This is a genomic window from Aliihoeflea sp. PC F10.4, assembly GCF_054612275.1.
Genome location: NZ_JBTSWH010000001.1, coordinates 3,997,722 through 4,052,255, shown reverse-complemented (window position 1 = coordinate 4,052,255; position 54,534 = coordinate 3,997,722). Strand labels below are relative to the sequence as shown.

61 protein-coding genes and 1 tRNA gene (1 of these 62 cut by a window edge) are annotated in these 54,534 nt (G+C 62.4%); 34 read left to right on the top strand and 28 right to left on the bottom strand.

The genetic code is table 11. The features are described 5' to 3' along the window. Positions 1-11: 11 nt before the first annotated feature. The 8 genes from sucC to phnD form a co-directional block, all read right to left on the bottom strand. Complete coding sequence (gene sucC, locus ACX82Z_RS20325; protein ID WP_459590905.1) at positions 12-1,205, bottom strand: ADP-forming succinate--CoA ligase subunit beta; 1,194 nt, start codon at positions 1,203-1,205, stop codon at positions 12-14. 12 nt (positions 1,206-1,217) lie between these two features. After that, a complete protein-coding gene (gene mdh / locus ACX82Z_RS20320) occupies positions 1,218-2,183 on the bottom strand; it encodes a malate dehydrogenase (protein WP_459590904.1) in 966 nt (321 codons plus the stop codon). 197 nt (positions 2,184-2,380) lie between these two features. Next, positions 2,381-3,535, bottom strand: coding sequence for a cell division protein ZapE (gene zapE / locus ACX82Z_RS20315; protein ID WP_459590903.1), 1,155 nt, complete (start codon positions 3,533-3,535; stop codon positions 2,381-2,383). Positions 3,536-3,559: 24 nt separating this feature from the next. Beyond that, positions 3,560-4,120 (bottom strand): AprI/Inh family metalloprotease inhibitor, encoded by a 561-nt coding sequence (locus tag ACX82Z_RS20310; protein WP_459590902.1) that lies wholly within the window; start codon positions 4,118-4,120, stop codon positions 3,560-3,562. 168 nt (positions 4,121-4,288) lie between these two features. Continuing rightward, positions 4,289-5,104 carry a phosphonate ABC transporter, permease protein PhnE gene (phnE, locus tag ACX82Z_RS20305; protein WP_459590901.1) on the bottom strand — a complete coding sequence of 272 codons (816 nt, stop codon included), beginning with the start codon at positions 5,102-5,104 and terminating at the stop codon, positions 4,289-4,291. Next, the gene (gene phnE / locus ACX82Z_RS20300; RefSeq protein WP_459590900.1) at positions 5,104-5,922 is read right to left on the bottom strand and encodes a phosphonate ABC transporter, permease protein PhnE; all 819 of its coding nucleotides are present in this window, start codon (positions 5,920-5,922) and stop codon (positions 5,104-5,106) included. The genes phnE (ACX82Z_RS20305) and phnE (ACX82Z_RS20300) overlap by 1 nt, the downstream gene beginning before the upstream one ends. Further along, on the bottom strand, positions 5,919-6,761 hold the full coding sequence (gene phnC / locus ACX82Z_RS20295; RefSeq protein ID WP_459590899.1) for a phosphonate ABC transporter ATP-binding protein: 843 nt from the start codon (positions 6,759-6,761) through the stop codon (positions 5,919-5,921). Before phnC ends, phnE (ACX82Z_RS20300) begins: the two co-directional genes overlap by 4 nt. A gap of 79 nt (positions 6,762-6,840) precedes the next feature. Further along, positions 6,841-7,794, bottom strand: coding sequence for a phosphate/phosphite/phosphonate ABC transporter substrate-binding protein (phnD, locus tag ACX82Z_RS20290; protein WP_459590898.1), 954 nt, complete (start codon positions 7,792-7,794; stop codon positions 6,841-6,843). A gap of 192 nt (positions 7,795-7,986) precedes the next feature. On the opposite strand from phnD, the gene ACX82Z_RS20285 reads away from it, so the two are divergent. The 11 genes from ACX82Z_RS20285 to ACX82Z_RS20235 all read left to right on the top strand — a co-directional run bounded on the left by ACX82Z_RS20285 (position 7,987) and on the right by ACX82Z_RS20235 (position 17,789). Then, the gene (locus ACX82Z_RS20285; protein ID WP_459911905.1) at positions 7,987-9,063 is read left to right on the top strand and encodes an MBL fold metallo-hydrolase; all 1,077 of its coding nucleotides are present in this window, start codon (positions 7,987-7,989) and stop codon (positions 9,061-9,063) included. Between the two features lie 30 nt (positions 9,064-9,093). After that, a complete protein-coding gene (locus ACX82Z_RS20280) occupies positions 9,094-9,267 on the top strand; it encodes a DUF1328 domain-containing protein (protein WP_459590897.1) in 174 nt (57 codons plus the stop codon). Between the two features lie 48 nt (positions 9,268-9,315). Continuing rightward, positions 9,316-10,197 (top strand): diaminopimelate epimerase, encoded by an 882-nt coding sequence (dapF, locus tag ACX82Z_RS20275; protein ID WP_459590896.1) that lies wholly within the window; start codon positions 9,316-9,318, stop codon positions 10,195-10,197. After that, entirely contained in the window at positions 10,194-11,489 is a 1,296-nt protein-coding gene (mtaB, locus tag ACX82Z_RS20270; protein WP_459590895.1) for a tRNA (N(6)-L-threonylcarbamoyladenosine(37)-C(2))-methylthiotransferase MtaB, read from the top strand. The genes dapF and mtaB overlap by 4 nt, the downstream gene beginning before the upstream one ends. Positions 11,490-11,498: 9 nt before the next feature. Continuing rightward, complete coding sequence (gene ftsY, locus ACX82Z_RS20265) at positions 11,499-13,040, top strand: signal recognition particle-docking protein FtsY (RefSeq protein WP_459590894.1); 1,542 nt, start codon at positions 11,499-11,501, stop codon at positions 13,038-13,040. A 2-nt stretch (positions 13,041-13,042) separates the two neighbouring features. After that, positions 13,043-13,702, top strand: a complete 660-nt coding sequence (locus tag ACX82Z_RS20260; RefSeq protein ID WP_459590893.1) for a septation protein A — start codon at positions 13,043-13,045, stop codon at positions 13,700-13,702. Positions 13,703-13,766: 64 nt separating this feature from the next. Next, the gene (locus ACX82Z_RS20255) at positions 13,767-14,252 is read left to right on the top strand and encodes a hypothetical protein (protein ID WP_459590892.1); all 486 of its coding nucleotides are present in this window, start codon (positions 13,767-13,769) and stop codon (positions 14,250-14,252) included. Between the two features lie 65 nt (positions 14,253-14,317). Continuing rightward, positions 14,318-14,479, top strand: coding sequence for a Thivi_2564 family membrane protein (locus ACX82Z_RS20250; protein ID WP_459590891.1), 162 nt, complete (start codon positions 14,318-14,320; stop codon positions 14,477-14,479). 110 nt (positions 14,480-14,589) lie between these two features. Next, the gene (locus ACX82Z_RS20245) at positions 14,590-15,810 is read left to right on the top strand and encodes an NAD-dependent epimerase/dehydratase family protein (RefSeq protein WP_459590890.1); all 1,221 of its coding nucleotides are present in this window, start codon (positions 14,590-14,592) and stop codon (positions 15,808-15,810) included. Positions 15,811-16,077: 267 nt separating this feature from the next. After that, positions 16,078-16,911, top strand: coding sequence for a glycosyltransferase (locus tag ACX82Z_RS20240; RefSeq protein ID WP_459590889.1), 834 nt, complete (start codon positions 16,078-16,080; stop codon positions 16,909-16,911). Further along, positions 16,908-17,789 carry an NAD-dependent epimerase/dehydratase family protein gene (locus ACX82Z_RS20235; RefSeq protein WP_459590888.1) on the top strand — a complete coding sequence of 294 codons (882 nt, stop codon included), beginning with the start codon at positions 16,908-16,910 and terminating at the stop codon, positions 17,787-17,789. The genes ACX82Z_RS20240 and ACX82Z_RS20235 overlap by 4 nt, the downstream gene beginning before the upstream one ends. Here ACX82Z_RS20235 and ACX82Z_RS20230 read toward each other — a convergent pair. From ACX82Z_RS20230 to ccmA, 5 genes are all read right to left on the bottom strand, one after another. Then, complete coding sequence (locus ACX82Z_RS20230) at positions 17,786-18,364, bottom strand: DsbE family thiol:disulfide interchange protein (protein ID WP_459590887.1); 579 nt, start codon at positions 18,362-18,364, stop codon at positions 17,786-17,788. The two genes, ACX82Z_RS20235 and ACX82Z_RS20230, sit on opposite strands and share 4 nt — an antisense overlap. Then, entirely contained in the window at positions 18,361-18,516 is a 156-nt protein-coding gene (ccmD, locus tag ACX82Z_RS20225) for a heme exporter protein CcmD (RefSeq protein WP_459911903.1), read from the bottom strand. Before ccmD ends, ACX82Z_RS20230 begins: the two co-directional genes overlap by 4 nt. After that, positions 18,510-19,274 carry a heme ABC transporter permease gene (locus ACX82Z_RS20220; protein ID WP_459590886.1) on the bottom strand — a complete coding sequence of 255 codons (765 nt, stop codon included), beginning with the start codon at positions 19,272-19,274 and terminating at the stop codon, positions 18,510-18,512. Before ACX82Z_RS20220 ends, ccmD begins: the two co-directional genes overlap by 7 nt. Positions 19,275-19,349: 75 nt before the next feature. Further along, on the bottom strand, positions 19,350-20,015 hold the full coding sequence (gene ccmB, locus ACX82Z_RS20215) for a heme exporter protein CcmB (RefSeq protein WP_459590885.1): 666 nt from the start codon (positions 20,013-20,015) through the stop codon (positions 19,350-19,352). A 39-nt stretch (positions 20,016-20,054) separates the two neighbouring features. After that, positions 20,055-20,654, bottom strand: coding sequence for a heme ABC exporter ATP-binding protein CcmA (gene ccmA / locus ACX82Z_RS20210; RefSeq protein ID WP_459590884.1), 600 nt, complete (start codon positions 20,652-20,654; stop codon positions 20,055-20,057). 265 nt (positions 20,655-20,919) lie between these two features. Here ccmA and acnA point away from each other — a divergent pair, with 265 nt between their 5' ends. The 3 genes from acnA to ACX82Z_RS20195 all read left to right on the top strand — a co-directional run bounded on the left by acnA (position 20,920) and on the right by ACX82Z_RS20195 (position 25,247). Further along, a complete protein-coding gene (gene acnA, locus ACX82Z_RS20205; RefSeq protein WP_459590883.1) occupies positions 20,920-23,613 on the top strand; it encodes an aconitate hydratase AcnA in 2,694 nt (897 codons plus the stop codon). 162 nt (positions 23,614-23,775) lie between these two features. Further along, positions 23,776-24,534 carry a DUF1223 domain-containing protein gene (locus ACX82Z_RS20200; RefSeq protein ID WP_459590882.1) on the top strand — a complete coding sequence of 253 codons (759 nt, stop codon included), beginning with the start codon at positions 23,776-23,778 and terminating at the stop codon, positions 24,532-24,534. 329 nt (positions 24,535-24,863) lie between these two features. Next, a complete protein-coding gene (locus ACX82Z_RS20195; protein ID WP_459590881.1) occupies positions 24,864-25,247 on the top strand; it encodes a DUF2794 domain-containing protein in 384 nt (127 codons plus the stop codon). Positions 25,248-25,260: 13 nt separating this feature from the next. Here the strand turns inward: ACX82Z_RS20195 and ACX82Z_RS20190 are convergent, their stop codons facing one another. Further along, positions 25,261-25,605, bottom strand: a complete 345-nt coding sequence (locus tag ACX82Z_RS20190) for a RidA family protein (protein ID WP_459590880.1) — start codon at positions 25,603-25,605, stop codon at positions 25,261-25,263. A gap of 144 nt (positions 25,606-25,749) precedes the next feature. Between ACX82Z_RS20190 and ACX82Z_RS20185 the strand changes: the two genes are divergently transcribed. Then, positions 25,750-26,928 carry an aminotransferase gene (locus ACX82Z_RS20185; protein ID WP_459590879.1) on the top strand — a complete coding sequence of 393 codons (1,179 nt, stop codon included), beginning with the start codon at positions 25,750-25,752 and terminating at the stop codon, positions 26,926-26,928. Here ACX82Z_RS20185 and ACX82Z_RS20180 read toward each other — a convergent pair. Then, entirely contained in the window at positions 26,925-27,491 is a 567-nt protein-coding gene (locus ACX82Z_RS20180; RefSeq protein WP_459590878.1) for an N-acetyltransferase family protein, read from the bottom strand. The two genes, ACX82Z_RS20185 and ACX82Z_RS20180, sit on opposite strands and share 4 nt — an antisense overlap. 14 nt (positions 27,492-27,505) lie before the next feature. Next, on the bottom strand, positions 27,506-28,387 hold the full coding sequence (locus ACX82Z_RS20175) for a LysR family transcriptional regulator (protein ID WP_459590877.1): 882 nt from the start codon (positions 28,385-28,387) through the stop codon (positions 27,506-27,508). A gap of 154 nt (positions 28,388-28,541) precedes the next feature. Here ACX82Z_RS20175 and ACX82Z_RS20170 point away from each other — a divergent pair, with 154 nt between their 5' ends. Further along, a complete protein-coding gene (locus tag ACX82Z_RS20170; protein ID WP_459590876.1) occupies positions 28,542-30,038 on the top strand; it encodes a CoA-acylating methylmalonate-semialdehyde dehydrogenase in 1,497 nt (498 codons plus the stop codon). Positions 30,039-30,369: 331 nt separating this feature from the next. Then, complete coding sequence (locus tag ACX82Z_RS20165; RefSeq protein ID WP_459590875.1) at positions 30,370-30,756, top strand: hypothetical protein; 387 nt, start codon at positions 30,370-30,372, stop codon at positions 30,754-30,756. Between the two features lie 64 nt (positions 30,757-30,820). On the opposite strand, the gene rpmF is transcribed toward ACX82Z_RS20165, so the two are convergent. Both rpmF and mtgA read right to left on the bottom strand, forming a co-directional pair. Next, complete coding sequence (rpmF, locus tag ACX82Z_RS20160; RefSeq protein ID WP_024587246.1) at positions 30,821-31,003, bottom strand: 50S ribosomal protein L32; 183 nt, start codon at positions 31,001-31,003, stop codon at positions 30,821-30,823. Positions 31,004-31,152: 149 nt separating this feature from the next. Then, positions 31,153-31,860 carry a monofunctional biosynthetic peptidoglycan transglycosylase gene (gene mtgA / locus ACX82Z_RS20155; RefSeq protein WP_459911902.1) on the bottom strand — a complete coding sequence of 236 codons (708 nt, stop codon included), beginning with the start codon at positions 31,858-31,860 and terminating at the stop codon, positions 31,153-31,155. Positions 31,861-32,023: 163 nt separating this feature from the next. Here mtgA and ACX82Z_RS20150 point away from each other — a divergent pair, with 163 nt between their 5' ends. Together ACX82Z_RS20150 and ACX82Z_RS20145 are read left to right on the top strand one after the other, a co-directional pair. Further along, complete coding sequence (locus ACX82Z_RS20150) at positions 32,024-32,935, top strand: polyprenyl synthetase family protein (protein WP_459590874.1); 912 nt, start codon at positions 32,024-32,026, stop codon at positions 32,933-32,935. 92 nt (positions 32,936-33,027) lie between these two features. Further along, positions 33,028-33,627, top strand: a complete 600-nt coding sequence (locus ACX82Z_RS20145; RefSeq protein ID WP_459590873.1) for an undecaprenyl-diphosphatase — start codon at positions 33,028-33,030, stop codon at positions 33,625-33,627. Here ACX82Z_RS20145 and ACX82Z_RS20140 read toward each other — a convergent pair. Together ACX82Z_RS20140 and ispG are read right to left on the bottom strand one after the other, a co-directional pair. After that, positions 33,624-34,460, bottom strand: coding sequence for a lytic transglycosylase domain-containing protein (locus tag ACX82Z_RS20140; protein ID WP_459590872.1), 837 nt, complete (start codon positions 34,458-34,460; stop codon positions 33,624-33,626). The two genes, ACX82Z_RS20145 and ACX82Z_RS20140, sit on opposite strands and share 4 nt — an antisense overlap. Position 34,461: 1 nt before the next feature. Continuing rightward, complete coding sequence (ispG, locus tag ACX82Z_RS20135) at positions 34,462-35,715, bottom strand: flavodoxin-dependent (E)-4-hydroxy-3-methylbut-2-enyl-diphosphate synthase (RefSeq protein ID WP_459590871.1); 1,254 nt, start codon at positions 35,713-35,715, stop codon at positions 34,462-34,464. A 131-nt stretch (positions 35,716-35,846) separates the two neighbouring features. Between ispG and ACX82Z_RS20130 the strand changes: the two genes are divergently transcribed. The 12 genes from ACX82Z_RS20130 (at position 35,847) to ACX82Z_RS20075 (ending at position 46,662) form a co-directional block, all read left to right on the top strand. Next, positions 35,847-36,635: a 3-hydroxybutyrate dehydrogenase gene (locus ACX82Z_RS20130; protein WP_459590870.1), complete on the top strand. Its 789-nt coding sequence runs from the start codon at positions 35,847-35,849 to the stop codon at positions 36,633-36,635. Beyond that, positions 36,632-37,747 (top strand): patatin-like phospholipase family protein, encoded by a 1,116-nt coding sequence (locus tag ACX82Z_RS20125; protein WP_459590869.1) that lies wholly within the window; start codon positions 36,632-36,634, stop codon positions 37,745-37,747. Before ACX82Z_RS20130 ends, ACX82Z_RS20125 begins: the two co-directional genes overlap by 4 nt. A gap of 40 nt (positions 37,748-37,787) precedes the next feature. Further along, on the top strand, positions 37,788-38,954 hold the full coding sequence (locus tag ACX82Z_RS20120; protein WP_459590868.1) for an NAD(P)/FAD-dependent oxidoreductase: 1,167 nt from the start codon (positions 37,788-37,790) through the stop codon (positions 38,952-38,954). A 183-nt stretch (positions 38,955-39,137) separates the two neighbouring features. Continuing rightward, positions 39,138-39,563 (top strand): glyoxalase superfamily protein, encoded by a 426-nt coding sequence (locus ACX82Z_RS20115; RefSeq protein WP_459590867.1) that lies wholly within the window; start codon positions 39,138-39,140, stop codon positions 39,561-39,563. 116 nt (positions 39,564-39,679) lie between these two features. After that, entirely contained in the window at positions 39,680-40,285 is a 606-nt protein-coding gene (leuD, locus tag ACX82Z_RS20110; protein WP_459590866.1) for a 3-isopropylmalate dehydratase small subunit, read from the top strand. A 27-nt stretch (positions 40,286-40,312) separates the two neighbouring features. Beyond that, positions 40,313-41,125, top strand: coding sequence for a hypothetical protein (locus ACX82Z_RS20105; protein ID WP_459590865.1), 813 nt, complete (start codon positions 40,313-40,315; stop codon positions 41,123-41,125). 73 nt (positions 41,126-41,198) lie between these two features. Continuing rightward, positions 41,199-42,224 carry a class 1 fructose-bisphosphatase gene (locus tag ACX82Z_RS20100; RefSeq protein WP_459590864.1) on the top strand — a complete coding sequence of 342 codons (1,026 nt, stop codon included), beginning with the start codon at positions 41,199-41,201 and terminating at the stop codon, positions 42,222-42,224. An 83-nt stretch (positions 42,225-42,307) separates the two neighbouring features. Next, positions 42,308-43,213, top strand: coding sequence for an alpha/beta hydrolase (locus ACX82Z_RS20095; RefSeq protein WP_459590863.1), 906 nt, complete (start codon positions 42,308-42,310; stop codon positions 43,211-43,213). Positions 43,214-43,319: 106 nt separating this feature from the next. Further along, positions 43,320-44,423, top strand: a complete 1,104-nt coding sequence (gene leuB, locus ACX82Z_RS20090; RefSeq protein ID WP_459590862.1) for a 3-isopropylmalate dehydrogenase — start codon at positions 43,320-43,322, stop codon at positions 44,421-44,423. A gap of 197 nt (positions 44,424-44,620) precedes the next feature. Continuing rightward, the gene (locus ACX82Z_RS20085; RefSeq protein WP_459590861.1) at positions 44,621-45,445 is read left to right on the top strand and encodes a ferredoxin--NADP reductase; all 825 of its coding nucleotides are present in this window, start codon (positions 44,621-44,623) and stop codon (positions 45,443-45,445) included. Positions 45,446-45,511: 66 nt separating this feature from the next. Then, positions 45,512-45,919, top strand: coding sequence for a hypothetical protein (locus ACX82Z_RS20080; RefSeq protein ID WP_459590860.1), 408 nt, complete (start codon positions 45,512-45,514; stop codon positions 45,917-45,919). Positions 45,920-46,119: 200 nt separating this feature from the next. Further along, entirely contained in the window at positions 46,120-46,662 is a 543-nt protein-coding gene (locus ACX82Z_RS20075; RefSeq protein WP_459911900.1) for a glyoxalase superfamily protein, read from the top strand. Between the two features lie 51 nt (positions 46,663-46,713). Here ACX82Z_RS20075 and ilvD read toward each other — a convergent pair whose 3' ends face one another. Further along, positions 46,714-48,558, bottom strand: a complete 1,845-nt coding sequence (ilvD, locus tag ACX82Z_RS20070; RefSeq protein WP_459590859.1) for a dihydroxy-acid dehydratase — start codon at positions 48,556-48,558, stop codon at positions 46,714-46,716. Between the two features lie 707 nt (positions 48,559-49,265). On the opposite strand from ilvD, the gene ACX82Z_RS20065 reads away from it, so the two are divergent. Further along, positions 49,266-50,078: an FAD binding domain-containing protein gene (locus ACX82Z_RS20065; protein ID WP_459590858.1), complete on the top strand. Its 813-nt coding sequence runs from the start codon at positions 49,266-49,268 to the stop codon at positions 50,076-50,078. A gap of 96 nt (positions 50,079-50,174) precedes the next feature. Beyond that, positions 50,175-50,411, top strand: a complete 237-nt coding sequence (locus ACX82Z_RS20060) for a DUF982 domain-containing protein (RefSeq protein ID WP_459590857.1) — start codon at positions 50,175-50,177, stop codon at positions 50,409-50,411. Positions 50,412-50,734: 323 nt separating this feature from the next. Here the strand turns inward: ACX82Z_RS20060 and ACX82Z_RS20055 are convergent, their stop codons facing one another. The 6 genes from ACX82Z_RS20055 to ACX82Z_RS20030 form a co-directional block, all read right to left on the bottom strand. Further along, a complete protein-coding gene (locus ACX82Z_RS20055) occupies positions 50,735-50,914 on the bottom strand; it encodes a hypothetical protein (protein WP_459590856.1) in 180 nt (59 codons plus the stop codon). 44 nt (positions 50,915-50,958) lie between these two features. Beyond that, complete coding sequence (locus tag ACX82Z_RS20050) at positions 50,959-51,381, bottom strand: metallopeptidase family protein (RefSeq protein ID WP_459590855.1); 423 nt, start codon at positions 51,379-51,381, stop codon at positions 50,959-50,961. A gap of 52 nt (positions 51,382-51,433) precedes the next feature. Continuing rightward, the gene (locus ACX82Z_RS20045; RefSeq protein ID WP_459590854.1) at positions 51,434-51,664 is read right to left on the bottom strand and encodes a Trm112 family protein; all 231 of its coding nucleotides are present in this window, start codon (positions 51,662-51,664) and stop codon (positions 51,434-51,436) included. Continuing rightward, positions 51,642-52,313: an LON peptidase substrate-binding domain-containing protein gene (locus ACX82Z_RS20040; protein WP_459911898.1), complete on the bottom strand. Its 672-nt coding sequence runs from the start codon at positions 52,311-52,313 to the stop codon at positions 51,642-51,644. Before ACX82Z_RS20040 ends, ACX82Z_RS20045 begins: the two co-directional genes overlap by 23 nt. A gap of 106 nt (positions 52,314-52,419) precedes the next feature. Beyond that, positions 52,420-53,376 carry a thioredoxin gene (gene trxA / locus ACX82Z_RS20035; protein ID WP_459590853.1) on the bottom strand — a complete coding sequence of 319 codons (957 nt, stop codon included), beginning with the start codon at positions 53,374-53,376 and terminating at the stop codon, positions 52,420-52,422. A gap of 39 nt (positions 53,377-53,415) precedes the next feature. Then, positions 53,416-53,925 (bottom strand): prolyl-tRNA synthetase associated domain-containing protein, encoded by a 510-nt coding sequence (locus ACX82Z_RS20030; RefSeq protein WP_459590852.1) that lies wholly within the window; start codon positions 53,923-53,925, stop codon positions 53,416-53,418. Between the two features lie 140 nt (positions 53,926-54,065). Between ACX82Z_RS20030 and ACX82Z_RS20025 the strand changes: the two genes are divergently transcribed. Then, positions 54,066-54,140, top strand: a tRNA-Gly gene (locus tag ACX82Z_RS20025). 337 nt (positions 54,141-54,477) lie between these two features. Here ACX82Z_RS20025 and cas9 read toward each other — a convergent pair. After that, positions 54,478-54,534, bottom strand: partial view of a type II CRISPR RNA-guided endonuclease Cas9 gene (cas9, locus tag ACX82Z_RS20020; protein ID WP_459590851.1) — the 3' portion only. The gene runs 624 nt beyond the window's last position; 57 of the gene's 681 nt are visible here — the last part of the coding sequence; its start codon lies beyond the right edge, outside the window; it ends in the stop codon at positions 54,478-54,480.

Sequence of the window (54,534 nt, the reverse complement as noted above, 5' to 3'; positions counted from 1 at the left end):
GGTCCTGTCCGTTAGCCGTTGATCGCAGCGACGATCTTCTTTGCCGCGTCGTCGAGATCGTCGGCCGCCGTGATGGCGAGGCCGGATTCGTTGAGGATCTTCTTGCCGAGCTCGACATTCGTGCCTTCGAGGCGCACGACCAGCGGCACCTTCAGACCCACTTCCTGAACGGCGGCGACAACGCCCTCGGCGATGACGTCACACTTCATGATGCCGCCGAAAATGTTGACGAGGATGCCCTCGACCTTCGGGTCGGCCGTGATTATCTTGAAGGCCGCGGCAACCTTGTCCTTGCCCGCGCCGCCGCCGACGTCGCAGAAATTCGCCGGCTCCTTGCCGTAGAGCTTGATGATGTCCATCGTCGCCATGGCAAGGCCCGCGCCGTTGACCATGCAGCCGATATTGCCGTCGAGCGCCACATAGGCGAGATCCCACTTGGACGCCTCGATTTCCTTGGCGTCTTCCTCGGTCTCGTCGCGCAGTTCCTTGATGTCGTCGTGACGGAAGAGCGCGTTGCCGTCGAAGGAAACCTTGGCGTCGAGAACGCGCAGGCGTCCGTTTTCCATGACGATCAGCGGATTGATCTCCAGAAGCGCCATGTCCTTTTCGGTGAACGCCTTGTAGAGGATCGGGAACAGCTTCTCGCCGTCCTTTGCCGCTTCGCCGTCGAGCTTCAGCGCGTCGTTGATCTTCGAAACGTCGTCAGCGGTGACGCCCGTTTCCGGGTCGATCGCGACGGTGACAATCTTTTCAGGCGTATCGTGGGCGACTGCCTCGATGTCCATGCCGCCTTCCGTCGAAACGACGAAGGCGACGCGGCCGACCGAGCGGTCCACGAGGATCGAGAGGTAAAGCTCGCGGTCGATGTCCGCGCCGTCCTCGATATAGAGGCGGTTGACCTGCTTGCCCGCGTCACCGGTCTGCGCGGTGACGAGCGTGTTGCCGAGCATGTCCTTCGAATGCGCGACGACTTCCTCGATCGACTTGGCCAAGCGCACGCCGCCCTTGGCATCGGGCGACAATTCCTTGAACTTGCCCTTGCCGCGCCCACCGGCGTGGATCTGGCTCTTCACCACATAGAGCGGGCCCGGAAGCTGCTTTGCGGCAGCCTCGGCTTCTTCCGCCTTGAGGATCGCGACGCCGTCAGCGACGGGCGCGCCATAGGATTTCAGGACCTGCTTGGCCTGATACTCATGAATGTTCATGCGGGCAAATCCTTACTTTTTCAGGTTCGGGGCGATTTCGGCGCAGGCATCGCAAAGGCCCTTCACCGATTCCACCGACTTGTCGAACATCTTCTGTTCGGCCTTGTTCAGATCGATCTCGATCACGCGCTCGATGCCGCCGGCACCGATCACGGTCGGAACGCCGACATACATGTCCTTGACGCCGTACTGGCCGTCGAGATGGGCCGCGCAGGGCAGGACGCGCTTCTTGTCCTTGAGATACGCTTCGGCCATCTGCACCGCCGAGGAGGCCGGCGCGTAATAGGCCGAACCGGTCTTGAGCAGGCCGACGATCTCCGCACCGCCGTCACGGGTGCGCTGGACGATCTGGTCGAGCTTTTCCTGGCTGGTCCAGCCCATCTTGACGAGGTCGGGCAGCGGGACGCCGGCAACCGTCGAATAGCGCGTCAGCGGAACCATCGAGTCGCCGTGGCCACCCAGAACGAAGGCGGTAACGTCCTCGACCGACACCTTGAATTCTTCGGACAGGAAGTAGCGGAAGCGGGCCGAGTCCAGCACGCCGGCCATTCCGACGACGTGGCTCTTGGGCAGGCCGGAGAATTTCTGCAGCGCCCAGACCATCGCGTCGAGCGGGTTGGTAATGCAGATGACGAATGCGTTCGGGGCATACTTCTTGATGCCCGCGCCGACCTGCTCCATGACCTTCAGATTGATGCCGAGAAGATCGTCGCGGCTCATGCCGGGCTTGCGCGGCACCCCGGCGGTGACGATGCACACATCCGCGCCCTCGATGCCGGCATAGTCGTTGACCCCGACATAGCTGGCGTCGAAGCCGTCGACCGGCGAGGACTGCGCGATGTCGAGACCCTTGCCCTGCGGCATTCCTTCGGCGATGTCGAACAGGACGACGTCGCCCAGTTCCTTGAGGCCGATCATGTGAGCGAGCGTGCCGCCGATCATGCCGGAGCCGATGAGGGCAATCTTGTTGCGAGCCATGTCTTGGAAGTCCCCTTTGATGATCGTCGGCAGAACGACCGACAATGAATGCGTTACAGGTTTAACGCGGGCATGGGAGGCTGCCCGAAAGTCGCCGGTCGCATAGACCGAACAGCACGAAAATTCAACCGATTATTTCATATCCAGTATTTTCAATCGTTTAGATGATTGCGGATTTACGTAAACGTAAGAAAAAATCATGCCGCTTCATGCGTTTTCGCCCAATCGGCGCTCTGCATCTCGATAAGACGCGAGACCGTCCGGTCGAATTCGAAACGTTCCGTGCCGGAGGAGGCGGAGTAAAGCTCGTGCGGCGGCGCTTCGGCGCTGAGTATAACCCGCACATGCCGGTCGTAAAGCGTATCGACGAGCAGGATGAAGCGCTTGGCCTCGTTGCGCCGGTCCATCTCCATCTTCGGGACGCAGTCGATCAGGATCGTATCGAACTCGGCGGCGATCGCGAGATAGTCGCGCGCGCCGAGCGGGCGGGAGCACAAATCGGCGAAATCGAAACGCGCGGCGCGGCCCGCAGCATGCGGGACCGGGATTTCGCGGCCCTTGACCGAGATCGCGCGTGGGCCGACAGGATGCCCCTCGCTCGCCACCTTCCACGCCTCGTCCATCAGCGCGCGTCCGGCCTCGTCGCATGGCGTGATATAGACCGGCATGCGACCGAGTTTTTCCATGCGGTAGTCGATCGCCCCGTCGAGCGGGACGATGTCGCAATGCGCCTTGAGGATTTCGACAAAGGGCAGGAACAGCCCGCGATTGAGGCCGTCGCGATAAAGATCGTCGGGCGCGACGTTGGAAGTGGCGACAAGCACCACGCCACGTTCGAACAATGCCGTGAAGAGCCGCGACAGGATCATCGCGTCGGCGATGTCGGTGACGGTGAATTCGTCGAAGCACAGGACCCACGCCTCTTCGGCGAGCGCCGCGGCGACGACGGGGATCGGATCGGTTTCCTTCGTCTCGCCGCGCTTCAATGCTTCGCGGTGGCGGCCGATCCTGTCATGCGCGTCGGCCATGAAGTCATTGAAATGCGCGCGGCGCTTGCGCTTGACCGGAACCAGTCCGAAGAAGAGGTCCATCAGCATGGTCTTGCCGCGCCCGACCCCGCCATGAAGGTAAAGCCCTTTGACGGGGGCCTTGGTCTCGCGCTTCTTGCCGAACAGCCAGCCGAGCGCGCTCGATTTGGTGGCGACGCGCTTGGTACGCAGATCGTCGATCAGCCTGTCGAACAGGCGGGCGAGCTCGACCTGACGCTCGTCGCGCGAAAGCTCGCCAGCCTTCACGCGCTGGAGATAGGCGTCCTGAACCGAGCGAAAGGTCGGTAGGCCCTCATGCGGCATGAAAGCTCGGCTCGTTTTGCGACACTATCGGGTGAGCGAAAGCGGCTGGCCGGACGAGGTCTGGCCGCTGAAATTGCCGCCACCGCCCGAAAGATTAGCGAGCGCGCCGCCATTGGCGTCGTAAAGCGTCAACGTCGAGCCGGAGACGTTCCACGAGCGCACGCCGTCGAGCGGCGCGGGGCAGCGGAGCGGACCGGCGCGGAAGCCTTCGCCGAAGCGCGTCTGCGGAGTTGCAATGCGGCAGGACTGGCCCGCCACCGACGCGTTCCACACGCCAGCGACACCGCCCGCCGAAACCGGAGCGCCACCACCTGCGGGCGGAAGCGAAGCCATCTGCGTACCGCCTTCCTGTCCCGGAGCCTGCGGGAAGGCACCCTGCGCGCCCTGCACGGTCGGCGCCATACCCGGCTGGCTGGGCGGGGGCAACTGGCTGGACTGAACCTGGCCCGCGGGTGCCGCCATGATCGGCGAGGGCGACGAGACCGTCGGGGAGACGTTCGAGCCGCCTGAGAAACGGTCGCTTGTGCAGCCGGCGAGCGCCAGAGCGGAAACCGCGATGATGAGCGTGCTTTTAGTCAGGTTCATTGATCCACCTCCGTCGAAGCAACGCCGCGTCACTCCTCAGGTTCCTATTCCAGTGTCCTATGCAGCACCAATAATGGCATCGTTCGGGACATATCCAACAGAACACGGTTAATTTACGGTGTGCTGTTGCAGAATATCAACAGGACAGGCGACGATTGCCCTCGTTTTTCAGAGGATCGCGTGCCTGACCTTGGCCGACACCCATTCTGACACGACAACCGTCACGAGGATCAGAGCGAAGATCACCGAGACTTGGCTCCAGGCGAGCATGTTGAGCGAGCTTTGCAGTTGCAGCCCGATGCCGCCCGCGCCGACCAGACCCAAAATGGTGGATTCGCGGATATTGATGTCCCAGCGGAACACAGACATGCCGAGAAAGGCGGGCAGTATCTGCGGGACGATCCCGTAATCCATCACCTGCACGGCCCCCGCCCCAGTCGCGCGCACGGCCTCGACCTGGCTCTCGTCGATCTCCTCAATTGCCTCGTAGAGCAATTTTCCGATGAACCCGATCGAGCGCAGCGCGATGGCGAGGATGCCAGCGAGCAATCCCGGCCCAAGGATGGTGACGAGGATCAGCGCCCAGATCAGCGAGTTGATGGAGCGCGAGGCGACGATGATCAAAAGCGCGAGTGGGCGCAGGAACGTGGCGCTTGGCGTCGTGTTACGCGCGGCAAGGAACGCGACCGGCACGGCGATGACGATGCCGAGCAGCGTGCCGAGCGTCGCCATGTTGATCGTATCCCACAAAGGGAGCCAAAGGCGATCGAGATAGCTCCAGCGCGGCGGCAGGGCGCGGGTGAGAAGGTCGCCCGCCTGACGCGGCGCGTCCCACACGAACGACCAGATCGTGGTCTGGTTCATCACCTGCCAGCACCAGACGAACAGCGCGACGAGGCCGAGCCACCCGGCGAAGCCGAGCCATTGGCGGGCGGTGGTGCGATGCTGCCAGACGGCGGTTCCGTTCGATTGGCTGACCGGCATCACTGCACCCATTTGCGAATGTGGCTGGACGCGTATTCGGCGACCATGACCAGAGCGATGATGACGACGAGGATCGCGCCTGCCGTGTCGTAGTCATAGCGGCTCATCGCGGTGTTGAGCGTTGCGCCGATGCCGCCCGCACCCACGATGCCGATGACGGCGGATTCGCGGAAATTGATGTCGAGGCGGTAGACCGACAATCCGATCAGGCGCGGCATCACCTGCGGCTGGACGCCGTAGTTCAAAAGCTGCACCCAGCTTGCCCCGGTGGCGCGGATCGCCTCGGCCTGTGCCTCGTCGATGTCCTCGATGTCTTCGGCGAGCAGCTTGGACAGGAAACCGATCGTGGCGAAGGCGAGCGTCAGGAAACCGGCGAACGGCCCGAAGCCGAACATGGCGACGAACAGGATCGCGACGACGATCTCCTGAAAGGCGCGCGAAACGGCGATGATCGAGCGGCAGACATAATAGACGACGGGTGGTGCCACGTTGCGCGCCGCACCAATGCCGATCGGAATCGAGATGAAAACGCCGACGACGGTCGCGGTCAGCGTCATCGTCAGGCTTTCGATCAGCCCTTGCTGGATATCGCGCCAGCGCGAGGTGAAATCGGGCTGAAAGAAGCCGGACAGAACGCGCCCGGATCGTTCGAGACCTTCGGCCACGCGCGTCCAGTTGATGTCGAGCGTGCCGACGGCCAGCACGAGATAGGCAAGCGCGCCGCCATAGATAACGAATCGCCAGAAGCGCGAATGGATGAAGAGCGGTGGACGCTTCCAGCGGCGGCCCGTTGCGGCAACAGCGGCGGCGGCGCTCATGCCGGTACGGTTTCCATACGCCGCTCACGCCCCGCCTCGAAGGCAGCGACATCGGCGGCGTCCTGGGCCTCGTCGTCGCGCTCCTTGCGCTGCGCGTTCCAGTCTTCCTCGCCGTAGATGCGCGAAAGAACGTCGTTGGTCAGCGCATCGGGCGCGCCGTCGAAGACGATTTCGCCGGCCTTCAGGCCGATGATGCGGTCGACGAACATCTGCGCCAGCGCGACGTCGTGGATGTTGATGATCGCCGGCAGCTTCCGCTCGGCGCAGATTTCGCAGATGAGCCGCATGATCTGGCGCGAGGTCTTCGGGTCGAGCGAAGCCGTCGGTTCGTCGACGAGGAGGAGTTCGGGGTCCTGTTCGAGCGCGCGGGCGATGCCGACGCGCTGGCGCTGGCCGCCCGACAGCGCGTCGGCGCGCTTGTCGACATGTGCCGAAAGACCGACGCGCTCGATCAGCGCGAACGCCTTGTCGACGTCGGTCTGCGGAAACCGACGCAGGAAGGAGCGCCAGAACGGCACGTAGCCGAGGCGACCGGACAGCACGTTCTCCATCACCGTCAGCCGCTCGACCAGCGCATATTCCTGAAAGATCATGCCGATGCGGCGGCGCGCCTTGCGCAGGTCAGAGCGCGATACGGCGCTGATGTCGACATCGTTGAGGAAGATCTTGCCGCCGGTTGGTTCGACGAGGCGGTTGATGCAGCGGATCAGCGAGGATTTGCCTGCACCCGACGGTCCGATCAGCCCGACGACCTGCCCCGGCTCCACCGTGAAGCCGACACCCTTCAAAGCGTGATCGCCGGTCTTGTAGCGTTTTTCGAGTGCTTCGATGCGCAGCATGCCGCCCCTCTCGTCTTTTATGAATAGCCGAAAGGAGCGCCGCTGCCGGCGCTCCTTCCGATAGCAGGCACGCCTGAAATCAGTTGCAGGTGTAGGTGACGCCCATCGCTTCGTCGATCTGGCGGATGACCGCCCAATGCTCGGCGAAGGTGATCGGGATGAACTGCTCTTCGCCGGCCGAACCGAACTCTTCCGCAAGGCCAGAGCCTTCCCAGTCGAAGGAGAAGAACGCTTCCTGGATTTTTTCCTGAAGGTCCGGCGTGAGATTGTAGACGACGCCGTAACCCGTCGTCGGAAAGGTGTCGGACTTGAAGATCGACACGATGTCGTCGGCGGAGACGACTTCGCGCTCGATCATGCGGCCCATGACGGAATTGGCGACCGCAGCGGCGTCATAATCGCGATTGGCGACGCCGAGAATCGAATTGTCATGCGCGCCGGAAAAGGCCGGCGAAAAGTCGGTCTCGACGACCATGTTGTATTCGCTCTCCAGCAGCGCCTGCGGCGCCTTGAAGCCCGAATTGGACGTCTCGGAGGTGAAGGCGATGGTACGGCCCTTCATGTCCTCGACGTTCTCGATGCCGGAATCCGGATGCGTGATGAATTCCATCTCGTAGCCGAACGAGCCGTCGCTGGCGGCCATCATGGCGAAGGGGCGGAAACCGGCGCAGGCGACGGCGAGCGGATTGCCGCCCGTGTTGACGCCGGCGATGTGCAGACGGCCGGCACGCATGGCTTCAAGCTGGGCCGCGTTCGACTGAACGGGGAAGAACTGGACGTCCTTGCCGGTGACTTCCGACAGATGCTCGAGGAAACCGGCCCACACGTCGACATAGACAGCAGGGTCCTCGACGGGCGTATAGGCGAAGATCAGCGTGTCCGGATCGACCAACTGAGCCTCGTCGGTCGGGATGTCGGCGACCATGTCGCCGTCGGCGTCGGTGAAGCGCGAATCGAGTTCGAATGCCGATGCGGAGCCGGCAAACGCGGTGATGGCGACGGATGCGGCGAGAATTTTGATGAACCTGGTCATGACAAACCCCCTGTCAAAAACGATGGTTGACGATCAGGGCTGAAAATCATCTACGCGTGACGCCCACATAACGGTTCGATGACACTTTCATGAAACGCGCCTCACAAGCCGGTCAGTTCACAAACTTGTCGGCTTGACGGCTGCGCGGATCGGCTTGAGAGAAGGCTGGCGGATTTGCAAAAGGGCATGACGATGAACAGGCGGCGCATGCTGAAATGGCTGGGACTGGGCGGACTGGCGACGGCAGCCGGACTGGGGGCGACGAAGGCCATGGCGGGCAATCCCTATTATAACGGTCCGGTCAGCGACCATTTCGACGGCACGACCTTCTTCAATCCGGGCGGCGAGGAGCCGCGCGGCTTTTCCGATCTCCTGCGCTGGCAGTTCGGCGAGAGCCGCGCGTCATGGCCATCGACGTTTCCAAGCCCCTATGCCGGGAACGTCCCGGACGCGTCCGTCTCCGGCGATGCTTTGCGCGTGACCATGATCGGCCACGCGACGATGCTGATCCAGGTTGCCGGAACCAACATTTTGACCGATCCGGTGTTTTCGGACCGCGCCTCGCCTTTCGGCTTCGTGGGCCCGAGCCGCGTCAACCCGCCCGGCGTCGCCTTCGAAGACCTGCCGCAGATCGACCTCGTTCTCCTGTCGCACAATCATTACGACCACCTCGACGTGACCAGCCTCCAGCGGTTGCGCGCGGCGCACAATCCCCTCGTCGTCACGCCTCTGGGCAACGACAAGATCGTCCATCATGACGTGCCGACCATGCGCGTTGCCGCCCATGACTGGGGTGAGGCGGTTCGCTTTCGCGACATCACGATCCATCTGGAACCGGCGCATCATTGGTCGGCGCGCGGCTTTCGCGACAGGCGCATGGCGCTTTGGGCATCGTTCGCGGTCGAAACGCCAGCCGGCAAGCTTTACCACATCGGCGACACCGGCTTTCATCAGGGCATCAACTACCGAGCAGCGGCGCAAAAGCACGGCAGGTTTCGGCTCGCGATCCTCCCGATCGGCGCCTACGACCCGCGCTGGTTCATGGCCGCGCAGCATCAGGACCCGGTCGAGGCGGTCGAGGGCATGCGGCTCGCCAACGTCGATTTCGCGGTCGGTCATCACTGGGGCACGTTCCAGCTCACAAATGAACGGATCGAGGAACCGCGCGACCTTCTGGGCACCGCTCTTGCCGATCGCGGCATCGCGGCAGAACGCTTTCGCGCAATGCAGCCGGGCGAGGCATGGGACATTCCCGCGCAAATCGCGTAAGGTAGCCCCATCTTTCAAAGGGGGCTTTGAATGTTCGGCTGGTTCATCTTCTTCGTCGTCATTGCCGTGATTGCGGGCGCGATCGGCATGCGCAGCGTCTCGCGGGTTGCAAGCCGCATCGCCTTCGCGATCGCCGCGCTGGCGATCATCCTGTTCGTCATCATGCTGCTGGTGTTTGGCTGGGCCGATTCGGTCCAGCTCTGAACGCTCGATCTCTGGTAATCGCCGGCCGTTTCGGCCATATAGCGGGCCATGAGCATGACTGCGCCATTTGCGAAGATGAACGGGCTCGGCAACCAGATCCTGGTCGCCGACATGCGCGGCCGTGCCGATCAGGTGACGCCCGACGCCGCCGTTCGGCTCAACGCCGACCCCGCGACCCGCTTCGACCAGATCATGGCGATCCACGATGCGCGGACGCCTGGCACCGACAATTACGTCGCCATACTGAACTCCGACGGCTCCATGGCGCAGGCCTGCGGCAACGGGATGCGCTGCGTCGTCTCCGCGCTGGCCGCCGAGACAGGACGCGCCGCCTTCACCTTTGAGACCATCGCGGGCATCCTGACCGCGAAGGAACATGAGGACGGGCAGATTTCGGTCGATATGGGTATTCCGCGTTTCGGCTGGCAGGACATTCCGCTGGCCGAGGAATTCCGCGATACGCGCATGATCGAATTGCAGATCGGCCCGATCGACGCGCCGGTCCTGCATTCGCCATCCGTGGCCTCGATGGGCAATCCGCACGCGATCTTCTGGGTCGACGGGGATGTGTGGTCCTACGACCTCGAACGCTTCGGGCCGTTGCTCGAAAACCATCCGATCTTTCCAGAACGCGCCAACATCACCATCGCAAACGTGACCGCGCGCGATGCGATGACCATCCGCACATGGGAGCGCGGCGCAGGACTGACACGGGCCTGCGGCTCTGCCGCCTGCGCCGCTGCCGTCTCGGCCGCACGCACGAAGCGGACGAACCGCACCGTTACCGTCACGGTTCCCGGCGGACCTCTTCTGATCGAGTGGCGCGAGGACGACCACGTCATGATGACCGGCCCGGCCGAGTGGGAATTTTCCGGCACGTTCGACCCGGCATCGGGCATATGGACCCGCGACGAAAAGGGCGCGGCATGACGGCGAAGAGGGGTCTCGACATCGTCACCTTCGGGTGCCGCATGAACACCTACGAATCCGAGGTGATGCGGCGCGAGGCGACGGAGGCCGGCCTCGGCGAACTCGACGGTGGCGCGATCGTCTTCAACACCTGCGCCGTCACATCCGAAGCCGTGCGGCAGGCGCGGCAGGCGATCCGCAAGGCGCGCCGGGAAAACCCCGACGCGCGCATCATCGTGACCGGCTGCGCCGCGCAGACGGAACCGGCCACGTTCGCGGAAATGGGCGAAGTCGATCTAGTTCTTGGCAACGAGGAAAAGCTGAAGGCGCACAACTATCGCGCCTTGCCCGATTTCGGCGTCAACAATTTCGAAAAGGCGCGCGTCAACGACATCATGTCGGTGACGGAGACCGCCGGACATATGGTCGACGCCATCGAGGGCCGCGCACGCGCCTTCGTGCAGGTGCAGAACGGCTGCGACCATCGCTGCACCTTCTGCATCATCCCCTATGGACGCGGCAATTCGCGCTCCGTGCCGATGGGCGCGGTGGTCGATCAGGTCAAGCGCCTCGTCAGCAATGGCTATTCGGAAGTCGTGCTGACCGGCGTCGACATGACGAGCTACGGCGCGGACCTGCCCGGATCGCCTCGCCTCGGCAAGCTCGTCCGCACGATATTGCGGCAGGTGCCGGACCTTTCCCGCCTGCGCCTTTCTTCCATCGATTCCATCGAGGCCGACCCGGATCTGATGGAAGCGATCGCAACCGAAGCGCGGCTGATGCCGCATCTGCATCTGTCGCTGCAGGCCGGCGACGACATGATCCTCAAACGCATGAAGCGCCGTCATCTGCGGGACGACTCCATCCGGTTTTGTCAGGAGGTGCGGACGATGCGTCCCGACATGGTGTTCGGCGCTGATATCATCGCCGGATTCCCGACCGAGACGGAGGCGATGTTCGAAAATTCGCTGAAAATCGTCGAGGAATGCGGACTGACGCATCTGCACGTCTTCTCGTTCTCGCCGCGCGAGGGAACGCCCGCCGCGCGCATGCCGCAGGTCAGGCGCGAGATCGTCAAGGAACGCGCTGCGCGCCTGCGCGCTATCGGCGACGCCGCCTACCGACGCCATCTCGACCGGCTGGTCGGCACGACGCAGAAAATTCTGATCGAGCGCGACGGCGTCGGTCGCACGGAAGGCTTCACCATGGCCGCCTGCGACGAAGGCGTGCCCGGCGAGATCGTCGAGCGGCGCGTATCCGCCCATGATGGCGAGCGGCTGATTGCAACGACACGCGCCAGGCGCGCGGCTTAAGGACGACCGATGGCGGGTTTCTTCAAGAAAATGTTCTCTTTCGGCCGCAAGGACGAGGAACCGAAGGAGGAACACATCGCCTCGACGCAGGCCGCTGAGGCCGCCGTCGACGCGCCGGCCCTGCCCGAGTTCCTGCGCCAGACGACCGAGCCGGTTCAGGCGGACGAGGATGCACCGCGTCCGGACTCCGTGCCTGAAGTGCCGATCGAAACGCCCTCGCATTCCCCCGAACCGAAGCCGGAATTGCCCGAACCCCAGCCGGTGACGCCGCCCGTCGAGCCGGAACCGGTCACTCCGCCTGCCGAGATTCCAGCACCTGGGACGCCTGCTGAGCCTCAGCCGGAGGTTCCGCCAGCCGAAGTGCCGGTGGAACCGATGCCGGCCCCGGTCGAAGTCCCGCCCGCTCCAGTCGAAATTCCACAAACGCCGCAAGAGACCCCGCAGCCGGCGCCAGTCGAAGTGCCGCCAGAGACGCCGACCGAACCTGTCCCGGCATCGCCTGCCGCCGAAGCACCCGCCGTGCCGGAGTTTTTGAAACGCGAAGTCGAGGCCGTCGCTGAACCGGGTGAACGCGTCCGCGTGGCAAAGACCGTCGAGCGTGGCCCAGTCGCCGAGGAAGCCGCACCCGCCGCCCAGCGTGCGTGGTTCGACCGTCTGCGCGACGGCCTGTCGCGATCCTCGCGCGAATTGTCGACCGGGATTTCCGGCGTCTTCACCAAGCGCCGGCTCGACGAGGATACACTTCAAGACCTCGAGGACGTGCTCCTGCGCGCCGATCTCGGTATGGAGACGGCGATCCGCATCACCGACACCTTGTCCGAGGGACGGTTTGGTCGCGACGTGTCGGACGCAGAGGTGCGCACGGTGATGGCGAGCGAGGTGGAGAAAGTTCTCGGCCCCGTCGCGTTGCCGCTGGAGCTCGATCTGTCCCATAAGCCGCATGTCATCCTCGTCGTCGGCGTCAACGGCACCGGCAAGACGACCACGATCGGCAAGCTCGCCGCCAAGCTGACGGCCGGCGGGCTGAAGGTCACGCTCGGCGCGGGCGACACGTTCCGCGCGGCCGCCATCGAGCAATTGAAGATCTGGGGCGATCGCACCGGCTCGGATGTCGTCTCGTCCAAGCTCGGCGCGGACGCGGCCGGCCTTGCCTGGGACGCCTATGAAAAGGCGAAGGAAAACGGCTCCGACGTTCTCATTATCGACACGGCCGGACGCCTCCAGAACAAGGCCGAACTGATGGCCGAACTGGAAAAAGTCGTGCGCGTCCTCAATCGCCACGATCCGGATGCCCCGCACACCGTCCTTCAGACCGTCGATGCGACGACCGGGCAGAACGCGATGAATCAGGTCGAGATTTTCCGCAACGTCGCGGGCGTCAACGGCATCGTCATGACCAAGCTCGACGGCACCGCGCGCGGCGGTATTTTGGTCGCAATCGCCGCCAAATATCGCTTGCCGGTTTATTTCATCGGCGTCGGCGAAGGCGTCGACGACCTCGAACCTTTCCAAGCGCGCGATTTCGCCCGGGCGATCGCGGGAGTGAGTTGAACATGAGCGAACCCATCGTCGAACGCGAACCGGGCGATCCGAAAAAGGAAGAGATCAATCCGCTCCTGAAGCTGGCTCTGGAACTCGGCCCGCTGATGGTCTTCTTCTTCGCCAATATGCGCGGCGAGTGGATCGTGCGCACCTTCCCCATACTTGAGCCTGTCGGCGACCCGATCTTCCTGGCCACCTTCCTGTTCATGATCGCGACGGCGATCTCGCTCTCGGTCTCGTGGGTGCTCCTGCGCACCTTGCCGATGATGCCGCTCGTCTCGGGCGTCGTGGTCTTCGTCTTCGGCGCGCTGACGCTTTATCTGCAGGACGAAATCTTCATCAAGATGAAGCCGACCATTGTCAACGGCATGTTTGCAGCCGTTCTGCTCGGCGGTCTTTTGTTCGGCAAGGCGCTGCTCGGCTACGTCTTCGATTCGGCGTTCAAGCTGGACGCCGAAGGCTGGCGCAAGCTGACGCTGCGGTGGGGCGTGTTCTTCGTCTTCCTCGCCATCCTGAACGAGGTCGTCTGGCGCATGTTCTCGACCGATTTCTGGGTCGCGTTCAAGGTCTGGGGCACGATGCCGATCACCATCGCATTCACGCTGGCGCAGATGCCGCTGATCATGCGTCATTCGCTGGAAGACCCGCAGAAGAAGCAGCCGGCGGAATAGCGGCTCGACGGCAAAGACGGATCGTCCTATCGCAGATGATCCGTCGATTCTGTTTGAGGCCGTCATGAACCGAACCGCTTCCGCCTTCCTGCTCGTCGCCGCCATCGCCGGCCTTTTGATGGCGCTCGGTTTCGGGCTTCAGATGAAAGGATACGCGTTCGGCCAGCTCGGCAACGGACGGCTCGCCGGCCTCGCTTCCTCGGCCTCCTTCATGCCACTGGCCGCGATTTACGCGCTGACGGGCGCGCTCGTGATGCTCTTGCCGTTGCGCGCCGCCGCCTTCGTCCATTCGCATGGCTCGACGCCGATCCATTCGACCGCGCTGATGTTGCTCGCGATCATCGTCGGCGTCGCAGTCTCCCGTTTCGCATTCGGTGTCGGCAACGCGCTTTGGACACTTGCCGACTGGCAACTGGCCTTCGCGGCGGGCATCGTCATCGCCCATCTGGCGATGGAGAGGCTGCGCAAGAACGTGCTCTTGCGCTCCGTCGCGTTTGTCGCCTTCACCGCTGCCATGCTCGCCTGCCTTTACTGGACCTTCCGGTTGTAAGCACCGGAACCGAAATCCCCGATGGCGAGTTTATCAGTGTGACTTAATTAGCGGGGCCTCATGCAATGAGCTTACTTGTCAGCGTACTCATCACCTTTCTCATCATCATCCTGGTGCTTTATCTGATCGGAATGCTCCCGATCGACGGACGCGCCAAGCAGATCGCCCGGATCATCGTCATCGTCATCGGTGTCATTTCGCTGCTGCGCTATCTTCAGGTGTTCTGACTTCAAAGAACACTATTCGACGAACGTGATTTGCCGATTGCGCCAGGTAGTTGTCCTGTCACAATCGGCTGTCATGGTGTCGGCAAAACAATTTTCTGGAGTGCGCTGGAATGAAGATCGCAGTTCTTGGTGGCGACGGGTTCGTAGGTTGGCCGACGAGCTTGCATCTGTCGGATGCGGGCCACGACGTCCACATCATCGACAATCTGTCCCGCCGCTGGATCGATACGGAGCTTGGCGTCCAGTCGCTGACACCGATGGATTCGATCCAGGAGCGCACGCGCATCTGGTATCAGGAGACAGGCCGGCGCATTCATTTCCACCTGATCGATCTTTGCCGGGACTATGAAATTCTCAAAGCCTGGCTGGCGTCGGAGCGCCCTGACGCGATCATCCACTTCGCCGAGCAGCGCGCCGCGCCCTATTCGATGAAATCGGACCGGCACAAGAACTACACGGTCAACAACAACGTCAACGCCACGCACAATCTGCTCAACGCCATGGTCGAGACCGGCGTCGACGCGCATCTGGTGCATCTGGGCACGATGGGCGTCTATGGCTATTCGACCGTCGGCGCGGCGATTCCCGAGGGCTATCTGCCGGTCGGCATCGAGACGATGGCAGGCGAAACCGTGAAGCAGGATATCCTTTATCCGGCAAATCCCGGCTCGATCTATCACATGACGAAGTGCCTCGATCAGCTTCTTTTCCAGTTCTACGCCAAGAACGACGGCGTGCGGATCACCGACCTGCATCAAGGCATCGTATGGGGCACGCATACCGATCAGACACGCCGTCATGACCAGCTCGTCAACCGTTTCGATTATGACGGCGACTACGGCACGGTGCTGAACCGCTTTTTGATCCAGGCCGCGATCGGCTATCCGCTGACCGTCCATGGCACGGGCGGACAGACGCGCGCCTTCATCCACATTCAGGATTCGGTCCGTTGCATCGAAATCGCGTTGAAGAACGCGCCGAAGCGCGGCGAGCGCGTGAAAATCTTCAACCAGATGACGGAGACGCATCGCGTGCGCGACCTGGCCGAGATGGTGGCGCGGATCGGGGGCGCGAAGGTCGCCTATATGCCGAACCCGCGGAAGGAAGCGGCCGAAAACGATCTCGTCGTCAAGAACGAACAGTTCCTCGAACTCGGCCTTGACCCGATCCGTCTCGAAACGGGTCTGTTGTCGGAGGTGGTCGATGTGGCGAAGAAGTTCGCTTACCGCGTCGATCGCTCGCGCATTCCTGCCGTTTCGGCCTGGACCAGAGACATCGCACCTACACTCGACCGCGACCCTGAAGGCAAGGCGCTGAAGAGCGTGATCTAATGGTCAGTGCACTGGTAGTTAGTTTTTACAACCGTTCTTATCGCATGTGATTCGACCTCCTGTAGCAACCCAGTGGCTAGGATGTGTCCGTGTATCGAAACCGCACCCCGTCGTTCCTCCTTTTGCTCCGTTGTGCACCACGTCGGTAGGGATATGCTTGACCGCCATTATTTGAATCCTTCAATACAAAGTCATGCAACTTATAATTGTACAAAACCAACAAAACACCATAGATTGTAGTCGAAAAAACGCGCCTCAATACGATTAATGGCCAATCTCCATAATAATGAAAAAAGCGACGCCTACGTCACGCTTGTCACCAATGCCGATTACGTGCCCGGCGCAGTCGCGCTCGTTCGCTCGCTGAAACTGACAGAAACTACAGCCGACATCGTCGTCATGCATACGGGCGGGGTCGCGTGCGACGTGCTGGCGCCGTTGCAAGCGCTCGGAGCGAGCCTGCGCGAAGTCGACCTTTTGCCGACATCCGATGCGTTCAACGAGCGCCACGCCCGCGCGCGTATCCATGCCGACAAACCGTTCACAAAGGGCCGTAAGCCGGACTTCCATACGCCGCTCGACAATTTTGCCAAGCTGCGGCTGTGGCAGATGAAGGAATATGAGCGCGTCGTCTTCATCGACGCCGACGCCATCGTTATCCGCAACATCGACCGGCTGTTCGGATATCCCGAATTTTCAGCCGCGCCGAACGTTTATGAGGGGTTGGCCGATTTCCACCGGCTGAATTCCGGCGTCTTCGTCGCTGCACCGTCGCAGGCGACCTTCGACACGATGCTGGAACGACTTGATGCGCCAAACGCGCACTGGCCGCGCACGGATCAGACGTTTTTGCAGACCTTCTTTCCCGACTGGCACGGCCTGCCGGTCTTTTTCAACATGCTGCAATATGTTTGGTTCACACTGCCCGAACTGTGGGACTGGAAGTCGGTCCACGTGATCCATTTCCAGTATGAAAAACCGTGGGAGGCCGACCATCCCAAGGCTGACCGGCTGCGTCCGCTGATCGAACTGTGGCAAGCCCATCTGACCGGCGAAAACCTGCCCGACATCGACAGCCTGCCCAATCCGGCTCCCGCATGACGAAAATGCTTGTCACCGGTGGAACGGGCTATGTCGGGCGGTTCCTCGTCGAGCGGCTTCTGATGGATGGCGACGCAGTGATCGTCTATGGCCGCAACGCCCCGGCGAGCGGTTTCTTTTCGAAGCCTGTCGGTTTTGTTGCGGGCCAGCTTGAACCTGAAAACTTCACGCCGGACCTGCTCGCCGGATTTGATACTGTCATCCACGCTGCGTTCGATCATGTGCCGGGGAAATATCGCGGCGGTGAGGGCGACGACGTGGACGGATTCGTTCGCCGAAACCGGGATGCCAGCATCGCGCTTTTCAACGCGGCGAAGAACGCCGGCGTCCGGCGGTTCGTGTTTCTATCGACACGCGCGATCTACGGGCCGAAAGCGCCCGGCACGCTTTTGTCCGAGGAAACGCCAGCCGAACCGGACACGCTTTACGGCCGCGTGAAGCTGGAGGCCGAACGCGCGTTGACCGCGCTGGCAGATGACAATTTCACGACCGTTTCGCTGCGGGTGACGGGCGTCTACGGACCCGCTAGACCGGGGCGCGCCCACAAATGGGCCGACTTGTTCGCCGATCATCTGGCCGAAAAGCACGTTTCGCCGCGCGTCGGCACGGAAGTGCATGGCGAGGACGTTGCCTCGGCCATGCGCGTTGCGCTCGATCACATCGCTCCGCCGCCGGTCCTGAACGTTTCCGATTTGTTGGTAGACCGCCGCGACCTGCTCGAAATGGTCAATCGGATCACGGGGGTCGAACGGCCTTTGCCGGGGCGTGCAGATGCGTCCGCGGTCAATGCGATGGACTGCACGCGTTTGAAGGCGCTGGGCTGGAAGCCGGGAGGCGAGGCGCTTTTGCGCAGGACCGTTAGCGAATTGCTCGGTTAATAGCCGGAGCGCGCGCGCTCGATGGCGGCCATCAGCCCGTCGCGCATCGATTGCGGCGTGAACGGCCCCACATGCTTGTAGAGGATCGTGCCGTCAGGGCCGACGAGGAAGGTCTCCGGCACGCCGTAGACGCCCCAGTCGATCGCGGTGCGGCCGGAGCCGTCGACGCCAATGGCGTCGTAGGGATTGCCGAGTTCGGCCAGGAAGCCGCGCGCTTGTTCAGGCCGGTCCTTGTAGTTCAGCCCGGCGATGGTCAGGCCCTCGTCCTCGGCAAGGTCCATCAAAAGCGGATGTTCCTGCCGGCAGGGCGCGCACCACGAGGCCCAGACATTGACGATGGTCAGTTCGCCGTCGAACGCGGCGCTTTCGATACCGGGCAGGGACGAGCCTTCGAGCGGCGGCAAATTCGTCTGCGGAGCCGGCGCGCCGATCAGTGCGGACGGGACGACAGACGCATCGCGGCCCGAAAGCAGCATGACGAGAAAGACGCCGGCAAGCCCGAGGAACAGAGCCAGCGGCATGATCGCCAGAAGCGGAAGGCGGCGGCGCGGGGCACCTTGCGTTTCGGTGCTCATTTCGCGGACCGGCGTCGCACGCCGCGTGCCTCGAGTTCGGCAAGTTCGCGCTTGCGCGCGCGGTGGTCGACGAACAGCCACAAAGCGATGCCGCCGAGCGTGAGGATCGTCACGCCATAGGCGGCGGAGACGAATGCGACATGGTTCATGATGCAGCTCCATCCGCACGCCGTGCCGCAAGACGCCGCATGGATGCCACGCGCCGTCGCCGGATTTCCGTTCGCATCGCCGTCAAATGAAAGGCGAGGAACAGCACGGTGAAGCCGACCGCCATGACGATCAGCGGCCACAGCATGGAAGAATGGATCGTCGGCCCGTCAAGCCGGATGACGGAGGCCGGCTGATGCAGCGTGTTCCACCAGTCGACCGAGAACTTGATGATCGGGATGTTGACGAAGCCGACCAGCGTGACGATGGCGGCTGCCCTCGCCGAACGCCCCGGATCGTCGAGCGCGCGGGTGAGCGCGATGATGCCCAGATACATGAGGAACAGCACGAAGACAGAGGTGAGCCGCGCGTCCCACACCCACCACGTTCCCCACATCGGCTTGCCCCAGATCGAGCCGGTGGCAAGCGCCAGAAGGGTGAATGCCGCACCGAGCGGGGCGGCGGCCTTGAGCGCGACGTCGGCAAGCGGATGCCGCCAGACGAGCGTGCCAAGCGCCGAAAGCGCCATGATCGAGTAGCACATCATCGAAAGCCACGCGAAGGGCACGTGGATATACATGATGCGAACGGTGATGCCCTGCTGATAGTCCTGCGGCGCGGTAAAGCTCATATAGAGACCGATGGCGAGGACGATGCCGGCAAGCGCATAGGCGAACGGGATCAGCCGATCCGCCAGCGCGATGAAGCGGGTCGGATTGGCAAGATCGGTCAGGCGCGTGGGTGCAACGCTCGTGTCGCTCATGGCCTCTCACATAGCTTCAAGCCGCTTTTGGCGCAATTCGCCGTCGATCAAGCTGCCGTGCGTGATGTCGTCGCGTCAGTCATTCGCTGATTTCAGGGCGAGTGCTGCGGCAACCGGTCCGATCACGGCGAAGAACAGGGTGAGCGCGCACAATATCAGAAACGGCGGCAGGAAGGGCTGCGGGTCGTTGGCAGCGCCGTAGGCCGCCGAAACGCCGAAGATCAGCACGGGAATAACGAGCGGCAGGACCAGCACCGATACCAGAAGGCCACCGCGCGGCAAGGCGACCGCGACCGCAGCGCCCACAGCGCCGATGAAGGCGATGGCGGGCGTGCCGGCGAGAAGCGTGGCGGAGGTGGCGAGGATCGCGACCGGCTCCATGTTCATGAAGAGGCCGAGGAGCGGCGAGGCGACGACGAGCGGCAGGATGCTCGCCGTCCAATGGGCAAGGCACTTCACGAAAACGGTCACGGCCAGCATGTGACGCGTGTCGGCGAGGATCAGGAGATCGAGCGAACCGTCCTCGCGATCGGCCTGGAAAAGCCGGTCGAGGCCGAGAAGGCCGGCGAGAAGCGCACCGATCCACAGCATCGCCGGCCCGATGCGGGCCAGAAGGTTGAGATCCGGCCCGACACCGAAGGGCACGACCGCGACGACGGCGAGGAAGAACAGGACGCCCACCAGCATCCCGCCGCCGGCGCGGATGCCGAGCCGGATGTCTCGGATGAAGAGGGCTAGCAAACGCTTCGCTCCGGAAGGGTGTGATAGAGCGCGATCATTTCAACGTTCTCCCATCACCAGTTCGCTCGCGCCGCTGATCCCGAGCGGAATATGCGTCGCCGCGACGATGATCCCGCCATCTTCCAGATGTGCCTCCATCAACGCAGCGAAACGGCGTTCCGAACGCGCGTCGAGCCCGGCGGTGGGCTCGTCGAGCAGCCAGAGCGGACGATAGCTGACGAGCAGCTTCGCGATGGAAACACGCCGTCTCTGGCCGGTCGACAGGTAGCCGAACGGCAGATGACCCAGATCGGGAAGGCCGACCTCCTCCAGCGCCTGTTCATTGGTGAGGAACGGCTCGCCGTTGAACTCGCGCCAGAAATCGAGGTTCTCGTTAACCGAAAGTGCGGCCTTCATCGCGTTCTGGTGACCGAGATAATGCGCGGCGGCGGCAACGAGGCCGTCTTCGGCGCCGTCGAGCCTGACGGAACCGGAAGCGGCCGGCAAAAGACCGGCGACGACGCGCAGCAGCGTCGATTTGCCCGACCCGTTCTCGCCGGTGACGACGAGCGCCTCGCTTCTTCCCAACGCGAAATCGAGCGGCCCGAACACGGGCTCGCCGCCGCGTTCGCCGCAAAGTGCCTCGGCGACGAGCCGCATGCGTCCACCCCCTGCCAATTATTGATGCGGGCAATGCATTTTACCGGCCCGCTACTCTGGAACTCTTATAAGAAATTCTCTATAGAACCGGCAACCACGCCAGCGGTCGGCGTGTGGACCAAATTTGCGCCGAGCCAGCGCGCGTGCCGCCTTGAACGGCCGGGTTGCGGGGTGACGGACAGCGGAAATGACCGTACCCGCAACCTTTGCGCGTGATGCACACTGGCGTTCGTCCCCTCTCGGCACCGACAGTTAGGGAACGCACGTGACACAATCACTCGACAGCTTCAATTGCCGCCGCACGCTTGACGTGAACGGCACCGAATACACCTACTTCAACCTTATCGAAGCGGAAAAGAACGGCCTGGCCGGCATCTCGAAGCTTCCCTTCTCGATGAAGGTGCTGCTCGAGAATCTTCTGCGCAACGAGGACGGCCGCTCCGTCACCAAGGAATCGATCGAAGCCGTCGCGCAATGGCTGAACGACAAGGGCACGGCCGGCGTCGAGATCGCCTATCGCCCGGCCCGCGTCCTGATGCAGGACTTCACCGGCGTTCCGGCCGTTGTCGATCTCGCCGCGATGCGCGACGCGATGGTCTCGCTCGGCGGTGACCCGGAAAAGATCAATCCGCTCGTTCCGGTCGACCTCGTCATCGACCACTCGGTCATCGTCGATGAGTTCGGCACGCCGATGGCGTTCGCCCGTAACGTCGAGCTCGAATACGAGCGCAACGAGGAGCGCTACAAGTTCCTGAAATGGGGCCAGCAGGCGTTCCGCAACTTCCGGGTCGTTCCCCCCGGCACCGGCATCTGCCACCAGGTCAACCTCGAATATCTCGGCCAGACCGTCTGGACGAAGGAAGAGGACGGCGTCACCGTCGCCTATCCGGACACCTGCGTCGGCACCGATTCGCACACGACGATGATCAACGGCCTCGGCGTTCTGGGCTGGGGCGTCGGCGGTATCGAGGCGGAGGCGGCCATGCTCGGCCAGCCGGTCTCCATGCTCCTGCCTGAAGTCATCGGTTTCAAGCTGACCGGCAAACTCAAGGAAGGCGTGACCGCGACCGACCTCGTGCTCACCGTCGTGCAGATGCTGCGCAAGAAGGGCGTCGTCGGAAAGTTCGTGGAATTCTACGGTTCGGGCCTCGGCAACATGACGCTCGCCGACCGTGCCACGATCGGCAATATGGGTCCCGAATACGGCGCGACCTGCGGCTTCTTCCCCGTCGACGGCGAAACCATCAACTATTTGACCATGTCGGGCCGTGACGAGCAGCGCATCGCGCTGGTCGAGGCCTATTCGAAGGCTCAAGGGATGTGGCGCGACGGCGACGGCTCCGACCTCGTCTTCACCGACACGCTGGAACTCGACATGGGTACGGTGGTGCCGTCCATGGCCGGCCCGAAGCGCCCCGAAGGCCGCGTCGCTCTGGAGGACATCGCGTCGGGCTTCGCCGAGGCTCTCGGCAAGGAATACAAGAAGACGGCGGACACCGACCGCCGCTATGCGGTGGAAGGCGAGGATTTCGACATCGGCCATGGCGACGTCGCCATCGCGGCGATCACGTCCTGCACCAACACGTCTAACCCGTCAGTGCTGATCGCCGCCGGTCTTCTGGCACGCAACGCCAACCGCCTCGGCCTGAAGCAGAAGCCCTGGGTGAAGACCTCGCTCGCACCCGGATCGCAGGTGGTCGCCGAGTATCTGGAACGCGCCGGCCTCCAGACCGAACTCGACCAGATCGGCTTCAACCTCGTCGGCTTCGGCTGCACGACCTGCATCGGCAATTCCGGTCCGCTGCCAGGTCCGATCTCGAAGACGATCAACGACAAGGGTCTGATCGCGGCGGCCGTTCTTTCGGGCAACCGCAACTTCGAGGGCCGTGTCTCGCCGGACGTTCAGGCGAACTACCTCGCCTCGCCGCCACTGGTCGTCGCCTACGCGCTTGCCGGTTCGGTAACGAAGGATCTGACCACGGAGCCGCTCGGCCAGGACAAGGACGGCAAGGACGTCTTCCTGAAGGACATCTGGCCGACCTCGGCCGAAATCCAGGACTTCATCGCGAAGAACGTCACGCGCGAACTGTTCGCCGAGAAATATGCAGACGTCTTCAAGGGCGACGAGAATTGGCAGAAGGTGCAGGTTTCGGCCGGCCAGACCTACACCTGGGACGACGATTCGACCTATGTGCAGAACCCGCCTTACTTCGAAGGCATGCAGAAGAAGTCCGACGGCAAGATCGCACCGATCAACGGCGCGCGCGTCCTCGGCCTCTTCGGCGACAAGATCACGACCGACCACATCTCGCCGGCCGGTTCGATCAAGGCGGCCTCGCCGGCAGGTGCTTACCTGACCGAGCATGGCGTCGGCGTCGCCGACTTCAACCAGTACGGCACGCGGCGCGGCAACCATGAGGTGATGATGCGCGGCACCTTCGCCAATATCCGCATCCGCAACCACATGCTGGGCGAAAACGGGCGCGAGGGCGGCTACACGATCCACTATCCTTCCAAGGAGGAGATGTCGATCTACGACGCCGCCATGCGCTACAAGGAAGAAGGCGTCCCGCTGGTAATCTTCTCGGGCGTCGAATACGGCAACGGCTCGTCGCGCGACTGGGCGGCCAAGGGCACGAATCTTCTGGGCGTGCGCGCGGTCATCGCGCAGTCGTTCGAGCGTATTCACCGTTCGAACCTTGTCGGCATGGGCGTCATCCCGTTCGTTCTGGAAGACGGTACGAGCTGGGCGGAGCTGGCGCTCAAGGGCGACGAGACCGTGACCATCGAGGGCCTCGATGCGATCAAGCCGCGTCAGAAGATGGTCGCCAAGGTGACCTATGCGGACGGCACCGAAAAGGACGTGCCGATCTGGTGCCGGATCGATACGCTCGATGAGCTCGACTACTTCAAGAATGGCGGCATCCTGCAATACGTCTTGCGCGATCTCGCCGCCTGAGCGAACGCGCATAATGAAATCATCGACCGGGGCGTTCGCGCCCCGGTTTTTTTGCGCCTGCGTTTCACCCGAACGTGACTTTCCGTTGACCTCACGCAATGCCTAACCTTATGTCGATTGCGGCGGCGCCATTCCGGCTCGCCGCCTGAAACCGGATCGATCATGGGAATGCCACGCGCATCTGGGCTCATCGCCTTTGCGATAGCCGGCTTTGTTACCTTTGCCGCATCGGCCTCGCCCGATGTCGACAAGCCCGTCGCCGTGGTCGAACTCTTCACCAGCCAGGGCTGCAACTCCTGCCCGAAGGCCGACGCCAAGCTCGCCGAACTTGCCGAGACCGGCGACGTGGTCGCGCTTGGTTTCCATGTCGACTATTGGGATTATCTGGGCTGGAAGGACACGCTTGCCACGCCCGAAAACACCGATCGCCAGCGCGATTATTCGCGCATTTTCGGAAACCGGTCGGTCTATACGCCGCAGATCGTCATCAACGGTGAGGGCGATTTGAAGGGCTCGAAACCCGACCGCGTGGACGCGGCGATTCGCCGTGTTCGCAAAGGCGGTCTTTTGCCCGTCGATGTCGATCTTCGTTTCGACCCGGACAGTCTCGTGATTTCGGTCGGTGAAGGCGTTGCCCGCGGCGAGGCGAGCGTGCTCGTGGTCTATTTCGCCGACCGAACCGAGGTCGATATCGGACAGGGACGAAATCGCGGGCGCTCGCATGCCTATGTTCATCCGGTGAAGGCGTTTCACAGCGCTGGCATGTGGGAAGGGAAGGCTGCCGAGATGCGCCTGCCGCTGCATGACGTTCGCAAGAAAGGCGCGGGAGGGGTGGCGGTTCTCTTGCAGGAGATCGACGCGAACGGCCTGCCGGGCGAAATCCGCGGCGCAGCCCTGATTCATCATCACGAAGGATCGTAATCCTCGCGGCTGGCTGCTGACGATTTCAAGGGAAGAAGTTGCCGAGTTGGTTCGATCCGACGTCGATCCCGTGGGCGGGGGGCTTGGGGTTACGGCACCGGGCCGGACCGAACCGTCTCAGGCAACGGTGGGACTTTGGTCTTCGATTGAGGCCGGACCTTGGATTAATTGCGGCGACAATGAGGCCGACAATCACCAATTCCGACAGGCTGTCCCTTGGCGTGAGGTTGAATAACCGTACGACTCGGCAAATGTTTTGACCTTGCAATTGCGTGTGGCGCGGGCGAACCTGCTCTCATGTCGCGAAACTGTCACGAGGAGGTTCGCCGATGACCGATGGCGGACATGGCGCAGGCGCCGAGCGCTCCGCAACGCTCATCCCGCTTCATGAGGCGCGCCGCGAGCGCATGGAGCTTCCGGTGACGTTTCACCGCCTCGAACTCGATCTGATCCTGCGGCTCTACAGTCGGATGGTCGCCGCCGGCGAATGGCGCGACTATGCGATCGATCATTTGAAGGATCGCGCCATCTTTTCCGTTTTCCGGCGCACCAGCGAGGTTCCGCTGTTCCAGATCGTCAAGACGCCGGCGCTCGCGCGCAAGCAGGGCGCGTTTTCCGTCATGGCGGCGAACGGCGTCGTCTTGAAGCGCGGGCACGAACTTGCCCGCGTCATGACCGTCTTCGACAAGAAGTTGAAACTCGTCGGCGCGTAGCTTTCGGGGCGTTTTAGCCCTGCGCGGCGACGACGATGATCTCGACCTTGTATTTCGGCGCGGCGAGCTTGGCTTCGCCGGTTGCGCGTGCGGGCGTGTTCGACGGATCGACCCAGGCGTCCCAAACCGCGTTCATCTCGGCGAAATCGGCCATGTCGGAAAGCCAGATCTGAGCCGACAGGATGCGCGACTTCGACGAACCGCCGATAGCCAGAAGACGGTCGACTTCCTTCAGGACCGATTCGGTCTGCGCCTTGACGGTGTCGCCCTCGCCTACCTGACCTGCGAGATAGACGACGCCGTTGAAGACATTGACATGGCTCATGCGCGGGCCGGTCTCGTGGCGGGTGATGGTCATGGAGAAATCCTCTTATGAAACGCGTTGAATGGCTCTCGCCATAACGCGGCGAGGTCGCTTCGGCAACGCGGTTGCATCGCGCATTGGATTGATCGGCCAGAATGGTATAGCGCTCGAACTTTCACCGCATGAAGGTCATGGAATTTGACACGTCCGGCTTCCCTCAATCCGCTGATCGCCAATCTGTCCGCCCCGCCGATCCCGCTCGTGCAGGGTTGGGGCCGCGCCTATGACGGACGGATGGGGCCGCTGATCGATCTAAGTCAGGCCGTGCCGGGCTATCCGCCCGAAAAGCGCATGCTTGACTGGCTGGCCGAGGCGGCCGGTTCGGTCGCCGCCACCGGTTATGGGCCGATCGAGGGAGAAAGCGCCCTGCGCGCAGCCTATGCCGAGCACCAGAGCGCGCTTTACGGGGCGTCGATCAAAGCGGCGAACATCCACATTACAGCCGGCTGCAATCAGGCCTTCGTCACTGCCGCGATGGCCGTTGCCGGGGCTGGTGACGCGGTTTTGATGACCAATCCGTGCTATTTTAACCACGAAACGACGCTGGCCATGCTCGGCATCGAGCCGCGTTATGTGCGCTGCCACGCGGAAAACGGATTTTTGCCGGCCGTCGAAGACGTCGCCGCCGCCATCGACGAAAAGGTCCGGGCGCTTGCCATCGTCACGCCGAACAATCCGACCGGCGCCGTCTATCCGCTTGCGCTTCTGGCCGAGCTTCTGGCGCTGTGCCGCGACAAGGGAATCTGGCTGATCCTCGACGAAACCTATCGCGATTTCCTGTCAGTTGCAGATACGCGCCCGCACGATCTCTTTGCCGAACCGCGCTGGGGCGACAATCTGATCGGGCTTTATTCCTTTTCCAAATCCTTCTGCATTCCGGGTCATCGGCTCGGCGCGGTGACCGGATCGCCGCAAATCGTCGAAGCGATCGCCAAGATCATGGACAATGTCCAGATCTGTGCGCCGCGCGCACCGCAAATCGCGCTGACGAAGGCGATCCCGGCGCTGATAGATTGGCGCGAGGAAAACCGCATCGAGATCGCGAACCGGGCCGACGCGCTACGCACTGCACTCGACGGCGTCAATGGCTGGACGCTCGATGCGGTCGGTGCATATTTCGCCTTTCTGCGGCACCCGTTCGACACCGTGTCGAGCGTCGATGTCGCGGAAAGGCTGGCGCGCGAGGCGGGCGTCATCACGATACCCGGCTCGTTCTTCGGATCGCAGAACGAGCGCCATCTGCGCGTCGCCTTCGCCAATGCGACGGCCGAGACATTGAAGGAATTGCCGGCACGACTGGCAGCGCTCGGCGTCTAATCTTCGCCGCGAAAGCGCCTTTCTGGAAGCGAGGCCGGATCGGGCGCTGCACCCGCGCCCTCGTTCAACGCAAGCTGCATGAAGGCCGTGTCGAGCCAGCGCCCGTGTTTGTAGCCTGTGCCTGTGAGCTTGCCGGCATCGGCGAAGCCGAGCTTGGCGTGAAGCTTTACGGAGGCGCTGCCCGGATGTCCGTCGCCGATGACGGCGATGATCTGGCGAAAGCCGAGCCGCGTCGCTTCCTCGATCAGTCCTTCCATCAGCGCACGCCCGACGCCCTTGCCCTTGGCGCTCGGCGCGACATAGACCGAATCCTCGACGATGAAGCGATAGGCCGGGCGCGGGCGGAACGCACCGGCATAGGCATAGCCCGCGACGACACCGTCGGCTTCCGCGACGAGATAGGGAAACCCGCCCTCGATCAGCGCATCGAAGCGCTTCGTCATTTCGGCAAGGTCGGGCGGAGTGAGTTCGTAAGTTGCCGTGCCGTTGAGGACGGCATCCTCGTAGATGTCCGTAATCTGCTGCAAATCGCTTTCGCGCGCGGCACGAATGATGGTGGTCATTGCAGGGTCTTTCTTCATGCAAAAAGCGCGCGATCCCGTTCGACGGTCTGCGCGATATGTGCCGCAACGGCCTGGATGCGGCGGACCGGCCGCACGGATTCGTGATAGACGAGCCAATAGGCGCGCCTGATGGGCTTGATCGCCTCGATATGCACGAGATCGGCGTGCTTGCGCGCGATGAAGGAATGCAGGATGCCGATGCCGGCTCCCGCTCGCACCGCCTCGACCTGGCCCAGCGCGGACGACACCGAATAGCGCGCCTCCCATTGCGGATGGAACTGGCGCGCATAGTCGAGCGAGGGCGAGACGATCAGGTCCGGCACGTAGCCGATGAGCCGATGGTTCGGCAGGTCGTCAGCATCTTGGGGCAACGCGTTGGCGGCGGCATAATCGCGCGAAACATAAAGCGCCAGCGTGTAGTCGACGAGTTTGACCGCCACGAGCCGCCCCTCGGTCGGCCGGTCCACAGTGACGGCGATATCCGCCTCATGCCGCGAAAGGGAAAACGAGCGCGGCACCGGCACCAGTTGCAAATCGAGGTCGGGATGAAGCGCGGACAATTGCGGCAGGCGTCCGGCAAGATAGGCAACGCCGAAACCGTCCGGCGCGCCGATCCTGACCGTACCGGAAAGGGAGCCGCCCTCATCGGCCATCTCCGCGCGCGCGGCGATCACGTCGGCCTCCATACGCTCGGCCACCGACAGGAAACGTTCGCCTTCCGGCGTCAGTTCGCAGCCTGTCGTCAGCCGGTTGAGCAGCTTCGCGCCGAGCGCGGATTCGAGCGCGACCACGCGCCGCGAAACCGTCGCATGATTGAGGCCGAGCCGCTTTCCCGCCCCCAATATCTGCCCGGATCGCGCCACGGCCAGGAATACGCGCATATCGTCCCAGTTCATCGAATATCCTCCGGCCGCCTCCATACCGCGTTGCGCATATTACTGCACCTTGTTTCTTGCGCACTCATTCATGCACAGCGGATTGCACCAGCGTGACGTTGCTTTCCCGGTTTTCCGGGTCGATGATGCGACCAACCACAAGGGAGAGACGCTCATGATCGAGGTCGGACATTTCATCGGCGGCAAGCGCGTCGCCGGAACTTCGGGACGCAGCCAGGACATCATGCAGCCGATGGACGGCTCGGTGCGCGGCAAGGTGGCGCTTGCCTCGCGCGAGGAACTGCGCAAGGCCGTCGAAAATGCGAAGGAAGCCCAGATCGGCTGGGCCGCGACCAATCCGCAGCGCCGGGTGCGCGTTTTGATGAAGTTCCTCGAACTCGTCCAGAACGGATATGACGAACTGGCCGAAATGCTGGCCCGCGAGCATGGAAAGACCATCCCCGACGCCAAGGGCGACATCCAGCGCGGCCTCGAAGTAATCGAGGTTTGTCTCGGTGCGCCGCATCTGATGAAGGGCGAATACACCGACGGTGCCGGCCCCGGCATCGATGTCTATTCGCTGCGTCAGCCGCTCGGCGTCGTCGCCGGCATCACGCCGTTCAACTTCCCGGCCATGATTCCGCTCTGGAAGATCGGTCCGGCCATCGCGGCGGGCAACGCCTTCATCCTGAAGCCGTCGGAACGCGACCCGTCCGTGCCAATGCGCATCGCCGAACTCTTCATCGAGGCCGGGCTGCCGGCCGGCGTCCTCAATGTCGTCAATGGCGACAAGGACGTGGTCGACGGCATTCTCGACGATCCGGACATCAAGGCCGTGGGCTTTGTCGGCTCGACGCCGATCGCGCAGTACATCTATTCGCGCGCAACGGCGAACGGCAAACGTGCGCAGTGCTTCGGCGGTGCCAAGAACCACATGATCATCATGCCTGACGCCGATATGGACCAGACCGTCGACGCATTGATCGGCGCAGGCTACGGCTCGGCCGGCGAGCGCTGCATGGCCATCTCGGTTGCGGTGCCCGTCGGCGAGGAAACCGCCAACCGGCTGGTCGAAAAGCTGGCTCCGCGCGTCGAGGCGCTGAAGATCGGCTCATCGCTCGACGCATCTGCCGATTTCGGACCGGTGGTCACCGCCGACGCGCTTGCGCGCATCAAGACTTATGTCGATGGCGGCGTGAAGGAAGGCGCAAAACTCGTCGTCGACGGGCGCGACTTCAAGATGCAGGGCTATGAGAATGGCTATTACATGGCCGGCTGCCTGTTCGACCACGTCACGCCCGACATGAAGATCTACAAGGAAGAGATTTTCGGCCCCGTCCTGTCGGTGGTGCGCGCCAAAAACTATGAGGAAGCGATCCGCCTGCCGAACGAGCACGAATACGGCAACGGCGTCTCGATCTTCACGCGCGACGGCGATGCCGCACGCGATTTCGCCTCCCGCGTTCAAGTCGGCATGGTCGGCGTCAACGTGCCGATTCCGGTGCCGATCGCCTATTACACGTTCGGCGGCTGGAAAGCCTCGGGCTTCGGTGACCTCAACCAGCACGGACCGGACGCGTTTCGCTTCTATACCAAGACCAAGACGGTTACGTCACGCTGGCCGTCCGGCATCAAGGACGGCGCGGAGTTCGTCATCCCAACGATGAACTGATGCCGCACGGTTTTCTGTCTGCGCGGCCTCGCCTTTGGCCGCGGGCGCGCGGGCGGGCATCAGGGACGGCGCGGAGTTCGTCATTCTCACGATGGATTGACGTTCTTTGCTACTATAAATCTTGTAGAACGGGCGTCCAATGACGCCCGTTTTCTTTGGGTTCCATCAGCTCAAGTAACGTATCGTCACAAAATGGTGATGGAACGGATACCTTTTCTCAACCCTTGTTTGCCCGAGACCGCCAAGCGCGGAAATGTAGAGATTTCAAGGTCGGGCCAGGGTATTTTGTAGAGCGTCGTTCCCCGCTGACCGAAACGCAGGAGGTGCCATCATGGCACGTACGGCATTTATCGTTTCAGCGTCCGCAGCCGCCATGGTTCTGACTGCTCTTCCCTTCGCGTCGGCAACCAGCCCAAACGCGGATATGGCGACCCAGACGACCGCACCCGTCGAACAGCAGCTTCCGGCGATGAATGCCAACATGCTCAACATGAATATGTGCAGCGATCGCACCCATATCGTTTCCGAACTAGAACAGCAGTTCAAGGAGAACGTTACCGCAGTCGGCATGGTCGACCAGAATGCTGTCGTGGAAATCTTCGTGTCGGACAGCGGATCCTGGACGATCCTCGCAACCGGTACGGACGGCAATAGCTGCATCATTTCGGCCGGCGAAGGCTGGGAATCGACCCAGATGGTTCGCGGGACCGACGCCTGATCCCCTCGTCAGGCAAACAAAAAAGCCGGGCAATGCCCGGCTTTTTTAATGCACAAGGGAAGGCTCAGCCTTCCTTCGGCGTCAACACCTGGCGACCGCGATACATACCGGTCTTAAGATCGATATGGTGCGGGCGGCGCATCTCGCCGGAATTCTTGTCTTCGGTGAAGGTCGGCGACTTCAGCGCATCGGCCGAACGACGCATGCCACGCTTCGAAGGCGAGGTCTTCCTTTTAGGTACTGCCATTTGTCTGCTCCGGTAAACGGTCGATGGCCGCCGCCGCCCTTTGGACAAGGGCCTGCAACTGGCCGAATTCTGCGAAGGTTGCGGTGCCTATACACGCATGGGCGTGGCTTGGCCAGACTCGGCGTGCAGATTTTTATCTGCGTTCCCGCTTACCGCAAACACCCGACATAAGCGCCAGCCTGCGCCGCGCGGCGCTCGATCGTATTGGCGAGGCGACTGAGGCCGGGGCCCGGATTGCCGGGATTTCGCGTCAGCGGGCTCGGCAGCGACACCGCCAGAAGCGCCGCCTGTCGGGCGGTCAGATCGCGCGCCGAGCGGCCGAAATGATATTGCGCGGCCGCTTCCGCGCCATAGATGTTCGGTCCCCACTCGGCGATGTTCAGGTATATTTCCATGATCCGCTTCTTCGGCAGCACGGCGTCAACATAAAGCGACAGCGGCACCTCGATGCCTTTGCGGATGACCGAGCGGCCATGCCAGAGGAACAGGTTCTTGGTGGTCTGCATGGAGATGGTCGAAGCGCCGCGCGTGCGTTCGCCGGACATCGCACCCTCTATGACGGTGTTGAGCGCGCTCCAGTCGACGCCCTGATGAGCGCAGAACTGGCCGTCCTCCGACATCATGACCGCATGGACGATGCGTGTTCCCATGTCGTCGATCGGCACCCAGCGCCGGTCGTAGCCCTGAAAGGTCAGCGCATCGCGCACCATCAGCGTGGACGGAGCGGGCACGGCCGGCAGGCGGTAAAGCAGCGTCAGAACCATCGGCAACAGCGCAATGATGACGAGCAACATCAGCCCGCGCCGAAGCCAGCGTAGCCGCGACTTGCGCGTGCGGCGCGGTTTCAGCAGCGCCATGGCCTCGGGCCTTTCGCGTCTGCGCGGCTCGACCTCGATTGCAGGCTCGTCCACCCGTTTCTTCCATGTCCTGACACCTGATCCCGTCTAGCGTCTCAGGGCGAAAGGCGCAATCTTCGCCAGCCGACTTGACCGTGACGTGATTTGCGGCGATGCCTCGCCGATGCAGACCGATATCGATTTCGAAACGCTGCTCTCCAGCGCCGCCTTGCGTGTGGAGACGATGCTGGAAGCCCTGCTCGCGCCGGACTTGGCCGAAGGAGAACTTGCGCGCCCCGCGCGCCTTCTGGCGGCGATGCGCCACGGCGTCCTGAACGGGGGCAAGCGCCTGCGCCCGTTCCTGTTGACGGAAAGCACAGCAATGTTCGGCGTGGATGGCGAGGCCGTGCTGCGCGTGGCGGCCGCACTCGAATGCATCCACTGCTATTCGCTGATCCATGACGACCTGCCGGCCATGGACGACGACGATCTGCGCCGAGGCCAGCCGACCGTTCATAAGGCGTTCGACGAGGCGGCCGGCATTCTCGCTGGCGACGCGCTTTTGACGCTCGCCTTCGACATCGTCGCCGACGCGGCGACCGACCTTCCCGCCGAAACGCGCCTCGCCCTGACCTTGAAGCTTGCCCGCGCGGCCGGCATCGGCGGCATGGTCGGCGGGCAGGCGCTCGATCTTTCGGCCGTGCACGACGCGCCGGACGAGGCCGCCATCATCCGGCTTCAGGCGATGAAGACCGGCGCGCTGATCCGGTTCGCCTGCGAAGCCGGCGCGATCGCAGCCGGTGCATCAAAAACGGATATCGAGCGTATGGGCGAGTTCGGCTCGGCGGTCGGCCTTGCGTTTCAGCTCGCCGACGACCTTCTCGACCGTACCGCAAGCGCCGAGGCCATGGGCAAGGCGACCGGCAAGGACACCGGTGCCGGCAAGGCGACATTGGTCGATCTGCATGGCGAGGCGTGGGCGCGCACGCAGTTGAAGGGTCTCGTCACGCAGGCCGAGGATGTGCTCGCACCTTATGGCACGCGCGCAGGCATTCTCATCGCGACGGCGCGGTTCGTGGCAAGCCGCCAACGATGAAAGGTTAAGACGCCGGCTAACGGCCAGTTAACCAGCCGGGCGCAATCTCGCCATCGAATCGGTGCATGCGACGCGCCGAAATGCGAGACCATATGAACGCCATCGATCAGCAGCTTTTTCTCATGCTCAACGCGTCGAGCGACAATTGGGGCGTTATGGCCGCCATCGCCTTCGTCGCGGCGAAAATGATCATCTATCTGATTCCGCTCCATCTGGTCATGATCTGGGTGCTGGGCGACCGTTCCGTACGACGGCAGGCGCTGATCCTCCTCACCGCGCTCGTGGCAGGTCTGGCTGTCAGCTATCTCATCGGCAAGATCGTGCCGACGCAGCGCCCCTATCTGATCCCGATCGGTCACGCGCTGGTCGAGCATCGTTCCAGCCCATCCTTCCCGTCCAATCACGGGCTGATCATGTTCACTTATGCGATCACAATGGCGATGCTTTCGCATTGGCGTCATGCGCTGGTGATCGGCGCAGCCGGGCTTATCGTGGCTTGGGCGCGCATCTATGTCGGCGTCCATTTCCCGTTCGATATGGTGGGCGCCGTGTTTGTCGGCGCATTGGCGGCATGGCTGGCCATCCGCTTCGACCGACTGTTCGGCGCTCGCCTGCTCGCGCTGGCGGACCGGCTTTACGCGCTGTTCGTGCTGCGCCCGGCGCGCGGCCTTGCGCAACGCTTCAACGGTTAGCGATTGCGTATGACGATGCAGGAGCCACCCGAATGGCGCAGCGCCGCGCAGATTTCGTCCGCCTCGCCCCGCGTTGCCGCTCCGATCCGCACCGCATAGACACCCGCCCGCCCGCGACCCGAGCGCATGCGGCTGACGACCGGCTCATGATCGGCAAGCACCCGTACATGCGACTGGCGCAATCGTTGCCATTGCCGGAGCGCCGCATCGCGGCGGAAATTTCCCGCGACCTGAATGCCCCATGGCAGGATGTGCTGGCTCGCCATGGCGATCATCGACGCGCCGGTCGCGGGAAGCTGCCGGCAGGCGTCGTCGAACGGCTTATCGTCATCAAGTGGCTGGACCGCGACCGCCCTCGTTACGCCGATAAACGAATCGGCCGGCGCACCCATGATGTCGAGCACGTAGTTTTCCGTTTCCAGCGGCAGGAAGCCGCCCGACGCGAGCCAGCGCGACACGCGCCCTTCGCCCGAATTATAGGCGGCCGCGGCAAGGCCGGGATTGCCGTATTTGGCGGACAGTTCGGCGAGATACGCTGCGGAGGCCGCAAGCGCGCGATGCAGATCGAAGGAATCGCCAAGCCCGCGCAACGCCGCAGTGCCGGGCATGAACTGCGCGATGCCCTCGGCCCCGGCCGGACTGACGGCGTTCGGGTCGAACCGGCTCTCCTTCCAGATAAGACGCGCGAAATAATCGACCGACAAATCGTTACGCACTGCGTTCTCAGCGATGAGGTCGCAGACGAGGCCGATTGTGGGGGGAGCCTTTTCGGCGGCGTGCAGGTGCGCGGAATAAAGAAGGGCGAGCGCTGAAAGAGCTGCCCGCCACCGCATGTCAGGCGGTTTCGCCGCGCCCGAAGCGCTTTTCGATATAGTCCGCGACCATCACCTGAAAATCGGCGGCGATTGCCGGACCGCGCAAGGTGGCCGCCTTCGCGCCGTCGATAAAGACGGGTGCGGCCGGCGTCTCGCCCGTTCCGGGCAGTGAAATGCCGATATCGGCATGTTTCGATTCGCCCGGCCCGTTGACGATGCAGCCCATCACCGCAACCTTGAGATTTTCGACGCCCGGATATTTCTCGCGCCAGACAGGCATGTTGCGGCGAAGATCGCCCTCGATGGTCTGCGCGAGTTCCTGAAAGACGGTCGAGGTCGTCCGCCCGCAACCCGGGCACGCCGCAACCACCGGCAGGAACTGGCGAAAGCCCATGGTCTGCAGCAATTCCTGCCCGACCTGAACCTCGCGCGTGCGGTCCCCGCCCGGCTCGGGCGTCAGCGAAATGCGGATCGTGTCGCCGATGCCCTGCTGAAGAAGAACGCCCATGGCGGCCGACGAGGCGACGATGCCCTTCGTGCCCATTCCGGCTTCGGTGAGACCCAGATGCAGCGCATGGTTCGAACGCTTGGAAAGCTCGACATAGACGGCGATCAGGTCCTGAACCTGAGAAACCTTGGCTGACAGGATGATGCGCTCGCGCGCCAGCCCGATCTCTTCGGCAAGCTCTGCCGACAGAATCGCAGACTGCACGATCGCTTCGCGCGTCACTTCCTGCGCCGTCATCGGCGCGCCTTTCGCCTGATTGTCGTCCATCAGGCGCGTCAGAAGTTCCTGATCGAGCGAGCCCCAATTGACGCCGATACGCACCGGCTTGTCGTGCCGGATCGCGGTTTCGACGATGGCGGCGAACTGCTTGTCCTTCTTGTCCTTGAAGCCGACATTGCCCGGATTGATCCGGTACTTCGCCAGCGCTTCCGCGCAGGCAGGATGATCAGCGAGAAGCTTGTGGCCGATATAATGGAAATCGCCGACGAGCGGCACGTCGACGCCGACCCGCTCCAGCCGTTCGCGGATTTTCGGCACGGCGGCCGCGCTTTCGTCCCGGTCGACGGTGATCCGCACTATCTCCGAGCCGGCGCGGTGAAGCGCGGCGACCTGCGCCACCGTAGCGTCGATGTCTGCCGTGTCGGTGTTGGTCATCGACTGGACGACGACCGGTGCGCCACCGCCGACGAGAACACCGCCGACGGGCACCGGAACCGAAACGCGCCGCGTCAGCGGACGGTCGAGAAACTGGACATGCGGGTTCACTGGGTCGCCTCGTTCTGCGCCTGATCCTCCCGGATTAAACCCCGCTCCGGGCAGGAGCAAGGCACACCGGCTGGATTTTGTGCTGCACTGCAATATATGATCGGGAAAAGAAGATACAAACGAATGACGGGTTGAAAACGATGAACGCACGAACCGCCGTGGTAACCGGATCGACCTCGGGCATAGGACTTGCCATCGCAAGGTCGCTCGCGGGCAAGGGTTTTAACCTTGTCCTTAACTCCTACACCAACGATGAGGCCGACACGGCGCTTGCCGAAAAACTCGCCGAGGAGTTCGGCGTGAAGGCGATCTATGTCAGCGCCGACATGTCGAAGGCGGCCGATTGCCGCGCACTCATCGAAAAGGCGGCACAGGCATCTGGAACGGTGGATTTGCTCGTCAACAATGCCGGCATCCAGCATGTCGCGCCGATCGACAAGTTTCCGACAGATCAGTGGGACCGGATCATCGCGATCAATCTGAGTTCGGCCTTCCACACCACGGCTGCCGTGCTTCCGCTGATGCGCAAGGCTGGCTGGGGGCGCATCGTCAACATCGCGTCGGCGCATGGCCTTCGCGCCTCGGTCAACAAATCGGCATATGTCGCCGCCAAGCACGGCATCGTCGGCTTCACCAAGGTTACGGCGCTGGAAACGGCGGGTGAGGGCATCACGGCGAATGCCGTTTGCCCCGGTTTCGTCCTGACGCCGCTCGTCGAAAAGCAGATCGAGGATCTGATCGCCGAAACGGGCGAGAGCCGCGACGACGTGGTCGCGAACCGCATCCTGCAAAAGCAGCCGTCGAAACAATTCGCCACCGTCGAGGAAATCGGCGGAACGGTCGCATTCCTGGCATCCGACGACGCCGCGCAGATCACCGGCACGACGATCTCCGTCGATGGCGGCTGGACCGCGCAATGAACGCGCGAGCCGGCAGCACGAAGCCGGTCAATGTCGCGCTTCAGGGCGGCGGCTCGCACGGCGCGTTCTCGTGGGGCGTGCTCGACCGGCTGCTGGAGGACGGGCGGCTCGATGTCGCCGCGCTTTCGGGAACCAGCGCCGGTGCGATGAACACGGTCGCCTTTGCCGATGGCTGGGCGCGCGGACGCCATGACGGCGCGCGCGAGGCTCTGTCGAATTTCTGGGCGGCGGTGGCGCGCAAGGGACGATTCAGCCCGATCCAGCGGACGCCGTGGGATGTTTTGTGGGGCAATTGGCAGGTCGAGAACTCGCCGGGTTACGTCTTCTTCGACGCCTTCACCCGCATGGTCTCGCCTTATGTGGCGAACCCGCTCAACCTCAATCCGCTGCGCGACGTCGTCGAACACGAGATCGATTTCGAACGCGTAAGGACCGCGTCCGGGCCGAACCTCTTCATCTCCGCAACGAATGTGCTGTCCGGCCAGATCCGCGTCTTCGGCAAGAAGGAAATCACGGTCGATGCGGTGATGGCGTCAGCCTGCCTGCCCCATATCTTCCAGGCGGTCGAGATCGATGGCGAGCCTTACTGGGACGGCGGTTATGGCGGCAACCCGGCGCTCTTTCCGTTCTTCACCGGCTCGAAGACCGACGACGTGCTTCTCGTCCAGATCAATCCCGTCGCCCGCGACCGCGCGCCGACCTCATCGCGCGAAATACAGAACCGGATCGACGAGATCACCTTCAACGCCGCGCTTTTGCGCGAATTTCGCGCCATCGCCTTCGTCAAGGAACTGATCGCCGCCGGCAAGATCGATTCGGGCCAGTATCGCGACATACGCATGCATCGGATCGATGCGGACGAGGCGTTCAAGGATTTGTCGGCGTCTTCGAAGATCAACGCCGAATGGGCGTTTCTGGAATATCTGCGCGATCTGGGGCGCAGCGCCGCCGAAGACTGGCTGGCCGATCATTTCGACGCGGTCGGCAAAATGCCGACACTCGACATTTCCGACATGCTGACGCCCGACATGAAGCCGAAGCAGCGCGCGCTTGGCCGCCGCGTTCAGGAATTCATGCAGACCCGCAAGAATCCGGTCGACACCGCCGCGTGAGCCTGTTTCCCTGACGCTGTTAGAAACAGGCGGAGACGGCATGCACCGGGATATCGTGATCATCGGCGGCGCGATCATGGGCGCGTCGTTGGCGTACTTTCTGCGTGAGGAAGGGTTTACGGGCACGGTCGCCGTCATCGAGCGCGACCCGGCCTTCGCGCAGGCCGCCACGACACTGTCCTGCGCCTCGATCCGCCAGCAATTCTCGATCCCCGAAAACATCCGCCTGTCACGCTTTACGCTCGGCTTTTTCCGGGAGTTGCGTGACCGCTTCGGCGACGATGCCGACATCGGTTTTCGTGAAAAAGGATATCTCATCCTCGCAAGCGCCGAGGGACGCGCGATCCTCAAAGCCAATCACGAAATCCAGATGCGGGAAGGCGCGGATATCGCTTTGATGTCAGCGGGCGACCTCGAAGCGCGATTTTCATGGCTATCGGCGGACGGCATCGCAGCAGGTGCCTATGGGCGAAGCGGCGAAGGCTGGTTCGACGCCCATGCGCTGCTCGGCCTGATCCGCAAGAGCCTGAAGACCCGCGATATCGACCTTGTTCAAGGCGAGGTGACGGGCATCAATCGGCAAGCCGATAGCGTCACAGGCATCATGCTCGCCGACGGAACGCGCATCGAGGCGGGCCTGGTCATCAACGCTGCCGGCCCGAATGCGGGGCGCGTCGCCGCGATGGCAGGGATCGATCTGCCGATCGAGCCGCGCAAACGCTCCGTCTTCGTCTTCGAGGCGCAGGAGCGTTTCGACGACATGCCGCTAACTGTCGATCCGTCCGGCATCTATGTGCGGCCGGAGGGCGGCGTCTATATTACAGGCGGAGCGGAGGATCACACGGGCGACACGGCCGCCGATCCGTGCGACTTCGAACCGGACTGGCCGCTTTTCGAGGAACGCATCTGGCCGGTTCTGGCCGTGCGCATCCCCGCTTTCGAGGCGCTGAAACCCGGCCGCGCCTGGGCCGGGCATTACGACTACAATACGCTCGACCAGAACGCCGTGATTGGACCGCACCCGGAGGTGTCGAACTTCATCTTCGCCAACGGCTTTTCCGGCCACGGTTTGCAACAGGCACCGGCCGTCGGCAAGGCGCTCGCGGAACTGGTCGTCCATGGCGAATACCGCACGATCGACTGCACGCCTTTCGGCTATGCACGCATCCGCGAAGGCCGTCCGTTTCGCGAGCTGAACGTCATATAAGCAGCCATTGAACAAACGAAAGCCGGTACCTATCTGCGCGTCGGGCCGGAAGCGCCCGCCGTCCGCAGGCGCCAAGCCAAGGTGAAGTCTTCCCTCGTCATTCGTTTCCCCTGTCATGTGACGGCCGAAACGGCAAAGCGGACACCCGTCGCGTAAATCGCCGCATCGATAGGAGAGATCCGGATGACCAACAGTGTATCCGCATTCAAGGACCATGCCCGCCGCCTGCGCACAGCGCTCAAGGAGGACGGGATCGAAATCACGCATTCGAAGGCGCTCGAACTCGTCGCCCGCCAGGAAGGCGTGCGCGACTGGAACGTGCTTGCCGCGCGGCCGGAAACGCAAGAAGCGCTGCCCTTTACCGTCGGCGATGCCGTTTCGGGCACGTTCAACGGCAAACCGGCGAAAGGTCATGTCCACGCGCTGGCGAAGACCATCAAGCCCGATCTGTGGCGCATGACGGTCACGTTCGACCCGCCGGTCGATGTCGTTACCTCGCCGCATTTCTCGGCCGAGCGGCGACGCGTGGAGATGGTCGTCGGTAAGGATGGCCGCTCGCGGCGTCTGACCGGCACCGAGACGGGCGTTGCCGAACTCGCCCGCGTTTAAGATCGAACGCGTCTGACATGAAAAGGGGCAGCCTTCACGGGTTGCCCCTTTGCTTTGGCGGGTCGGTTGGAGTAAACCAGCGCGCAACGATCGAAAAGAGAACGGACTTCGGTAAGATGGAAAAGTTCACGAAGCTGACGGGCGTCGCCGCCCCCCTGCCCATCGTCAATGTCGATACCGACATGATCATTCCGAAGGACTATCTGAAAACGATCAAGCGCACAGGGCTTTCAAAGGGCCTGTTCGCCGAAATGCGCTTCAATGAGGACGGTACGGAAAACCCGGATTTCGTCCTGAACAAGCCAGCCTATCGCAAGGCGCAGATCCTCGTTGCAGGCGACAATTTCGGCTGCGGATCGAGCCGCGAGCATGCACCCTGGGCCCTGCTCGATTTCGGCATTCGCTGCGTGATCTCCACGTCCTTCGCCGACATTTTCTACAACAACTGCTTCAAGAACGGCATCTTGCCGATCATGGTCAGCCAGGACGACCTCGACAAGCTGATGGACGACGCCGAGCGCGGCGCGAACGCGACCTTGACGATCGATCTGGAAGCCATGGAAATCCATGGTCCCGATGGCGGCACCGTCAAGTTCGACCTCGATGAATTCAAGCGCCATTGCCTTCTGAACGGGCTCGACGATATCGGCCTGACCATGGAAAAGGCCACGTCCATCGACGGCTTCGAAAAGACCTACGCCGAAACCCGCCCCTGGGCCTGACAGCGAAACGTAAGGACGGAGCCGGCCATGCGAAGCACGATGTCCCTCTTCGCCGGCCTGCTCGTGCTTGCCGTTCCGGTATGGGCGCAGGACGACGCGCCGATCGAGTTTGCCGGTACGACTTTCACTATTACCGAAGCGGATGACCTGCAAAAAATCCTGACGGCCGACGGCGAGGAGATCGCGCGTGACTATGTGATCTTCCATGACCGCAACGTGACGCTCGGCGACATCGAGGTCGCGATCTTCCAGAAAGGCCCGGGCGGCAATATGTGCGGCTCGGTCAGCGTTATGGTGTGGCGCGACGGTGCCGGCGATTTGCAGGCGGCTTCGCCGCCGGACGAGTGCGGCGCGCCCTCGCCCGCCGTGACGCAGGATGCGATCTTCTTCGTTCCCTATCTGATGCCGGGCGCGCAAGCCGTGGTGCGGCGTTGGTCTCCCGACGAGGGAATGCGGACCCATGGCTCGATCGCCTATGTACCCGAGCCCGATACGGGATGGGACGATTTCGATCCCGCTGCGATGTCCTACCCGACGGATGTTTTCCGCAACGCGGCGATCTACGAAATGGCGCTTGCCACCCTGGGCGACAATTTGAGCAACGTGACGACCGCGCTGCTCGTTTCGGCGGGCCTCGAACCTCTCGGCGACAGCGGCATTTACACCGCGAATGGCTGCGTGCCTCATGCCTGTGGCGCATCGGATGGCTTCATGGCGATCGACACCGCGAACAGGCGGCTCTATTTCGCGCAGCAGCACGCGAGAACGGCGTGGCCTCCGCTCGATGATTGGCCCGAGAATATCCGCGCTGCAAAGGACGAGGCGATCGGAGCCGAATGATCCGGGCGTCCTTGTCCTGACACGAAAAACGGCTAAACCGTTTTCCAACGCTTTCAGAACGCAAGGATCGCCCGTGACGAACAAGACCCTGACCCGCTTTCTCGTCGAACAGCAACGCGAGAAGGACGCGCTTCCCGGCCAGTTGCGCCTCTTGATCGAAATCGTCGCACGCGCCTGCAAGGCGATCAGCCATTCGGTGAACAAGGGCGCGCTCGGCGGCATGCTCGGCGATCTGGGCAGCGAGAACGTACAGGGCGAAGTCCAGAAAAAGCTCGACGTCATCGCCAACGAAATCCTTCTGGAAGCCAACGAATGGGGCGGGCATCTGGCCGCCATGGCTTCGGAAGAGATGGAGGCGATCTATCCGACGCCAAACCGTTTCCCACGCGGCGAATATCTTCTGCTTTTCGATCCGATCGACGGCTCGTCCAATATCGACGTCGATATCTCGGTCGGCACAATCTTCTCGGTGCTGAAGGCACCGGCCGGGGCTGAAGGGCGCGAAATAAACGAGGCCGATTTCCTTCAGAGCGGTGCGACGCAGGTCGCCGCTGGCTACGCGATCTACGGCCCGCAGACGCTTCTCGTGCTGACGGTCGGCACCGGCGTCTACGAATTCGCACTCGACCGCGACATGGGCTCCTGGCGCATGACGCAGTCCAACATCACCATCCCCAAAGCCTATGCCGAGTTCGCCATCAACATGTCGAACTATCGCCACTGGGCACCGCCCGTTCGCCGCTATGTCGACGAGTGCCTCGCGGGCAAGGAAGGCGCTCGCGAAAAGAATTTCAACATGCGCTGGACGGCTTCGATGGTCGCCGACGTGCATCGCATTTTGAAGCGCGGCGGCATCTTCATGTATCCCTGGGACGCCCGCAAACCCGACACGCCGGGCAAGCTGCGCTTGATGTACGAGGCGAACCCGATGGCGTTCCTTATCGAGCAGGCCGGCGGCGCGGCATTCGACGGGCGCACGCGCATCATGGATGTCGACGCAACCGCGCTGCACCAGCGCGTCGGCGTGGTTCTCGGCGATGCTGACGAGGTCGAGCGTGTCGTCGCCTATCACCGCGAGCACGATCAGGCGAGCACCTGACGAAGCGCTGCGATGCGTGATGGAACCGATGCGGTGTTGCCGGGCTTGATCCCCTGTCCGGAACCAACGCCTGCAAAGGATCGATGACGCCAGCGAAGAAACCAGCCCGCCCAATACGCCGCCCCGCAAGGCAGAAAGATGCAGGCTCGTGGGGCGTGCTCGCCGCGATCGCGGCGGCGATCGGCGGGCTTGCGATGGCGGGGGTGTTGATGCTTGCCATCGTGCCCGACCACTTCCTGTTTCGCGACCGCCTCGCCTTTTCCATCCTCGATTTCGGCACCGAGCGCGAAATGCTTCCGCTCGACCAGACGACGCATGACGGGCTGATAGTGCGCTCGTGGTATGTCGCGCCGCAGGCCGGCCGTCCTGTCATCGTCTATTTCGCTGGCCGCGACGGCGATATCGTCAGGAAGCCAGCGCATCTGGTCGACCGCGTTGCGGATGGGTTCGGTCTGGTTCTGGTTGGTTATCGCGGCTATGGCGGCAATCCGGGCGTGCCGCGCGAGATCGACATGCACCGCGACATTCTCGCCCTACTGGCCAAGCTTCGCGACGATGGCCTGACAGGCAGCGGCACGATCCTTTATGGCTATTCGATGGGATCGGGTTTCGCCGCCAACGCCGCGTCGCTGACCGACCCGTTGGCCGTGATCCTCGAAGCGCCGATCAGCAACTTTCTGGCCGCCGTGCGCCAGCAGGCCGGCCCGGTGCCGAGCTTTCTGGTTCGCACTCGGCTCGACAATCTCGCACGCATTCGCGAAATCAATGCGCCGGTGTTGCTTCTGGCAGGTGGGCAGGACGCGGTGACGCCGCCCTCTTTCGCGCGGGCGCTGGCCGCCGCCAATCCATCCTTCGCCAGTGTCGAAATCTTTCCCGAGGCCAACCATGTCAACATCGTGCGGCTGGGCGGGCGTGAGAGGATCGGCGCGTTTCTGGATCGCATCGACAGCCGCACCATGGCCGCTGGTCCATCACCGAATCCAGCCTGATTGCTTCGCAAAGACTGGACGCCCGCGCTCAAGCGCAATATCAGCAAGACCGACAGAAACTGTCGCAGTGATCACACTTGGCGACACAATCGACCGGAGGTTCTTCATGGCATCGCGCAAGCTTCTTCTTCTGCCCGGCGACGGTATCGGCCCGGAGGCCATGGCCGAGGTGCGCAAGCTGATCGCGATCATGAACGACGAAATGGGCGCGGGCTTCGAAGTGGAGGAAGGTCTGGTCGGCGGCAGCGCCTATGACACGCATGGTCAGGCGATCTCCGAGGCCGACATGGAAAAGGCGATGGCGGCTGACGCCGTCCTGTTCGGCGCAGTCGGCGGGCCGAAGTGGGACAGCGTCCCCTATGAGGTGCGTCCCGAGGCCGGGCTTCTGCGCCTTCGCAAGGACATGGAGCTTTTCGCCAATCTGCGTCCGGCGATCTGCTATCCCGCGCTTGCCGCGTCGTCCTCGCTCAAGCCGGAAGTGGTCGAAGGTCTCGACATCCTCATCATCCGCGAACTGACCGGCGGCGTCTATTTCGGAGAGCCGAAAACGATCACGGATCTCGGCAACGGCCAGAAGCGCGCCATCGACACACAAGTCTACGACACGTTCGAAATCGAGCGCATTTCGGGCGTGGCCTTCGAGCTTGCGCGCACGCGCCGAAATGAAGTCTGCTCGATGGAAAAGCGCAACGTCATGAAGTCGGGCGTCCTTTGGAACGAGGTCGTCACCGCGACCCACAAAGCGAAATATTCCGATGTAAAGCTGACTCACATGCTGGCTGACGCTGGCGGTATGCAGCTCGTGCGCTGGCCCAAGCAGTTCGACGTGATCGTCACGGACAATCTTTTCGGAGACATGTTGTCCGACGTTGCCGCCATGCTGACCGGCTCGCTCGGCATGCTGCCGTCGGCCTCGCTTGGCGCACCCGACGCGAAGACCGGCAAGCGCAAGGCGCTCTATGAGCCGGTACATGGCTCCGCCCCCGACATCGCCGGTCAGGGCATCGCCAACCCGATCGCGATGATTGCGTCCTTCGCCATGTGCCTGCGGTATTCGTTTAACATGGTGGCAGAGGCCGACCGTCTGGAAGCGGCGATCTCGGCTGTTCTCGACGATGGCATCCGCACGAAGGACATTGCTTCCGAAGGCGCGCGTACGGTCTCGACGACCGAGATGGGCGACGCCGTGGTGGCGAAGTTCCGGAGCTGACACCGCTCCATTCTGCAAAAGGGCCGTGACGCGAAACAGGCGCGTCGCGTAGCTCGCAATTGACGCGAAAGCGTTTCACGCCGCCCGATTGCACCGCTCGGGCGGCGATGCTATCTCAACGGCAACCTTCCCGCGCCCGCCACGCATTGATTGCGAAGCCGCAAAAGGCGCCGGTTCAAGATGTATCAAGGATAGCCATGCAGACCGCAGCGCTTGCCGCCACCGACATTGCCGCCCCGGATTTCCCGATCCCCGCCAACACCTATGCCGAAAAGGTGGTGTCGGTGACGCATTACACCGACAGCCTGTTCTCGTTCCGCATTACAAGGCCCGCCGCCTTTCGCTTTCGCTCGGGCGAGTTCGTCATGATCGGCCTGCCCAATGCGCAAAAGCCGGTGTTCCGCGCCTATTCGATCGCAAGTCCTTCATGGGACGAGGAGGTCGAGTTCTATTCGATCAAGGTCGAGGACGGCCCGTTGACGCAGCATCTGCAGAAGATTCAGCCCGGCGACACCGTGCTGATGAAGCAGAAATCGACCGGCACGCTGGTGCTGGACGCGCTGAAGCCCGGCAAGCGCCTGTGGCTGATCGCCACCGGCACCGGCTTCGCCCCCTGGGCGAGCCTTTTGCGCGATCCAGAAACCTACGAGAAGTTCGACGAGATCGTCGTCACCAACACCTGTCGGGATGCTGCCGACCTTGCCTATGGCAATCATCTCGTCGCTTCGCTGCATGCCGATCCGCTGATCGGCGAACTGACGGCGGGACGCGTGAAGTACATCGCCACCACCACCCGCGAGCTGTCTGCGCAGATGGGTCGTATCACCACCTTGATCGAAAACGGAGAACTGTTCGCCATCGCCGACTGCGCGCCGTTCGATGCCGCGAGCGACCGTGTGATGATCTGCGGCTCGATGGCGATGCTGAACGACGTCAAGGCGCTCATCGAAGCGCATGGCCTCGAAGAAGGCTCCAACGCCAAGCCCGCCGACTTCGTCGTCGAGCGCGCCTTCGTCGGCTGAACAGCCGAGTGCGCAGGAACCGGCAAACCGGCCGGACGTTCTCATGGGTATCGAAGGAGACGACCCATGAAGATCGACGACATCCGCGTTTCGCGCGCCGCCAATGACGGCGGTGCAGCAGAAGTCACTTTGAGCGACGAGGACGGCGCGGAAATTCGCATCGTTTTCCCGGTAGCCGGGCATGCCGTCGAGGATCGCGCCCATATTCTCGATGAAGCGCGCAGCCTGCTCGTCGTGGCCGCCGACAGCATCGGTGCACCGACCGCCCTGCCCGACGGATTGACGGCAGCGAACGGCAATGACGAAGTGCCGCTCGAAGTCCTGGAACGCGCCGATGGCGGTCGCCCGCTCGAATCGCTCGAAGAAGACGACGACAACGCCTATCAGGATTCCGACGACGCGCTGCCTGACGAGCGCGAGGAACAGGCGCTCGCGGCAGGCCTGACGCGCGGCCGCTTCGGCGACCCGACCTGAGGGCATCCGGCAAATCAAGATGACAGGCGGTTCGGCGAGCGCTAATGTTCGCGGACGGCCCGAGGCAGCCTGCAGTCCGCGCTCTTAATCAGAGTATGGCGAATGCCTCGCAAATGATTTCCCTGACTGGTTCAACCGTTGGGCGAAGGCGTTGGTAATGCGGATGCTGACGACGACTTCGCCATGACGGAGAACGAATGATGCGCGACTATCGCGATTCAAAATCCATGGCCAAGGCCTTGCGGGACGAGCTCACCGCACGCCAGACCACGATCACCCACAGCGAAGCCCTTGAAATCGTCGCACGCCAGTTCGGCGCGCCGAACTGGAACGTTCTTTCAGCAAAGATAGGCGATGGCGAGGCCCGCGAAGCGGGCATCGTCATGCAGTCTGCGGTTCCGATCGTGCGAATCTTCGACATTCCCAAGGCCGACGAGTTCTATCTCGGATTCCTCGGTTTTTCGGTCGACTGGGATCATCGTTACGGCGACAATTTTCCGCTCTACCGGCAAGTTTCACGGTCTGGACTGAGGCTTCATCTGTCCGAGCATGCGGGTGACGCGACACCGGGCGGTAACATGTGCGTTTATATGACGGGCATCCGCGAATTTCATCGCGAACTCAGTGACCGTGATTATAGGTACATGAAGCCCGGACTGGAAAAACAGGACAACCGGCTTGAAGTGCAGGTCACGGACCCGTTCAACAACCGCATCCGCTTCATGGAAATCGTTTCGGGATGAAGCCCGATGCCGGCAGCGGATTGCGAAATCCGCTGCCACGCATTCAACCTATCAGCCGATGTCCGGCAGTTTGCGAACCGCGCCCTTGTCGGCGCTGGTCGCGAAGGCGGCATATGCCTTGAGCGCCGTCGTGACGTTGCGCTTGCGCGGTTCTGACGGCTTCCAGCCGGCCTTGTCCTGCGCGGTCCGGCGCTGCGCCAGTTCGCCCTCATCGACGCTGAGCCGGATCGTGCGTCCGGGAATGTCGATCTCGATCGTATCGCCGTCCTGAACGAGGCCGATCAGGCCGCCATCGGCAGCTTCGGGCGAAACGTGGCCGATGGAAAGGCCCGACGTGCCGCCGGAAAAGCGGCCATCCGTCAAAAGAGCGCAGGCCTTTCCGAGCCCCTTCGACTTGAGGTAGCTGGTCGGGTAGAGCATTTCCTGCATGCCCGGCCCGCCCTTCGGTCCCTCATAGCGGATGACGACCACATCGCCGGCCTTGACCTCGTTTCCGAGAATTCCCTTCACCGCCGCGTCCTGGCTTTCGAAGACCTTGGCCGGTCCGGTGAATTTCAGGATCGATTCGTCGACGCCCGCCGTCTTCACGATGCAGCCATCGAGCGCGATGTTGCCGCTGAGAACCGCAAGCCCGCCATCCTTGGAGAACGGATGCTGCACATCGCGGATGACGCCGTTTTCGCGGTCCGTGTCGAGCTCTTTCCAGCGCGCGTTCTGGCTGAAGGCAACCTGCGTAGGAATGCCGCCCGGCGCAGCGGAAAAGAGTTCGAGCGCGGCCGGATTGTCGGTGACGGCGATGTCCCAGCGGTCGATCGCATCGCCGATGGTCTTTTCGTGGACGGTCGGCAGGTCGCGATGAATGAGACCGCCGCGATCGAGTTCGCCGAGGATCGCCATGATGCCGCCCGCCCGGTGAACGTCCTCCATGTGAACGTCGGACTTTGCGGGAGCGACCTTCGACAGGCACGGCACCTTGCGCGAGAGCCGGTCGATATCGTCGAGCGTGAAATCGATCTCGCCCTCATGCGCGGCGGCGAGGATATGAAGAACCGTGTTGGTCGATCCGCCCATGGCGATGTCGAGCGCCATCGCATTCTCGAACGCGCCCTTAGATGCGATATTCCGCGGAAGCGCCGTCTCGTCGTCCTGCTCATACCAACGCTGCGCAAGGCCGACGATCCGCTGTCCGGCCTCGAGGAACAGCCGCTTGCGATCGCCATGCGTGGCGAGCGTCGAGCCGTTGCCGGGCAGCGATAGGCCGAGCGCCTCGGTCAGGCAGTTCATCGAGTTCGCCGTGAACATGCCCGAACAGGACCCGCAGGTCGGGCAGGCAGACCGCTCGATGACCTGAACGTCCTCGTCGGACATCGTCTCGTCGGCGGCCGCAACCATCGCGTCGACCAGATCGAGCGAATGCGTCTTGCCGTCCGACAGCACGACCTTGCCAGCCTCCATCGGTCCGCCCGAAACGAAGATCGTCGGGATATTGAGGCGCAGCGACGCCATCAGCATGCCGGGCGTGATCTTGTCGCAATTGGAGATGCAGACCATGGCGTCCGCGCAATGCGCGTTGACCATGTATTCGACAGAGTCGGCGATGATCTCGCGCGAAGGCAGCGAATAGAGCATGCCGTCATGGCCCATCGCGATGCCGTCATCGACCGCGATCGTGTTGAATTCCTTGGCGACACCGCCGGACGCCTCGATCTCGCGTGCGACGAGCTGGCCAAGATCTTTCAGATGGACGTGCCCGGGCACGAACTGCGTGAAGGAATTGACCACGGCGATGATCGGCTTGCCGAAATCGGCATCCTTCATGCCAGTGGCGCGCCAAAGTCCGCGGGCACCAGCCATGTTGCGGCCATGTGTGGTGGTTCTCGACCGATAGGGGGGCATTTTGGTCTCCTCGTCACAGCCTTGCGAAACGAATAGACGTTCCGAAAGGGCTTTAACGTTATTTTCTTTCCAGTCGCGCCGTTGATAACGGGCTTGAGGCTCAAGGGAAAGCCCGAGAGATGGAACCGAAGCCGGAAAAAGAAAAGGCCCGTCGGGGGAGGAGATCCGACGGGCCAGATTTCGTGCGGTGCGGGAGGAGGTGCACCGCAGTCTTGTCTCGGGCCAGGGAGGAGGTTGGCCGTTGACAATCCGAAGATAGAAAAACGCTTCCGATTGTGCAACGCAATAAATCGCATACCAGCCATGCGTTTATGCCTGCGCTGTTTTGGCGAAACTGCCAACCCATTGAAAACATGACGTTAGGAAAATTGCTGAATGGTCAGACAGAGTGCACAAACTTTAATCTGAACTTGCCGCAAACACCATCATACCGCAACGCACAATAAACTCCGGTGCTTGCCGCATATTTCATTGGGAACAAGCAGACGCGCTTTTCGGTTAGCGTGGGCAAGCAGGTGTGGCGCGTGTCAATCGGGCCTGACGTCAAAGGGGAACAAGGCGATTTCCCGCCTTGGCCAACGAAACGGCAGACGAGCCTCTATCCCGTCCGCGCAGCATCTGTTTTCCGAATAGGCCCGCGATACGTGGAAGCCGGGATCAATGCACAGCCGATATACTTCCGAAGCTGATGACCGATGGCGGATTTGATGGCGCATGAGACGAAGGGTCCGGCTGCGGCCGTCGACCATAAGAAGGACGGTGTACGGATCGACGCCTCGACCCACAGCGCAGCGCTCGCCGCTGACCCCGGTATCCGCCAGCATTATCCGATCTTGTCGGCAGCGCTTTCGCATGATGAGAAAACAATAGGGAGCGATCTTCTCCAGCGCACGCGATGTCCGTATTTCCATGACATGCAAAGCGCCTGCAACAAACGCGAGCCGGGCTCGGGCTGCGATGCAATCATGAGGCATAATCAGCCTCATGCGATCATCGGCGCGAGCGAAGAATGCATCGCGGTTCATCCCTCAGACCTGGCGGTTGCAATGGTTGCGCTTGGCGCGCAGGTCGAAACGGCGCTGACAAAGGACGGCGGACGCATCCTCCCGATGGACGCGCTACACCGCCTGCCAGGCTCGACACCGCATATCGACCATCAACTACGCAAGGGCGAGCGCGTCATAAGTGTCGTCCTGCATAAACCGGCCGAACACCAGTTCTACCGCGTGATGCGTGATCGTTCGTCTGGCACCGACGTTACCATTTCGATCGCGATCACTTTCGATCTGGAACTTGACCACTTCATGAACATCCGCATCGGGCTTGGCGGGGTCGCGCACAAGCCATGGCGCGCAGCGCGGGCCGAAGAAGTGCTTGAGGGCAAGGCTCCCTCGCCCAAGCTTTTCGCGGACGCGGCGCGGGCCGAGTTGGCGGAGGCCAAAGGCTACGGTCACAACGATTTCAAGATCCCGATGATGCGCAAACTGATCGTCGATACCCTCACAGAAATGGCACGGTGAAGACCGAATGCGATCCGCCAAACTTTTGATCTATTGACGGGAACCTTATTTCACGAAAAACATTCACCGCACACAATGCGTGAGGAGGCATCGCGAATGTCCGAATTTCGGTTTGACGAACCGGTCGTTCTCAAGACGGGCGACCACGTATTCGAAGTATGCGACGTGCAGCAGGCCGCGCGCACATTGCGCGAGTCATGGCCCGAAACGCGCGGAAAATGGTACTACGCTGCCAATCGTGCGTGCCGCAGCGCCGCCAAGGGCGAAACGTCACCTCTTCTTGCGCGGCGCATGTTCAAGGAAGCCGTCGACGAATCCCGCCTTGGCGCATGACGAATTGTCGCGGGCCGTTTTGCATAGCTTCCATGCAGTTTTTCGGATTGCCAAAATAATCATCTGACGCCACATTCGGGGACGTCGACGGATCAACCTCCTCCCTGATCCTCGACGTTTGCGGCGCACCTCCTCCCGCGCCGCAGGAAATTGGCCCGCCGGACCTCCTCCCCTGGCGGGCCTTTTCACATCTGCACTCCCCCGTCTGATTACCTGACCTTAAGCCTTGCCTGTCATCATCTTGACATGGCCAGACGACGGAAAAGCAGGACAGGAAAATGGCTCGTGACGGGCGCACTCGCGGCATTGCTTGCCGGAGGCGGTTATTGGTGGGTCGCCAGCAGCAACCGGCCGATGCCCTCGATTTCAAAATCCGGCCCCACATCATCGACTTCGCGCACGACTAGCACGGCAAAGCAGCCGGCCCGCGCGCAGGAAACGCGGCGTGCGACATCGGCTGCGCGCCCCGTCGCTCCGGCCTCGATGCCGGTCGATCGTGTCATGAAAAACACCGTTCCGCGTCCAGCGATCTCCGTCGGCGGGTAGTTCAGGTCGCGTTTTCCTCGATCCGCTCCATATCGTCATCGGACAGGCCGAAATGATGTCCGATCTCATGGATCAGGACATGGGAGACGATATCGCCCAGCGTTTCCTCGTTTTCGGACCAGTAATCAAGGATCGCTCGCCGATAAAGCGTGATGCGGTTAGGTCCTTCGCCCGATTGCGGGTTCCATCTTTCGGCAATGCCGACACCCTCGAACAGCCCCAGAAGGTCGAACGGCGTTTCAAGCGCCAGATCGTCCATGATGTCCTCGGTTGGAAACTCGGCGATCTGGATAACAATCTCGCCCGTCAGCTGCCGGAACGCGTCCGGCAGGTGTGCGTAGGTTTCCAGAGCCAGCAATTCAAACTCTTCCAGCGACGGGGAAAGCTGATCATGCCAGGCGCGTGTTCTGTAAATTCGGCCCATATTTCGCCATATAGAGCGTTTGGCAAAGCAATGCGACCCCTCGGCGAGTTCGTCAGCCGCCTTCGCTCTCCTCAAGCCTGCGCGCCTCGGAGGGAAGCATGATCGCAATGCCGTCGCGAATGGGATAGGCGAGACGCGCGTGCCGGGACACCAGTTCCTGCTTCGCCTCGTCATAGGTCAGCGTCCCCTTGGTCAAGGGACAGACAAGCAGTTCGAGCAGCTTCGGGTCCGTCGCACGGCTCCTTCCCGGCTGGAGCGCGCTACTGGATACTGTTTCCGACATCCTTGCCCTCCTTCGCAAGCGCCATCTCGGTAATGGCGATCAGCGTTTCGGCACGCGTCTTCAAATCCGGCGCCTCCAGAAGCGCCTGCTTTTCGGCTGCACCATAAGGTGCCATCATCGACAGTGCATTGACCAGCGAGGCGTTCTCCGCCCGGCGGATGCTCGCCCAGTCCGCATCGAGATCATGCGCCTGCAGATAGGACTGGAAGGCGCGAAGCAGCGCCGGGCGATCCAGTTCGCTGGTGTCGGCCGCACTGTCGAGATCGGTGACGAAGGGCAGGATATGGCCCTGCCGGAACGGCGTGCGCACGTTCAACTCCCGGTCAAGCCGGAACCGGCACACGCCTTGAAGCGAAATCAGGTAGCGCCCGTCACCCGTTTCGGCGAAGGACGTCAGGCGGCCAAGACAGCCCACATCGCAAAGCAGCGGCTCGCCGTCTTCGCGGCAACTGCCGTCAAGCGCGGGCTGGATCATGCCGATGACGCGGTGCTTCGGCAGGACCGCATCGATCATCGCCAGATAGCGAGGCTCGAATATGTTGAGGGGCATGCGCCCGCCCGGCAGCAAAAGGGCGCCGCCGAGCGGAAATACTGGAATGGCTTCCGGAACGTCTTTCGCGCTGCGATAGCGTGCGTTTCCCGCCTGCACGAATTGCTCCATTCGATCTTCTGGATGGTCGCGACCACACGCCGCGACCGCCCCTTAATGTGGAGCAGCGAAAACGAAGCTCAATAGGACCGCGATGACCCGCCGTTCACGAAAACAGAAGCGAGGACAGCTTGCGTCGCGCAGCGAGCGTTGCCGGATCGGTCATGCCCCACGCCTCGAAGAACTTCAAAAGCTGCGCCCGCGCACCATCCTCGCGCCACTCCCGATCGGCCTTGACGATTGCCAGAAGACTGTCGGTCGCCGCAGTCCTGTCGCCTTGCGCGTTTTGGATCAGGGCAAGGTCGAACCGTGCCTCGTGATCGGCCGGGTCGGCCTCGAGCCGCGCGGCCAAGGCTTGCGGATCGCAGAGCCCGGCGACTTGCGCGCCCAGTTCCAACCTTGCCTTGACGGCGGCGATTTCGGGGTGGCCGGCCTTGTCCGCCGGGACCTGATCGATGACCGAACGCGCGTCGTCCTCCTGGCCGGCGTCGAGCAGCATGGCGGCAAGCGCGGCGCTCGCCTGCGGATGTCCCGCTTCCTCGGCCAGCACCGCCGAATAGATTTGCACCGCGCCCTGCAGATCACCGGCCTGTCGCGCTTCTGCGGCGGCATTCAGTGCGTCCTCGATGCCTGCGGCTGCGCCGCCGGGACCGGCGACCTTGTCGATGAATTCGGTGATCTTGCTTTCGGGCACGGCACCCATGAAGCCATCGACCGGCTGGCCGTCCTTGAAGGCAATGACGGCCGGGATCGACTGGATGCCGAGCTGCCCTGCGATCGACGGATGCTCGTCGATATTCATCTTGACCAGCTTGACCCGCCCCTTGGCTGCCGCAACGACCTTTTCCAGCGCAGGCTGGAGCTGCTTGCACGGTCCGCACCAAGGCGCCCAGAAATCGACGAGCACCGGCTGATTGCGTGATTCCTGGACTACGTCGGCCGCGAACGTCGCCGTCGTCGTGTCCTTGATCAGGTCAGCTGGCTGGGCAGCCCCGCCGCCGATGAGATCTGACCCGCCCTCGAACGAAGCGGCGAAGACGGGGTGAGCGGAACGGCGGTGCATCGGCAATCCTTTCGAATGAGGCGGGCAGCTGAACTGCCGTCAATGTGGCGAGGGCGTCGAAACATTCAAGATCAACGGATCGTGACCGGTCGCCCGCAAAAATGTCAGAAGGTCGTCGCGGCGAATGGAGGTCGTCGCCTCGTTCGTCAAGGGGTGGGCGTTGATGATTTCGCTTTCCATGAGTGCACGATCGAGAACGACGGTGACATCGAGGCCAGCATCGTTGATCGCACCGAACACCGTCACCGCGCCGGGCGTAACGCCGAGATATTCCATCAGTTTTTCCGGCTTGCCGAACGAAACGCGCGAGGCTGCACCGATGATGTGATGGATCTGCTTGAGATCGACGCTCGCTTTTTCCTCGACCGTCAGCATGAAAAAGCGGTCCTTCTTGTCCTTGACGAAAAGGTTCTTGGTATGCGCGCCGGCGATCTTGCCCCGCAGGGATTGCGATTCCTCGACAGTGAAGAGCGGTGGGTGCGAAACCGTATCGACCTCGATGTCGAGATCGGCGAGCATCGCGAAGAGGTCGTCGGTTGTTTTCGTCATGGGCGCGCCTGTTGGACGGGGGTCGTCGCCGTCTTAGTCGCTGAGGCTCCGTTGCGAAAGCATTGGGCAGCAAAATTCCCTGTTGCATTCATCGGGCCGTTCCGTCATATAGGCGCGGTTCCGGCGACGAGCCGGTGCGAGCGGGTGTAGCTCAGGGGTAGAGCACAACCTTGCCAAGGTTGGGGTCGAGCGTTCGAATCGCTTCACCCGCTCCAAGTTTACCTCAACGAAAAGCCGCGGTTCACCGCGGCTTTCGTGTTTTTTGGCGGATTGAAATCGCAAGTCGTAGAAGCGGTCGGGAAGGTTGCGGTTACAAGCGGGTTACCAGTTTGGGGAATCGAGGCGGCGTGAAATCGAGGTGTCGCTGGAGTGCGCAGTGGTGGTCAGAATTCAAATAACGGCCCTGTACCAGTGCCTTTTCTGCGCGTCTCACGCTCACGATCCTCGCAGACCTGGCGCCACATCTCGTAAGTGGATGAAACCATCATCTCAAGATCATCCAGGCTGTAAAGATCGAGGCCTTCATCGGTAAACAAACGCGCAGCGCGCCTGTCACCATCTGGATCGCTGAAACGTATGATAGCCAGCTTTATTGAAGCGAAGTCTGCA

What these genes read in the sequence shown, in the direction of transcription:
- sucC (WP_459590905.1), bottom strand. Translation starts at nt 1,205, where the DNA reads ATGAACATTCATGAGTATCAGGCCAAGCAGGTCCTGAAATCCTATGGC.
- mdh (WP_459590904.1), bottom strand. Translation starts at nt 2,183, where the DNA reads ATGGCTCGCAACAAGATTGCCCTCATCGGCTCCGGCATGATCGGCGGC.
- zapE (WP_459590903.1), bottom strand. Translation starts at nt 3,535, where the DNA reads ATGCCGCATGAGGGCCTACCGACCTTTCGCTCGGTTCAGGACGCCTAT.
- ACX82Z_RS20310 (WP_459590902.1), bottom strand. Translation starts at nt 4,120, where the DNA reads ATGAACCTGACTAAAAGCACGCTCATCATCGCGGTTTCCGCTCTGGCG.
- phnE (WP_459590901.1), bottom strand. Translation starts at nt 5,104, where the DNA reads ATGCCGGTCAGCCAATCGAACGGAACCGCCGTCTGGCAGCATCGCACC.
- phnE (WP_459590900.1), bottom strand. Translation starts at nt 5,922, where the DNA reads ATGAGCGCCGCCGCCGCTGTTGCCGCAACGGGCCGCCGCTGGAAGCGT.
- phnC (WP_459590899.1), bottom strand. Translation starts at nt 6,761, where the DNA reads ATGCTGCGCATCGAAGCACTCGAAAAACGCTACAAGACCGGCGATCAC.
- phnD (WP_459590898.1), bottom strand. Translation starts at nt 7,794, where the DNA reads ATGACCAGGTTCATCAAAATTCTCGCCGCATCCGTCGCCATCACCGCG.
- ACX82Z_RS20285 (WP_459911905.1), top strand. Translation starts at nt 7,987, where the DNA reads ATGAACAGGCGGCGCATGCTGAAATGGCTGGGACTGGGCGGACTGGCG.
- ACX82Z_RS20280 (WP_459590897.1), top strand. Translation starts at nt 9,094, where the DNA reads ATGTTCGGCTGGTTCATCTTCTTCGTCGTCATTGCCGTGATTGCGGGC.
- dapF (WP_459590896.1), top strand. Translation starts at nt 9,316, where the DNA reads ATGAGCATGACTGCGCCATTTGCGAAGATGAACGGGCTCGGCAACCAG.
- mtaB (WP_459590895.1), top strand. Translation starts at nt 10,194, where the DNA reads ATGACGGCGAAGAGGGGTCTCGACATCGTCACCTTCGGGTGCCGCATG.
- ftsY (WP_459590894.1), top strand. Translation starts at nt 11,499, where the DNA reads ATGGCGGGTTTCTTCAAGAAAATGTTCTCTTTCGGCCGCAAGGACGAG.
- ACX82Z_RS20260 (WP_459590893.1), top strand. Translation starts at nt 13,043, where the DNA reads ATGAGCGAACCCATCGTCGAACGCGAACCGGGCGATCCGAAAAAGGAA.
- ACX82Z_RS20255 (WP_459590892.1), top strand. Translation starts at nt 13,767, where the DNA reads ATGAACCGAACCGCTTCCGCCTTCCTGCTCGTCGCCGCCATCGCCGGC.
- ACX82Z_RS20250 (WP_459590891.1), top strand. Translation starts at nt 14,318, where the DNA reads ATGAGCTTACTTGTCAGCGTACTCATCACCTTTCTCATCATCATCCTG.
- ACX82Z_RS20245 (WP_459590890.1), top strand. Translation starts at nt 14,590, where the DNA reads ATGAAGATCGCAGTTCTTGGTGGCGACGGGTTCGTAGGTTGGCCGACG.
- ACX82Z_RS20240 (WP_459590889.1), top strand. Translation starts at nt 16,078, where the DNA reads ATGGCCAATCTCCATAATAATGAAAAAAGCGACGCCTACGTCACGCTT.
- ACX82Z_RS20235 (WP_459590888.1), top strand. Translation starts at nt 16,908, where the DNA reads ATGACGAAAATGCTTGTCACCGGTGGAACGGGCTATGTCGGGCGGTTC.
- ACX82Z_RS20230 (WP_459590887.1), bottom strand. Translation starts at nt 18,364, where the DNA reads ATGAGCACCGAAACGCAAGGTGCCCCGCGCCGCCGCCTTCCGCTTCTG.
- ACX82Z_RS20220 (WP_459590886.1), bottom strand. Translation starts at nt 19,274, where the DNA reads ATGAGCGACACGAGCGTTGCACCCACGCGCCTGACCGATCTTGCCAAT.
- ccmA (WP_459590884.1), bottom strand. Translation starts at nt 20,654, where the DNA reads ATGCGGCTCGTCGCCGAGGCACTTTGCGGCGAACGCGGCGGCGAGCCC.
- ACX82Z_RS20200 (WP_459590882.1), top strand. Translation starts at nt 23,776, where the DNA reads ATGGGAATGCCACGCGCATCTGGGCTCATCGCCTTTGCGATAGCCGGC.
- ACX82Z_RS20195 (WP_459590881.1), top strand. Translation starts at nt 24,864, where the DNA reads ATGACCGATGGCGGACATGGCGCAGGCGCCGAGCGCTCCGCAACGCTC.
- ACX82Z_RS20190 (WP_459590880.1), bottom strand. Translation starts at nt 25,605, where the DNA reads ATGACCATCACCCGCCACGAGACCGGCCCGCGCATGAGCCATGTCAAT.
- ACX82Z_RS20180 (WP_459590878.1), bottom strand. Translation starts at nt 27,491, where the DNA reads ATGACCACCATCATTCGTGCCGCGCGCGAAAGCGATTTGCAGCAGATT.
- ACX82Z_RS20175 (WP_459590877.1), bottom strand. Translation starts at nt 28,387, where the DNA reads ATGAACTGGGACGATATGCGCGTATTCCTGGCCGTGGCGCGATCCGGG.
- ACX82Z_RS20170 (WP_459590876.1), top strand. Translation starts at nt 28,542, where the DNA reads ATGATCGAGGTCGGACATTTCATCGGCGGCAAGCGCGTCGCCGGAACT.
- ACX82Z_RS20165 (WP_459590875.1), top strand. Translation starts at nt 30,370, where the DNA reads ATGGCACGTACGGCATTTATCGTTTCAGCGTCCGCAGCCGCCATGGTT.
- rpmF (WP_024587246.1), bottom strand. Translation starts at nt 31,003, where the DNA reads ATGGCAGTACCTAAAAGGAAGACCTCGCCTTCGAAGCGTGGCATGCGT.
- mtgA (WP_459911902.1), bottom strand. Translation starts at nt 31,860, where the DNA reads ATGGCGCTGCTGAAACCGCGCCGCACGCGCAAGTCGCGGCTACGCTGG.
- ACX82Z_RS20150 (WP_459590874.1), top strand. Translation starts at nt 32,024, where the DNA reads ATGCAGACCGATATCGATTTCGAAACGCTGCTCTCCAGCGCCGCCTTG.
- ACX82Z_RS20145 (WP_459590873.1), top strand. Translation starts at nt 33,028, where the DNA reads ATGAACGCCATCGATCAGCAGCTTTTTCTCATGCTCAACGCGTCGAGC.
- ACX82Z_RS20140 (WP_459590872.1), bottom strand. Translation starts at nt 34,460, where the DNA reads ATGCGGTGGCGGGCAGCTCTTTCAGCGCTCGCCCTTCTTTATTCCGCG.
- ACX82Z_RS20125 (WP_459590869.1), top strand. Translation starts at nt 36,632, where the DNA reads ATGAACGCGCGAGCCGGCAGCACGAAGCCGGTCAATGTCGCGCTTCAG.
- ACX82Z_RS20120 (WP_459590868.1), top strand. Translation starts at nt 37,788, where the DNA reads ATGCACCGGGATATCGTGATCATCGGCGGCGCGATCATGGGCGCGTCG.
- ACX82Z_RS20115 (WP_459590867.1), top strand. Translation starts at nt 39,138, where the DNA reads ATGACCAACAGTGTATCCGCATTCAAGGACCATGCCCGCCGCCTGCGC.
- leuD (WP_459590866.1), top strand. Translation starts at nt 39,680, where the DNA reads ATGGAAAAGTTCACGAAGCTGACGGGCGTCGCCGCCCCCCTGCCCATC.
- ACX82Z_RS20105 (WP_459590865.1), top strand. Translation starts at nt 40,313, where the DNA reads ATGCGAAGCACGATGTCCCTCTTCGCCGGCCTGCTCGTGCTTGCCGTT.
- ACX82Z_RS20095 (WP_459590863.1), top strand. Translation starts at nt 42,308, where the DNA reads ATGACGCCAGCGAAGAAACCAGCCCGCCCAATACGCCGCCCCGCAAGG.
- leuB (WP_459590862.1), top strand. Translation starts at nt 43,320, where the DNA reads ATGGCATCGCGCAAGCTTCTTCTTCTGCCCGGCGACGGTATCGGCCCG.
- ACX82Z_RS20085 (WP_459590861.1), top strand. Translation starts at nt 44,621, where the DNA reads ATGCAGACCGCAGCGCTTGCCGCCACCGACATTGCCGCCCCGGATTTC.
- ACX82Z_RS20080 (WP_459590860.1), top strand. Translation starts at nt 45,512, where the DNA reads ATGAAGATCGACGACATCCGCGTTTCGCGCGCCGCCAATGACGGCGGT.
- ACX82Z_RS20075 (WP_459911900.1), top strand. Translation starts at nt 46,120, where the DNA reads ATGCGCGACTATCGCGATTCAAAATCCATGGCCAAGGCCTTGCGGGAC.
- ilvD (WP_459590859.1), bottom strand. Translation starts at nt 48,558, where the DNA reads ATGCCCCCCTATCGGTCGAGAACCACCACACATGGCCGCAACATGGCT.
- ACX82Z_RS20065 (WP_459590858.1), top strand. Translation starts at nt 49,266, where the DNA reads ATGGCGCATGAGACGAAGGGTCCGGCTGCGGCCGTCGACCATAAGAAG.
- ACX82Z_RS20060 (WP_459590857.1), top strand. Translation starts at nt 50,175, where the DNA reads ATGTCCGAATTTCGGTTTGACGAACCGGTCGTTCTCAAGACGGGCGAC.
- ACX82Z_RS20055 (WP_459590856.1), bottom strand. Translation starts at nt 50,914, where the DNA reads ATGACACGATCGACCGGCATCGAGGCCGGAGCGACGGGGCGCGCAGCC.
- ACX82Z_RS20050 (WP_459590855.1), bottom strand. Translation starts at nt 51,381, where the DNA reads ATGGGCCGAATTTACAGAACACGCGCCTGGCATGATCAGCTTTCCCCG.
- ACX82Z_RS20045 (WP_459590854.1), bottom strand. Translation starts at nt 51,664, where the DNA reads ATGTCGGAAACAGTATCCAGTAGCGCGCTCCAGCCGGGAAGGAGCCGT.
- trxA (WP_459590853.1), bottom strand. Translation starts at nt 53,376, where the DNA reads ATGCACCGCCGTTCCGCTCACCCCGTCTTCGCCGCTTCGTTCGAGGGC.
- ACX82Z_RS20030 (WP_459590852.1), bottom strand. Translation starts at nt 53,925, where the DNA reads ATGACGAAAACAACCGACGACCTCTTCGCGATGCTCGCCGATCTCGAC.